The following is a 56,047-nucleotide window of genomic DNA, read 5'->3' as shown; positions in this document are numbered from 1 at the left end:
ACTGATCTTTTGCTGGTTGAAGCGCAACGCTAACAAAGCGAAACGCTCAAGAAGTGCTAAACAGTGAGCAATATTCAGGTGTTCCGTTTAAAGCTGGGGAAATGAAGCAAAGGATTTAGCGCACGGCATAGAGATGAACATGAGGCAAACAACAGTTATCGATACTCGCACTCTCGGATGAAGTCCTTGCAGGAGCCATCACCGCATTGTCAGCGCGCGAGCGTGTCTGGCGCTGACAGATGCGTTCAGCGGTACGCATCGTCCCACCATCGGGTTCGAGACCTAGTGCACTATCGATACTGCGTTTTAGACGGCTGAGAGGCTGACGGCGTCGGTGACGTCGAGTGCGCGCATTGCCGCTGAAGACTGACTTGCCATACTGGATAATCGCCATAACTCCTCCTGTAAATGAGTCTTTGGCGATGGGGTGGCGGGCACGGCGGTTCGGCTGAAGCCGAGGCGTCCGTTTATCCGCTGATGGCACTCGTCATCAACTCACCCGGCGACAATCGCGGCCAGGTAAAAGCAGAGGAGAATGAAATCAGACGAGAACTGACGACGCTGCAAAGTGCGTATCCACCCCATCCCAAAGTTCACTGACTTTGGTTGGTAGGTATCGCGCTTGTGCAGCGCCTCAATTGTTTAAGAGCGGGCTCATCCGAGAGCAGTGATGTCGTCCTTCCATGCTCAAATTATTAACAGGTTCTAATGCATTGGCAAACACCAACAGTTAATTTTTTATTTACCATCAGTTAAATTTATGATTTCAGCTGGATTATTTTTTTGCCTGCCAATGGCAAAATGTGATCAACCTAAAATCTGGTAATCGCGCGCCTGGCTCATGATGACGCGCGCAACCACGCGCAGCGAGGCTGCTTCATCCTTTGTCAGATACCAAGTCTCATACCGCTTGTTGTCCGATATCACCGCCACCTTCTTGTGCTGCAGTTGCAATCGTTTGAGATAGAGCTGATCGTCAAGCGTGAACAGATAGATACCGTCGCCATCGAAGCGCTGCACGCTGATGTCTACAAACAGCTGGTCGCGGGGGGAAAAAGTTCCCACCATCGAATCATTATTCAGTGCGATCAGCCGGATGTTCTCTGCCGTTCGGCCGTTAAACAGCACGCGCGCTTCATCCAGCCCAAACTCAATCGCCTGAATGGTTTCGACCAGGACGTCGCGCGCAGCGATGCCTTGAGCGCTTCGCTGCCCAATATCCAGACTCTCAACGCGGAACATATGTTTGGGGTCTGTGAGCGAGGAGGCTTCAATCACGACATGCGGTTTATCCATGCCGAATTGCAGCCATTCCACGCGCACATCCAGTAACTGGCTGAGTGCCAGCAAATTGCTATCATCTGGAATGGATTGTGCGTTAAACCATTTCCAGACCCCCGGTGTTGAGATCCTGCATCCCCTTTGCTGCAGTGCTTGTGCAACCTGTTTGTTCCGTCCGTGTCCGACAATTCCCGCGCTGTCACACGCGGCAATCAGCCTGGCAGTAAAAGCTTGTCTCGTACTCTCTTTTTTAACCATCAGTTAATAATCTGCCATCAGTAAAAGACTGAATGTTATTTTCGTTTTTGCTACCAGTTCATTTTATATTACCGCCAGTTTACTACCCAACCGCTTTTATCAATGAAGCTGGATAATCATTATCCCCTATGGCCTGGTGGAAACCAGTATTGAATGCCCGACAGCTTGTTCTGATAGGGGTTTTCAGGATTGTCCTGCGGCACTAAGACCAGCACCTTAAGGAAAAAATGGGCGAAAAGACGTGTAGATGCCATAAATGACAGAAATAAATCAAAAAGCTCTGGAAATAGCTGGATCGAAAGCAAAAAAATGGACACCTTTTAGGGTGCCCATTGTGATGCAGGAGCGAAAAATTAGCCGCGCAGCGTATCGCCGCCCCAGCCAATCCACTTATAGGTAGTCAGCGCTTCCAGCCCCATCGGGCCGCGCGCATGCAGTTTTTGTGTGCTGACCGCCACTTCGGCGCCAAGACCAAACTGACCACCATCTGTGAAACGCGTACTGGCATTAACATAGACCGCCGAGGAATCCACCTGATTAACGAAGCGGTTGGCATTGCCAATGCTGCGCGTCAGGATACCATCGGAGTGCTGGGTGCCGTGCTCGCGAATGTGCGCAACCGCCTCGTCGAGATCGGCCACCAGCTTGACGTTGAGATCGTTTGCCAACCACTCATCGTCATAATTTTCCGCTTTCACTGCCACCACACTGGCTGGACCAGCCTGCAGGCGCTCCAGCACGTTTTCATCAGCGTGGAGCGGAATGTTCTCCTGCGCCATACGTTGCAGGAATGCAGGAATAAAGCGTTCAACCTGATCGCGATGGATAAGCAGCGTTTCCAATGAATTACAAGCACTTGGGCGCTGTTTTTTCGCATTGACGATGACATCCAGAGCAGGCTCAGTCTCCATGGTTTCATCAAGATACAGATGACATACGCCAATCCCGCCGGTAATCACCGGAATGGTTGAGTTCTCACGACACAGCTTGTGCAAGCCAGCCCCCCCACGTGGGATTAACATATCGACGTAGCGATCAAGCTTCAGCAATTGGTTTACCAGTTCACGATCTGGATTCTCAATCGCCTGCACCGCACCGGCCGGTAAGCCGTGCTGCATGAGCGCATTTTGAATCACGCGTACCGTTGCCGCATTGGTGCGATAAGTCTCTTTACCACCGCGTAAAATGGCTGCGTTACCGGTTTTCAGGCACAGAGATGCCACGTCAACCGTGACATTGGGGCGCGCTTCATAAATCACGCCAATGACGCCCAACGGCACGCGACGGCGCTCAATACGCAGGCCGCTATCGAGCATGCCGCCATCGATCAATTGACCGACGGGATCGGCAAGACGGCATACCTGACGCACATCGTCGGCAATACCTTTCAAACGCTGCGGGTTGAGCGTTAAGCGATCGAGCAACGCTGCACTCATGCCATTCTGGCGCGCATCGGCCAGGTCCTGCTCATTCGCCGCCAGAATATCGGCACTCTCCGCTTCCAGACGATCGGCGATGGTCAGCAACACCTGATTTTTTTGTTCAGTGGAGAGTTCTGCCAGTTTGTACGACGCTGCCCGCGCCGCTTTACCCATTTCTTCTAACATCTTCTGCTCCTTAACTGACGATCATATCGTCGCGGTGCACGGCAACGGGGCCATACTCGTAACCCAGGATATCGCTGATCTCCTGACTGTGATGGCCAGCAATCATGCGCATCGCATCGCTGTTATAACGCGTGACACCGTGGGCGATATCGCGGCCTTGCAGGTTACGGATGCGGATGACTTCACCGCGCGAGAAGTTGCCTTGTACATCACGTACCCCTTTTGGCAGCAGTGAACTCCCGCGCTCCAGCACCGCAACCAGCGCGCCATCATCGATAGTGATTTCACCTGCAGGGGGCGCGCCAAAGATCCAGCGCTTACGATTTTCCAGCGGCGACTGCTGCGCATGGAAACGCGTTCCAACCGGTTTGCCATACAGAACGTCGCTGATCACATCTGGGCGGCTCCCCGCCGCGATGATCACATCAATCCCCGCACGACAGGCGACATCTGCCGCTTGCAGCTTGGTCGCCATGCCGCCTGTGCCAAGACCCGACACACTGCCACCCGCCAGGGTACGCAGCGCGTCATCAATCTGATGCACGTCGCTAATCAGCTCGGCTTCTGGATTGGTCCGCGGATCGGCAGTGAACAGGCCCTGCTGATCGGTCAGCAGCAGCAGCTTATCCGCACCGCCCAGCATCGCGGCCAGCGCAGAGAGGTTGTCGTTATCACCGACTTTAATTTCCGCCGTCGCAACCGCATCGTTCTCGTTAATCACCGGCACGATATGGTTGTCGAGCAGCGCACGCAGCATGTCACGTGCGTAAAGGAAGCGTTCACGGTCTTCCATATCGGCGCGCGTCAGCAGCATCTGCCCGATATGAATGCCGTAGATAGAGAACAGTTGTTCCCACAGTTGAATCAAACGACTTTGCCCCACCGCAGCCAGCAGCTGCTTTGAGGCGATGGTAGGCGGCAGTTCGGGGTAACCCAGGTGTTCGCGTCCAGCGGCAATCGCGCCAGAGGTAACGATAACAATACGATGGCCCGCTGCATGCAACTGTGCACACTGACGAACCAGCTCCACCATGTGCGCCCGATTCAGCCGACGTGAACCGCCGGTGAGGACGCTGGTACCCAACTTGACCACAAGGGTCTGACTGCCACTCATGTTTTTCCTACCATATAAGAAAAAAAATTCTGCGAAGGGACGTTTTATCAGGAGTCAGCAAGGAAGCCAACCACGGCAAGGGGAAAAGCACAAAAATCCCCTGACAATGCGCTAGACCAAAAGTTCGCGATTAACAAGAAATCAGAAAAAATGTCATAAAACTTTCATCACCAAACGGTAAAACGTCCCGTGTTTTACAAACCCTTTCAAGGGTACAACAAATTTTACTCATTGGGATTGATAGCAAATGAAGAAGAGCACACTGGCATTAGTCGTATCTGCGTTGGCACTGACCTCCGCTGCACACGCCGCAGAAGTTTATAACAAAGACGGTAACAAACTGGACTTCTACGGCCGCGTAAAAGCGGAGCATTACTTCAGCGACGCTGACTCCAACAACGGTGACAAATCTTACGTTCGTATCGGTTTCAAAGGTCAAACTCAGATCAACGATCTGATGACCGGCTACGGCCAGTGGGAATATCAGTACAACGTCAACAACTCTGAAGGTTCTGACGCTAACGCAGGCAACAAAACCCGTCTGGGCTTTGCTGGTCTGAAATTTGGTCAGTACGGTTCATTCGACTACGGTCGTAACTACGGCGTGCTGTACGACGTAGAAGCATGGACTGACGTATTCCCAGAGTTCGGTGGTGACGGTACTGCACGTTCTGATAACTTCATGACTCAGCGTACCACTGGTGTAGCAACTTACCGTAACAGCAACTTCTTTGGTCTGGTTGATGGCCTGCGCTTCGCGCTGCAATACCAGGGCAAAAACGATGACAAAACTGCTAACGCCCGTGGCACCGCCACTGACGGTACGCGCCAGAACGGCGACGGTTACGGCGCATCTCTGGGCTACACCATTGGCGATACCGGCATCAGCCTGATGTCAGCCATTACCTCTTCTAACACCACCCTGGCGCAGAAAAACCGCGTTTACGGCGGCGGCGACAAAGCGGATTCATGGGGCGCTGGCCTGAAGTATGACGCGAACAGCGTTTACCTGGCTGCTATCTATACTGAAACTCGCAACATGACCCCGTTCAGCGGAACCTATCAGGGTGCTTCAATTTCTGGTGCAGCTAACAAAGCACAGAACATTGAATTGGTTGCTCAGTATCAGTTCGACTTCGGCCTGCGTCCGTCCATTGGTTACGTTCAGACCAAAGGCAAAGACATGGAAAACGGTATCGGCGACGCAGATCTGGTCAAATACATCGACGTTGGCGCGACTTACTACTTCAACAAAAACATGTCTACCTTCGTTGATTACAAAATCAACCAACTGGATGACAACAACAAGCTGAACCTGAACAACGACGACATCGTTGCTGTTGGTCTGACTTACCAGTTCTAAGTCGTTAGCATTACCCTCAATGTGTCTATAAAAAAAGAGCCGGCTCATCACCGGCTCTTTCTTTTATCCGTTCTCAGGGCGGCCTGAAGGCCGCACCCGACAGAGTCATGTTCACGCGCTAAGTTTAACCGGCTCTTCTTTGAATCCCGCTGCGGGTTTGAGATCCAATTTCTGGTCCTTGAGGACAGCTTTCAGGCGTTCGTGGAAGTTCCGTAACGTACTTTCCACCTTCTCGTTATTCTCTTTGCCTTTTATCGCTGCCACGCCCCAGTCTCCCTCTTTATCAAACAGACCAAAGTGGTATTCGTAGGTGAAGTGGTCCTCATGTGCTTCCAGCGTCATCCACCAGCCCCAGAACTCACGGCTCTCTGGTGCGGGTTTAACATTGACGCAAGCTGCTAAACAGTCGAAGAAGAAGCGGGTCTCTTCACATTTTCCTTCACGGATGTACGGCCCCAATTCGGTGAAGCGCTTAAGCAGGCGACTACGGGGATGACCACTCGGTAACGTCATGCTAATTCTCCCTCAAATAAACCGTAAAATGTCTTTCGTTACGCTTAGGTTGTACGCAACGCAAACTTTCCCGGATATAAGTTTTAGCAGAGAGTGGGGATTTCGCCAGTCAGACACCCAATTGTTTTGCCAGCCAATCGCAAATTTGATTCAACGCCTTCTCGAAACTGGCGAAAACCGGCTTGACGGGGATCGCGAGAACCTTGCCTTGTGCGGAGGAGTTGGCAATCAGCTGCGCTTCCTCTTCAGGGCTAAATAAATCATTCGGCCAGTAAGCTGCCAGCATCGGCGTCGGCGTTCGACGCCCCAATAAGCCCTGTACTTTCAAAGAATACCGATTCAGTTCAATGCGTAAATTACTGTCAGAGGCCGAGGCCATCCCCAGACGGCTCGCCAGCATATCCATGTACATATCCGGCAGTTTCTGCTGGCGCTCTGTATCCACAAAGACGTTGTGCACCATTGCCCCTAACGTGGCAACCGCTCGCAAGCGGGGTACTTCCAGATAGGCAAGCCGCGTTGCGACGTTGGCACCAAACCGATAACCAAATAACGCGACACGCGTATGGTCAATCCAGGGAACATTGCTCAGCTCACGCAGCACCTGTTGGTGAAGCTGGCTGGTGTCCTGATTCAGCGTCCATTTACTGCTAAACCCGACAGAGGGCATATCCAGCGTTAGCATGGCAATACCGCGCGGTGCGAGATAATCATGGAACAGGCGATAGTGATCGCTTTGTAACGAATCCAGGCCACCGCAGAGCAGCACCGTAGGATAAGGTGCCTCGGCCTGTGCGGGCATATGCAGGAAGCCCGTTACCGGGCTGCCGCCGCTGATCTGGAAGGTGAGCGATTTCAGCTCGCCGGGCAGTCGTTGTGTGGCTTCTTCGTAAGCGCGATTCGCCAGAACCTGCGCCTGATCGGCCAAATCATCACCCTTGATATAGGGGTAAGCAGCGATGCTGTAGAGATTTGACGCGTGCAGCCACTGTTGGCCCGCCTCGTCATGGTCCTCATTCTGCATCGCAAGCTGTTGCCACACCGCAGCCTGCTTTGACCACTCGTAGTTCCAGTTGCCGCCACGATAGCCAATCACCGTGTCCAGTTGGTTATCGTCGGTATGCTCATACTCGCAGATGGCGATGCGCGCCAGCACTTCGCTGATCTCTTGCGGCGTCAGGCCACGCCATGTCCACAGCAGTTTATTGAGCATACGATACCAGCAGCGTTGGGTATCGCCTTCAAGGGCGTTGTGCACCTGCATCGTATGGTGATGCTGGCGATGCACCAGTGAGGAGGTTTCTGGGTGTTTGAAGCGGGGCTTAAAAAGCTCTTCGCTGAGGTTTTTATCCGACATCTTAGACGTTCTCCCGCGATAGTCGCATAGATGCCTAAGAGTGTACTGCACCCGCCTGTTAGGTGCGAGGCGTAGAATGCACAACGCCCGGCATAACCGGGCGTTGTTTGCGTTGCATCAATCAGCTTTTGACGATTGGCGGAATATAGACCACGCCCATGTCCCATGGCTGTTCGATCCAGGTGTTCTGCGGAATATCGACAATATAGTCGTCCACCAGCGCACGGCCAGCAGGCTTCGCGAAGATAGTGCAGAAACGCGCTTTCGGATACATATCACGGATCGCTTGCGCGGTGCCGCCAGTATCGACCAAATCATCAATCACGATGAAGCCTTCACCATCGCCCTCGGCACGCTTCAACACTTTCATTTCGCGCTGATGATCGTGGTCGTAGCTTGAGATGCACACGGTGTCGACATAGCGAATACCCAGTTCACGCGCCAGCAGCGATGCCGGAACCAGACCACCGCGGCTCACCGCGATGATACCTTTCCACTGTTCCACAGGAAGCAGGCGCTGGGCCAGTTTACGGGCATGAATCTGCAGCATGTCCCAGGTGACGACGTATTTTTCGCTCATAAAAGAAATCCCGACCAACAAAGTTGGCTTAAAAATATGCAAGGGGGAAAAGGTTGCGCGAGATTATAAGGATCTGACGCGTTAAAAACCAGCATCTGTCGCACTGGATGCAGGATTTTAGCGCGCCTGAGTACGCACCCGGTGAAAAACAGTGATATTCTCAGCCTCATCACGTCAGATGTGCTGACGGCGATCTTTCACTGGAACCCGGCGTGCGAGCGGTATGTCCGCCGCGCTGACACAGGAGATGCATTGTGTCTGAATTGTCGCAACTTTCCCCCCAACCGCTGTGGGATATTTTCGCTAAAATCTGCTCCATCCCACATCCTTCTTATCATGAAGAAGCGCTGGCTGAGCACGTTGTTAGTTGGGCCAAAGAGCAAGGCTTTTGGGTTGAGCGCGATCAGGTCGGCAATATCCTGATTCGCAAACCGGCCACTGCGGGTATGGAAAAACGTACTCCTGTCGCGCTACAGGCGCACCTTGATATGGTGCCGCAGAAGAACAACGATACGGTACACGACTTCACCAAAGATCCGATTCAGCCTTATGTTGATGGCGAGTGGGTTAAAGCGCGCGGCACCACGCTGGGCGCCGACAATGGTATTGGTATGGCTTCTGCGCTGGCGGTGCTGGCCGATAACAGCCTGATCCATGGTCCGCTGGAAGTACTGCTGACCATGACTGAAGAGTCGGGTATGGATGGCGCATTTGGTCTCCAGCCAAACTGGCTACAAGCCGATATCCTGATCAACACCGACTCTGAAGAAGAAGGTGAGATCTATATGGGTTGCGCGGGCGGTATTGATTTCATCACCACCCTGCCATTAAGCCGCGAAGCGATTCCTGCGGGCTTTGAAACCCTGAAGTTGACCCTAAAGGGCCTGAAAGGCGGTCACTCCGGTGCCGACATTCATCATGGTCTGGGCAATGCCAACAAGCTGCTGGCGCGCTTCTTCGCGGTATACGCGCAGGAACTGGATGTGCGTCTGATTGAATTCACCGGCGGCACGCTGCGTAACGCGATTCCACGTGAAGCTTTTGCCACACTGGCTGTCGACAGCCATAAAGTGGATGCGCTGAAATCGGCTGCGGCTCATTTCCAGGCCACGCTGCTGAACGAGCTAGGCATCAAAGAGAAGAACATTGCGTTAACCACGGAGACACTGGCACATCAGAGTCAGGCCCTGACCATGGACAGCCGTGACCGCTTCATCAACCTGCTGAACAGCACGCCGAACGGTGTGATCCGCAATTCTGATGTGGCAAAAGGCGTGGTGGAAACCTCGCTGAACGTCGGTGTGGTAACGATGGATCAGGACAATGCCGAAATCATTTGCCTGATTCGTTCACTGATCGATACCGGTAAAGATTGGGTGGTTGAAACCTTAACCTCACTGGGCCAATTGGCGGGCGCGAAGACTGCACCTAAAGGCGGCTACCCAGGCTGGCAGCCTGATGCGGATTCGCCGGTCATGGCGCTAACACGCAAAACCTACGAAGCACTGTTTGGCAAAACGCCTAATATCCAAGTGATTCACGCCGGTCTGGAGTGTGGTCTGTTCAAGAAGCCGTATCCGAACATGGATATGGTTTCCATCGGGCCAACCATTACCGGTCCGCATTCACCGGATGAGCAAGTTCACATCGAAAGCGTTGGCCTGTACTGGAAACTGCTGACTGCGCTACTGACGGTGGTGCCAGAGAAGGCATAAGCCTTCTTCTTTGCTGTGAGAAACCAGGCTTCGGCCTGGTTTTTTTATGCCGTAATCTGGTCGGGTACGATTTTTATATCGCTCGATCCACCTAGCAGATTCCTCTACAAACCAACCTTATAACCTCCTGATTTCACCATACCTTTACTTCCCTCCAGTTTTAGCCGCCGTTACACCCAGATGTCTGGATGGCTAATAAGATTTCGTGCTAGCTTATGCGCTTTCGTTTGTTGCTCAACGTTATGGGTTCAGAAAAAATGCGACCCACCCTCTCTATTAAAGGCTTGGCCCAATGAGTGCGATTAACCGCCTGGAGATGCGTAATATCTCCATCGCTTTTGGCGGTTTTGCCGCGTTGACCCAGGTCGATTTTCTCACCGAGGGCGGCTCGGTACATGCGCTGACCGGCGCCAACGGTGCAGGAAAATCTACGCTGATGGCAGTGCTGTCTGGCGCGCATAGCCATTACACTGGCGAAATTTTACTGGATGATGTGCCGGTTGCGATCCGTTCACCGCGCGATGCCAAACAACTCGGTATTCATCTGGTGCAGCAGGAAGTGGATGTAGCGCTAGTGCCTCAACTTAGCGTGGCGGAAAACATCCTGCTCGATCAGCTCGCGGAACCCGGCCATGTTTACAGCTGGCGCGACATCCGCCGTCAGGCACGTGCCCTGCTGGAACAGTTGGAAGTGAACCTCGACGTTAATCGTCTGGTGGAACGCTGCTCGCTGGCAGAAAAACAACAAATTCTGTTGGCCCGCGCCCTGTCCCATCATTGCCGTTTTCTGATTCTGGATGAACCCACTGCGCCGCTGGATCAGCACGAAAGCGAGCGCTTGTTTACCGTGGTGCGCCGTTTACAAAACAACGGCATTGGCGTGGTGTTTATTTCCCACCGTATCCATGAGTTGAAAGCGATATGCGATCGCTTAACCGTGCTGCGCGATGGCCGACTGATTGAAAGCAGCCCGATGGCGGCTCTGAGCGGCGAGCAAATCGTAGAGAAAATGCTCGGGCATCAGCTAACCGATATCTACCCACCGCGTCGTGAACGTCGTGAGCAGCCGCTGCTGTTATCAGTTGAAGGCCTGCACGATGATCAACTGCTCGCCGACATCTCACTGCATCTGCGCAAAGGTGAAATTCTCGGCATTGCCGGTCTGGCTGGTGCAGGTAAAACGGAACTGTGCAAAGCGTTGTTTGGTGCCAGCAAAAGCCGCGTTGAGAAAGGCGAACTGCACGGTAAGCCCTGGAAACCACGTTCGCCGCACGACTCAGTCGAAAACCGCATGGCGCTGGTGCCGGAAGAGCGTCGCAAAGAGGGCATCTTTATTGAGGAATCGGTGGCAATGAACCTTAGTGTTAGCGCCGACAACAGTTTCTCGCGCTGGAGCCTGTTCGGCCATCGTCAGGCCTGGCGCTGGGCTGAAGAAGTCATTCAGCGGTTAAATGTGCGCACCACGGGGCCGGCACAGACACTGCGCCGCCTGTCAGGAGGCAACCAGCAAAAAGTGGCAATCGGCAAATGGTTACGTAATAACGCAGACGTGCTGATTTTTGATGAGCCAACCAAAGGCGTGGATATCAAAGCCAAAACTGACCTCTTCAGTTTGATCGATGGGTTAGCGCGCGAGGGCAAAGGCATCATTTACGCCTCTGGCGAGTTTTCCGAACTGGTCGGCTTATGTGACCGTATTTGTGTGCTCTGGGATGGGCGCATTGTGGCAGAAATGGAAGGTCGTGAGGCCACAGAAGAGATGCTATTGCTTTATTCCACCGGAGGAACCCCTGCGTGAGCAGCAAAGAACTATCCCTGAACCCGCAGCCTTCTCTGCGTCATAAATTATTCGACTTCCTCTACAAGTGGGGCATGTTACTGACCGTGGTGATCCTGATCGCCGGGTTTGGCCTGGCGTCGGACAGCTTCCTCGAACCGACTAACATCATCAACATCCTGCGTTCCATTGCCATCGTCACGGTGATTGCGATTGGTGTGTCGATTTCACTGACTATCGGTGGCTTCGATTTGTCGGTGGGATCTACGGCTTCGCTGGCCAATGCATTGGTGATTTCGCTGTTTGTCTGGCACGGTTTTGGCACCACCGAAGCGATTATCATCACGCTGCTGCTGTGCACCCTGGTTGGACTGCTCAACAGCTTCCTGATCGTTATTCTGCGCATCCCCGACATGCTGGCTACGCTGGCGACATTGTTCGTGATTCAGGGTGTGGCGATGACCTACAGCTTCGGTGGTTCTATTACTGAAAATATGGTGATGCCGAGCGGCGATATGGCAGAAGGCACCATTCCAGCAGCGTTTGGCCTGCTGGGTCAGGTACCCACCATCGTGATCATCATGCTGGTGGTGACCGTTGTGGCGCAGCTGGCTCTGTCTCTGACCAAACATGGGCGCCGCATGTACGCGCTGGGTGGCAATCCAGAAGCCGCGCGTCTCTCCGGCATTCGCACTACGCGCTATCGCGTACTGGCCTATGTTTTAGCATCACTGCTGGCCGGTTTAGGCGGCATTCTGCTGGCATCACGTATTGGCTCTTCGCAGGTCAATGCTGGCAGTGGTTATTTGATGGATGCCGTTGCCGCGGCGTGGATCGGCTTTTCACTGGCCGGTTCCGGCAAACCTAATGCGCTCGGTACATTAGTGGGCGCAATCATCCTTGGTGTGTTGCAAAACGGGCTAGTGATGCTGTCCGTGCCTTATTACGCCATGGACATTATCAAAGGCTTGGTGCTGGCTCTGGCCTTGGCGATTACCTACATTCAGCGCCGCTAAGGCGCGTTTACTGAGAAAGAGATCATAATGAAAAAAATTACCCTTTCGCTGCTGGCGTTAAGCCTGCTGAACGCCAGCGCTGCTTTCGCCGACACGGTGATCCCGGTCCCTGCCGCCATCGCCAATCACGAAGGTCCGGTGCGCATCGCTATCATCCGCAACCTGGGTTCAGACGATAACACCACCCAGTTTATTGCTGGTGCCATTCAGCAAGGCCGTCAGTTAGGTTTTAAAGTCAGCACCTTCCTGAGTAACGGCGATGATGCGCGCTTCCAGGACTTCGTTAACCAAGCGATTAGCCAGAAGTACGACGGCATTATTCTCTCGCACGGCAAAGACCCTTACTCCACCGCGTTAGTGCAACGTATTGTGGATGCGGGTATCAAATTGTCGGTATTTGATACCCCAGTGAATACGCCAGTCAATGGCGTCACCGTGACCGCGCAGGATGATGCTTCGCTGGCACAGGCGTCACTGGGCCAGCTGATCAGTGATTTCCATGGCAAAGCCAATATCATCAAACTGTGGGTGGCGGGCTTCCCACCACAGGAACGTCGCCAGGTCGTGTACGAGAAGTTGCTAAAAGAGAATCCAGGCATTCATCAGCTGGAATCGATTGGCGCCGTCTCAACTGACGTGCAAGGCGACACCGCTAACAAAGTTGGCGCAATTTTGGCGAAATATCCAAAAGGTCAGATCGATGCTATTTGGGCATCATGGGATGCCTTCAGCCAGGGCGCGTATAAAGCCTTGCAGGAGAATGGTCGAACTGAAATCAAGATTTACAGCATCGACGTATCCAACCAAGACCTGCAGCTGATGCATGAGAAGAACAGCCCATGGGTGCAGACGGTCGCGGTTGACCCTAAAACCATCGGTGCAGTGAATATGCGTTTAGTGGCGAACAAAATCGCGGGTGAAGCCACTCCGGCGAGCTACGAATTTAAGGCGGCTTCGATTTCGCAGCAGTTGCTGAATAGCCAGCAAGGTGCGATTAACGTGACTTCCCTGAACAAGATCATCCCAGGTTGGGGTGTGAATAATGATTTCGTCGCCCCTTGGTTTGCTACGCTGGAAGCGAAATACGGCAAGAAGTGATTTAATCACTGACCTCTTGAACATGGCGACGTTAACGTCGCCATGTTTATTACCAACCCAATACCAACTGCCTTTCCAGCTGTGGGTCAACCATGGTGACGTGCAATCCCACCAGCCTGACACCGCGCCCTGCACGCCGTTCATCCCAAGCCTGGCGTGCCACTGCGATCATGTCATCCTTATTTAACACCGGCCAGACATGCTCTTGGGTGGTCTGCTGAAAATCATTAAACTTCAACTTCACCCCCTGGCGGGCAATCTGTTTATCGGGACGAATATTCGTCAGACGGCGATCTAATTCGGCATAGAGGAAATCGATGATCTCCAGGCACTGCTCCCAGCTGTGAATGTCTTCAATCAATGTCCGTTCAACACCCAGTGATTTGCGCTCGCGCTCCACCACCACATCGCGATCGTCAATGCCGTTGCTGCGCTCCCACAGCACGCGGCCAAACTTACCAAAGCGTTTGAGCAGTTGCGCCAAATCTGCTTTTTGCACATCGGCACAGGTCCGCAGCCCCATCTCTTCCAGTTTTTTGGTCGCTACTTTACCCACGCCAGGGATTTTGCTTAAGGGCAGCGTCAGTAAAAAGTCAGGCATCACCTGCGGTGTGATCACATATTGCCCATCAGGCTTATTGAGATCGGAGGCAATCTTGGCGAGGAATTTGATCGGCGCGATGCCAGCAGAAGCGGTTAACCCGGTTTCGCGCAGGATGTCAGCACGAATGGCTTGCGCCATCAGTGTGGCCGAGCCCTGACAATGCTCGCTGTCAGTGACATCCAAATAGGCTTCATCTAACGAAAGAGGTTCAATCAGAGCGGTATAGCGCGAGAAGATATCGCGAATCTGGCGTGATGCTTCTTTATAAGCATCAAAGCGCCCGGGCAGTAACTTGAGATGCGGGCAAAGCTTCAGCGCCATCGCGGTGGGCATTGCGCTGCGCACACCAAATTTACGCGCCGGATAGTTAGCGGTGCTGATCACGCCACGCTGGACACGGCTGCCACCAATAGCGATGGGGATATCACGTAATGAAGGATCGTCGCGCATTTCAACCGCTGCGAAAAAGCAGTCCATATCGACATGAATGATTTTGCGCATACGCCCTCCGAATACTGGATAAGTATACAGCAGTAAAAAATATCGGCAATCATTGTTGAGCGACGTATTAAAGTTTACAAAATTCTGGTCGTAATCCCTTTAGGAATGCACCATTTTCTCGGACACTGTCTTGATTAAACCTCAGACAATGTTAATGTTGCGCTGCGGTAGCGGATATTTCCGATAATGCAATACCAAGACGCTTTGCGTCATCGTCTCTCTTCACTTCAAGGTACACACAGAATGGGCAGAATCGCATTGTTGCTTGCGATGATTCTTATGCCGGTCCTAAGCTGGGCAATTTCACCAGAGCCTACACAACCGTCGGCTCCAGTGAGCAAAGATTTAAAGAAACAATTACTGGGTACACCCGTTTTTATTCAGATCTTCAAGGAAGAGCGCACGCTGGAACTGTACGGCAAAATCGGTAATGAATATCGTCTGCTGGACAGCTATCGCATCTGTAATTTCTCTGGCGGTTTAGGGCCTAAACGTCGTCAGGGCGATTTTAAAAGTCCGGAAGGGTTTTATAACGTCAAGCTTAACCAGTTGAAACCTGACAGCCGTTTCTACCGCGCGATTAATACCGGGTTCCCGAATCAATACGATCGTGATAAAGGCTATGACGGTAACTATTTGATGATCCACGGTGATTGCGTGTCGATTGGCTGCTATGCCATGACCAATGCGTCGATGGATGAGATCTTCACTTATGTGAACGCCGCGCTGCGCAATGGACAGCAGGATGTGCAGATTAACATCTATCCGTTCCATATGACGGATAGCAATATGCAGCGCCACCGCTACTCAACCTACATCAACTTCTGGCGTGAACTGCAGCCGGGCTACGCGTATTTTGAGAAGTACCATGTGCCGCCAACGGTCAACGTGACGACCACAGGACAATATGCGGTGAACAGCACGCCGGTGATTTCAACACCGGAGGCTGCTTCCAAGTCATTCCTGGCGCTCACCCAGGCAAAATAATGCCCACTCGCCTGGCACTATCCGGTGCCAGGTTTCATTGCCCGTCAGCGGCTGGGTCGCAATCACAGTGACCACATCTTTTGGCGTGGTTTGCTGCAAAAAATCAATTTCTACATCCTGATCGAGCAAGGTCGCCTTACCAAACGGCGCACGGCGTGTAATCCAATACAGATTGGTTGAGCAATATGCCATCAAATAGCGACCATCCGACAAGAGCATGTTGAACACGCCTTTCTGACGCAACTCACCCGCTAACTCAGCAATGTAACGGAATACCGCAGGCCAGCTACCGGGCGTACGCGGGTAGCGCTCAGCCAGCTTGTGCAGAATCCAGCAGAATGCCTTTTCGCTATCGGTTTCGCCTACTGGGCGAAAATGGCCGCTATCAAGCTGGCGATAACCTTTCAACTGCCCATTGTGCGCGTAGGTCCAGTTACGTCCCCATAACTCTCGCGTGAACGGGTGAGTATTTTCCAGCGATACCTCGCCGCGATTCGCCTGGCGAATGTGCGCCACGACCGAATGTGATTTGATCGGGTACTCTTGCACCAAACGCGCAATCGGTGAGTTGTAGCTTGGCTGCGGATCTTTGAAGGTGCGGCACCCTTTGCCTTCATAGAAGGTGATGCCCCAGCCATCTTTGTGCGGCCCGGTTCCGCCGCCACGCTGCACCAGACCGGTAAAACTGAAACAGATGTCCGTAGGGACATTGGCGCTCATCCCGAGCAATTCGCACATAGCAACCGCCTTAAGTCAGAACCTCCCGCGATGGCGGGAGGAACACGTCATTACTTAACCATCTCTTTTTCGACCAGCAGCATCAGGATGTGAATCACTTTGATATGAATCTCCTGGATGCGGTCCGCGTAACCGAAGTGCGGCACGCGAATTTCGATGTCTGCGGTGTCAGCCATCTTGCCGCCATCTTTGCCGGTCAATGTGATCACTTTCATGCCTTTTGCACGCGCTGCTTCGACCGCTTTAATGATGTTAGCGGAGTTGCCCGAGGTTGACAGGCCCAGCAGCACATCTCCTTCTCGGCCTACCGCTTCGATATAGCGCGAGAAAACATAGTCGTAGCCAAAATCGTTGCTGACGCAGGAGAGATGGCTGACATCAGAGATGGCAATAGCTGGATAGCCAGGACGATTTTCACGGTAGCGCCCAGTCAGCTCTTCAGCAAAGTGCATGGCATCACAATGGGAGCCGCCGTTGCCACAGGAGAGCACTTTGCCGCCTGCTTTGAAGCTGTCAGCCAGCAACACGGCTGCGCGCTGAATCGCGTGAATGTTTGCTTCATCACTCAGGAACTTATTGAGCGTATCGGCTGCTTCGTTAAGTTCTGAGCGAATAATGTCCTGATACATAGGGATGTCCTTTAGAGGAAAGATTGACCCTGCAAGTTTAACGGAATGGGGCAAAGCAGCAAAGCGCCTGCATAGCGTAAAACGCGTAGAGAATGTCCCGTTTCGCCTAATGGCATCCACCCCCGCGTGATTTTGTGAGTTCCGTTGTAATTGCGGTGTAAACAGATTGCTAAATCTCGCGCGCTGCTCTAAACCTTACCTTATAACAGGTCAGACCTCTTACTACTTACACGGAGCGGTTCATTATGTTGCTTGCCTCAATTGTCGCGACGCTGATTTTAGTTAGCGCCCTCTTCTACCATCAAGTTTCGCTGCGGTTGAGCAGCGTGGTACTGCTGCTGTGGACAGCTGCTTTAGCTGCTGCGGGTTTGTGGACGCCTTGGTTGTTGCTGCCTTTGGCGATCATTTTGTTGCCTTTCAATCTGCCTGCGATGCGTCGCAGCATGTTCTCAAAACCTGCGCTGCACAGCTTCCAGAAAGTGATGCCGCCCATGTCGCGTACCGAAAAAGAAGCCATTGATGCCGGTACAACCTGGTGGGAAGGCGATCTGTTCCGCGGTAAACCGGACTGGCAGAAACTGCATAACTATCCGCAGCCGCGCCTGACAGAAGAAGAGCAGGCTTTCCTGGAGGGGCCGGTTGAAGAAGCGTGTCGCATGGCCAATGATTTCCAAATCACGCATGAACTGGCCGATTTGCCACCGGAACTGTGGGCTTACCTCAAGCAGCATCGTTTCTTCGCCATGATCATCAAAAAAGAGTATGGCGGCCTCGAATTCTCTGCTTATGCACAAGCGCGCGTACTGCAGAAACTGGCGGGCGTCTCCGGTATCCTGGCGATCACCGTGGGCGTGCCGAACTCACTCGGCCCAGGCGAATTGCTGCAACACTACGGCACGGATGAGCAGAAGGATCATTATCTGCCTCGTCTGGCGCGCGGTGACGAGATTCCATGCTTCGCACTGACCAGTCCAGAAGCGGGTTCTGATGCGGGTGCCATTCCGGATACTGGCGTGGTGTGTATGGGTGAATGGCAAGGTCAGCAGGTGCTGGGTATGCGCCTGACTTGGAACAAGCGTTATATCACGCTGGCGCCGATTGCCACTGTACTCGGCTTAGCCTTCAAGCTCTCAGACCCCGACCATCTGTTGGGAGAGACAGAAGAGCTGGGCATCACCTGCGCGTTGATTCCCACGCAAACTCCAGGCGTTGAGATTGGTCATCGTCACTTCCCGCTCAATGTGCCGTTCCAAAACGGCCCGACACGCGGCAATGATATTTTCGTACCGATTGATTTCATCATCGGTGGCCCAGCGATGGCAGGCCAAGGCTGGCGTATGCTGGTGGAGTGTCTGTCAGTGGGTCGCGGCATCACCTTACCGTCTAACTCGACCGGTAGCTTGAAAAGTATTGCACTGGCAACCGGTGCTTATGCGCATATCCGCCGTCAGTTCAAAGTCTCCATCGGTAAAATGGAAGGGATCGAAGAACCACTGGCACGCATTGCCGGTAACGCCTACGTGATGGATGCCGCCGCCACGCTGATTACCAGTGGCATTATGCTGGGTGAAAAACCGGCCGTGTTATCCGCTATCGTGAAGTACCACTGCACGCATCGTGGCCAGCGCGCCATTATTGATGCGATGGATATCGCGGGGGGTAAAGGCATCATGCTCGGTGAAAACAACTTCCTGGCGCGAGCGTACCAAGGTGCGCCTATCGCCATCACCGTGGAAGGTGCCAATATTCTGACTCGCAGCATGATTATCTTTGGTCAGGGCGCTATTCGCTGCCATCCATGGGTGTTGGAAGAGATGAACGCCGCGGCGAAAAATGACCTGGTTGCCTTTGACCGTGCGCTGTTTAGTCATATTGGCCATGTGGGTAGCAACAAAATCCGTAGCCTGTGGCTCGGCTTAACCGGTGGCCGCACTAGCGCCGCGCCGACGCGCGACGTGACGCGCCGCTACTATCAGCAGCTCAATCGCCTGAGCGCCAACCTTGCACTGCTGTCAGATGTGTCGATGGCAGTACTGGGCGGCAGCCTGAAACGTCGTGAACGTATCTCAGCGCGCTTGGGTGATGTGCTGAGCCAGATGTACTTGGCCTCCGCCACCCTTAAACGCTATGACGATGAGGGTCGTAACGAAGCCGATCTGCCATTGGTACACTGGGGCGTGCAGGATGCGCTGCATCAAGCCGAAGTGGCAATGGATGACCTGCTGCGTAACTTCCCCAATCGCCTCGTGGCAGGTGCGCTGCGCATGGTGATCTTCGCCGGCGGCAGACACTGTCCAGCACCGTCTGACAAACTGGATCATAAGTTGGCGAAGCTGCTGCAACTGCCTTCCGCGACACGTACACGTCTGGGCCGTGGCATGTATTTAACGCCAAGCGAGCACAATCCAGCCGGCCTACTGGAGCAGGCTTTACAGGATGTGATGGCAGCGGAAGTGATTCATGAACGCCTGTGCCAGCAGCAGAAAAAACACCTGTCGTTTACGCGCTTGGATGCGTTGGCGCAGCGTGCGCTGAAAGAGGGTTGGATTGATGAAAGTGAAGCGAAGGTCCTGACCCGAGCTGAAGCCAGCCGTCTGAAAGCGATTAACGTGGATGAGTTTGCGCCAGAAGCGCTGGCCGCACCTAAACCGCAGGAAAAGAGTGCCACACGCGCCAGTGAAGCGGCGTAAAACTAAAAAAGCCTCCAGATGGAGGCTTTTTTTATGGGGCATGGCGTCATTTATCCCGCATGCACAGCGCGGTTTCGCTCCCCTAGCGCAGTGAATTGCGCGACTACAGGGTCGAAGCGCGACTTAACCCGCTTGGCGAATGCGCGCGATCAGCGCATCCACATCCGTAATATGATCTGCTGCCAGAATCAGCGTACGGCCCAGCGTGATGCAACTACGAATACATTCCGTCCGCATCGTATCATCGGCAATCTGTTTGAAGTCGGCCACGTGAGACATGCCCACGGTGCGACGAATGAGCTCCGTTCCGCAATAACCAATGGTGTCGCTCCACACTTTGCGCAGGAAGGCTTCCGCATAGCCCGGATAGGCCAGCGCCACATCGGAAGTCTTGGCATGAGCCAGTTCCAGGAAGCGGCTGGAGAACTGCGTCCAGACTTCATGCGCATCGCTCAGACGACGCTCGCGCCCTTCCGCCGCTTCACGCGGTGCCAGCAAACCAGGCAGGCAGCAGTAGTTAATCAACAGGTTGCCAATCGCGCTCCCCACATCGAAGCCTATTGGACCAAAATAGCCAAACTCCGCGTCGATCACTTTTAGGCTGCCATCGGCCACAAAGATAGAACCACTGTGCACATCCCCGTGCAGCAACGCTTCGGCATCCGCGAAGAAACGATGCTTCAACCCTGCCACCGCGATTTTCAGGGCATCATCGGTGCGCAGGCTGACCACCAGCGACTCCAGTGCTGCTGGATACTTGTTGCGTTCGTGATCGGTAAAGGGATCGTTGAAGAACAGGTCTTCAGTGATTTCGCACATTTCAGGGTTAATGAAACGCGCCACTTCCGCCTTTTTCTTGTGCGGATGGAGATAGAAATCGGAGGTATGGAACAGCGTTTGTGCCAGATATTCACCCACCTGACGACCCGCTTCAGGGTAGTAAGCCCCTTTCACCAACTCGCCACGCCAGATACGATGGCTGGAGAGGTCTTCCATTACCATCACCGCTAAATCGGCATCGTAATGGGTGACGTTAACCGTGTGCTCTGGGCAGTGTTTGTAGTGTTCAACCAGCGTTTGTGCTTCAAGACGCGCACGATCCAGCGTTAACGGCCAAGACTCTCCCACGCAACGCACATAGGGTAGAGCTTGCTTTACGACCACACGGCTCTGGCCTTGGTTATCGAAAATCTTAAACACCAGGTTGAGATTGCCATCGCCGATCTCTTCTGCGCTGACCAGCGCTGACGGATCGTCCACACCGCCAAATTTTTTAGCATATTCCACAGCATCTGCAGCGGTGAAGGTACGGTATTGCGACATTGCCTGTTCCTCGACATTCGATAGTAATAAGCCGTTTGGACGTCTATACATCCGTCACGCATGTTGGCACAATAGCCACTATTAACGCAACAGGGATTTCACACCATGCAAACACTTCGTACCACCAGTCTTGAGGTCCGCGACAATCAGCTGTGGATCCTTGACCAACAAGCGCTGCCTCAACAACAAAATTGGCTGCCTGCGCACACTGTGGCCCAGTTGGTTGATCACATCCATGCGCTGCGCGTGCGCGGTGCACCACTGATTGGCCTCTCAGCCAGCTTGCTGCTGGCGCTGCTGGGCGAACAAGGCTTAGCACGCAGCGCATTAGCGGAAGCGCTGGAAGTATTACGTGCGGCACGCCCTACGGCGGTTAATCTGATGAACAATCTGGATCGCATGAAGATTGCGCTGGCGGAAAGCGATCACGTCACCGCATTAAGTGCTGAGGCGCTGCGTCTGGTGGCGGAAGACAAGCTGCTCTGTGACAACATTGCCCGCGCCGGTAGTGCACTGGTTAAGCCAGGCAGCCAACTGCTGACGCACTGCAACACGGGCGGCCTCGCCACTGCGGGTGTCGGCACCGCGCTGGGGGTGATCGCCCATGCACATCAGCAAGGTTTAGTCCGCAATGTCTGGGTAGATGAAACCCGCCCGCTGTTGCAGGGTGGCCGTTTGACCGCATGGGAACTGGGCGAACTTAATATCCCGTATCAGCTCATTACTGATTCCATGGCCGCCAGCTTAATGGCGCGAGGTGTCGTGGATGCCATCTGGGTCGGCGCAGACCGCATTGCGGCCAACGGTGACGTAGCGAATAAAATTGGTACTTACAGCCTGGCAGTGCTGGCACACTATCACGGCATTCCCTTCTATGTGGCCGCACCGCACACCACGCTGGATCGTCTCTGCCCGAACGGCGAGGCCATTCCGATTGAGCAGCGCGCTGCCAGCGAAGTCACCGGTGTGTCGGGGAGTTTTGGTAGCGTGCAGTGGGCACCGGAAAACGCCGCCGTGTACAACCCGGCGTTTGATGTTACGCCAGCAGCCCTGATCAGCGGATGGGTGTTAGATACCGGCGTGGTAACGCCTGAGCAGGTAAAGGAAGGCATTTTCCAGCCTTAAGGTGCCTACTGAAACATAAGGTCGCCATGAATGGCGACCTTATGATGGCTCAACTTGCGCATTTATGCGCACAGGTCGTCATGCCAGACGGGGATAGGCATCCGCAATATTGTCGCCGGTGAAGTTGGCTACCCAGCCTTCTTGGTTATCGAAAATACGAATCGCCGTGAAGTGCGGCTCAGAACCCATATCAAACCAGTGCGCGGTACCCTCTGGCACGGAAATCAGGTCATTCTTCTCGCACAAAATCTGGTACACCTCATTGCCAATATGCAGGCAGAACAGGCCTGATCCCTCAACGAAGAAACGTACTTCATCTTCGCTGTGGGTATGTTCATTCAGGAACTTCTCGCGCAGCACCTGCTTGTTAGGATTGTCAGCACGCATGCTCAGCACATCCCAGCTCTGATAGCCCTTCTCAGCCACCAAACGGTCAATCGCGTGTTGATAAGCTTTGATGACGGTTTCAGCATCAGGATCTTTACCCAGATCGCGATCGGCCTCCCAACGTTCAAAACGCACATTCTTGGCATTAAGGCGCTCGCGAATCGCTTCCGCATCGGTACTGTGCCACACCGGTTGGCTGGCTTCGGTATCGCTAAAAATGGTCAATGCACTCATGTTAAATTGACTCCGGTTTAATCTGGGAAAAATCATTCACCTGATGATGGCGACTGGCGTTATCCGCCTCGCCACGAATTAACTGCAATGTATGCCAGCCTGCTTCCGCCGCTGCATCAAGTTCCTGATGGATATCCGACAGGAACAACAACGAAGAGGGAGCCAGGCCAATCTGCTCGGCGATATTGCGATAGGACTGCACTTCACGTTTCGCCCCGACGCCCGTATCAAAATAGCCGCTAAACAGCGAGGTTAAATCACCTTCATCGCTGTAGCCAAATAACAGTTTCTGCGCGGCCACCGATCCAGAGGAATAAACATACAGGGCGATCCCCTGCTGCTGCCAGCGTTCAAAAGCGGGCAGCACATCCGGATAAAGGTGCCCGGTGAACTGACCTTCAACATAACCGGCACACCAAATCATGCCTTGCAGCGCTTTCAAGCCGGGCGATTTGCGATCTTCATCGATATAACCGATTAGAGTGGCGATCACTTCTTCCTGCGTCGCCTCAGGTGCAGCAGATTCTTCACGCACGGCATTCAACGCCGCGATAACCGGCTCATCCGTCTGGTTCTCACGTACAAAGGCAGCTAGATGCTGGCGCGCATAAGGGAACAACACCTTGTGCACAAACTGAATATCACTGGTGGTGCCTTCAATATCGGTAACAATTGCGCGAATCATTTGTCCTCCAACAGCCGACGTTGCAGTTCACATTCAAACAGGAATTCCAGCCCTTCCAGATGGCGACGCGCTTCATTGACGTCTTTGCCCCAGCAGGTTAAGCCGTGGCCGCGCAGCAGGAAGCCGTATTGCAGCGGCGCATCAGCCGCAAAGGCTTCAATACGCTGTGCCAGTGCTTCGATGTCTTGATCATTATCAAACACCGGGATCGCCACGGTGTTCAGATGGGTATCCTGTCCGGCGAGCGTTTTTTGCATCTCGTAACCGCTCAACAACAATGCGTTACCCTTCTCCACACGTGACAGCACGGTGGAGTTCACCGTATGGGTGTGCAGTACCGCACCAGCTTGCGGGAACAAACGATAAACTAAGGTATGCAACCCGGTTTCCGCTGACGGCTTACGTCCAGAAGGAACCGTGTTGGTAGCAATCTCAACCTGAATAAAGTCATCACGCGTCAAGTTGCCTTTATCTTTGCCCGATGCACTCAATAAGCAGTATTCCGCGTCCTGGCGCACCGACATGTTACCGCCGGTGGCAGGTGCCCAGCCTTTGGCGCCGATCCAGTGGCAGGCGGCCACTAAATGTTCCAGGGGGAGAAAATCCGTCATAGTGAAGGTGAGGCTCCGAAGTTGTATTTAGACGTCTAAGCGTCTCGATTGCCAAATATTACCATCCTGTGTAGAGTGGCATCAACACAGGGTTTCTCCGCATCGACATTCGCGCTTAAGGCCACCAAATAATGACGCAGCACAACCTGATTCCCGAGAGCAAATTACCGGCACTCGGCACCACTATTTTTACGCAAATGAGCGCCCTCGCCGCGCAGCATAACGCCATCAATCTGTCACAAGGTTTCCCCGATTTTGACGGCCCGCACTATTTGCAGGAACGTCTGGCTTACCATGTGAGTCAGGGCGCAAACCAATATGCACCAATGACCGGTACGCTGCCACTGCGCGAAGCGATTGCGGATAAAACGGTTGAGCTTTATGGTCATAAACCCGATGTAAACAGCGATATCACCGTGACCGCGGGTGCCACCGAAGCGCTGTATGCCGCCATTACGGCGTTGGTGCGTCCGGGCGATGAAGTGATCTGTTTCGATCCCAGTTACGACAGTTACGCGCCTGCTGTGCAACTGGCCGGTGGCGTATTAAAACGCATTGCATTACAACCCCCAGGATTCCGCGTTGATTGGGCAGAATTTCGTGGTTTGGTCAGTGCGAAAACCCGTTTAGTCATTTTGAATACGCCGCACAATCCCTCCGCAACCGTGTGGCGCAAAAGCGATTATGCCGAACTGTGGCAGGCGATTTCTGAGCAAGAGATCTATGTGCTAAGCGATGAAGTGTACGAACACATCTGCTTTGATGAAGAGGGCCACGCCAGTGTGTTGGCGCATGCCGAGTTACGTCAGCGTGCCATTGCCGTCTCTTCATTTGGCAAAACCTTCCACATGACCGGCTGGAAAGTCGGCTATTGCATCGCGCCTGCGGCTATCAGTGCGGAAATCCGCAAGGTGCATCAATATCTGACCTTCTCAGTGAACACTCCGGCGCAGTTGGCGATTGCCGATATGCTTCGCCAGGAGCCTGAGCATTATCGCGACCTGCCCGCTTTTTATCGTGAACGCCGCGATTGCCTGGTTGAAGCCCTTTCTGGTAGCCGGTTCAAAATCCTGCCGTGCGAAGGGACCTACTTTGTGCTGCTGGATTACAGCGCCATTTCCGATCTGGATGACGTGAGTTTCTGCCAGTGGCTGACCAAAGAAGTCGGTGTAGCAGCGATTCCGCTGTCGGTATTCTGCGCCGATCCGTTCCCGCACAAGTTGATTCGCCTGTGCTTTGCCAAACAGGAAGCGACGCTGATCGCTGCTGCGGAGCGCTTATGTCGGCTTTAAAAATTACCGTTCTGCAGGAAACTCTGAGCTGGATGGACGGCGAAGCCAACCTGCATCACTTTGATGGTGTATTGAAAGGCATTGAAGGTCGCGACCTGATTTTGCTGCCGGAAATGTTCACCACCGGCTTTGCCATGGAAGCAGCAGAGAGTTCGCTGCCGCAGGAACAGGTGGTGGAGTGGTTGCACGGCCATGCGAAAACCAGCAATGCATTGATCGGTGGCAGCGCCGCCATCCAAACGGACAAAGGCGCAGTAAACCGTTTTCTGCTTGTTGAGCCAGATGGCACTGTGCATCAGTACGATAAGCGCCATCTGTTCCGCATGGCGAATGAACATCAGCATTATGTCGCGGGCGAGACACGTGAAGTGTTTACCTGGCGCGGCTGGCGCATTCTGCCGCAGATTTGCTACGACCTACGTTTCCCGGTGTTCTCCCGCAATCACAACGATTACGATCTGGCGCTCTATGTTGCCAACTGGCCAGCACCGCGCGCGCTGCACTGGCAGTCACTGCTGATGGCACGTGCGATTGAAAATCAGGCTTACGTTGCCGGTTGCAATCGCGTCGGCAGCGATGGCAATAGCCATCAATACAGCGGTGACAGTCGGATTATATCGCCGCTGGGTGAGATTCTTGCCGCTGGCGAACCTTTCGCCCGTGCCCGACTGGATGCGGAGTTGTCGCTGGACGATCTGCAAGCCTACCGCGAACGCTTCCCAGCGTGGCGCGATGCCGATGGGTATACGCTGAATTAAGCTTTCTGCCGCGTCTCTCTGACGCGGCCTTCTCTTTTTTTATTTTCTGTTTCCACATTGGAAACACTGCTTTCATCGGCTACAATGTTTCCATGTTGGAACATGCCGAGGGAATGATGCACGTTATTTCAAGGAAGATGTTTGCCGAAGCTGCACTGCGCTTTCCCAATGATGCAGCAGCGCTGGACGCGACATACCGCACTTTACATGGCAGGGATTTTGCCGATCCTGAAACGCTTAGAGATTTCTTTCCAAGCCTGGACCGCATGAAGTATCCGGTGAAATGGTGGGTAATCAATGTTGGCGGTAACAATCTCAGGTTGATATTTTTCGCCGACTTTATCGCGGGACGCATTCTCATTAAGCACATCAGTACTCATGCTGAATACGACAAGTTAGTTAAGTTCTATCGGGAGAACAAAGAATGATCGCCGAAGCTATTCAGGCCTCAGATAACCTGATTAAAGCCATCCCCCTGCTTGGCGGTAGTCAATCGAAAGCAGATTATGAGCAGGCGCTCGAGCTGGTTGAGTATTTGATTGAGCATCAACCCTCTCATCCACTGATTGAAATGCTGGCCGATAAAGTCGCGAAATACGAAGAGCATGCGCCGGAATTTGCTGCCTTCAACGCGCGAATTAAGACACTACCGGGCGGAGTTGCGCTGCTACGTGTTTTGATGGATCAACACGATTTGAACCAGTCTTCTTTCGTTCAGGAAATTGGTCAGCGTTCTTATGTTAGCCGTATTTTGAAAGGTGAACGTCAGCTCACAGATAAACATAAAGCGGCATTGGCGAAACGTTTTAACCTGCCATTTGAAGCATTTCGCGAAGATTAAACTGAAAAAGCCGCAGTGTTACCGCTGCGGCTTTAGTTTGATTACAGCTCGAAACGATCCAGATTCATCACCTTGGTCCAGGCTGCTACGAAGTCATTGACGAACTTCTGCTTGGCATCGCTGCTGGCGTAGACTTCGGCCAGTGCGCGCAAGATTGCATTGGAACCAAACACCAGGTCGGCACGCGTTGCGCTGAACTTCACTTCACCGCTGGCACGGTCGCGTCCTTCGAACAGCTCGGCGCTCTCATCGGTAGCGCGCCATGCGGTGCGCATATCCAGCAAATTAACGAAGAAGTCATTGCTCAGTACGCCAACACGATCGGTGAACACGCCATCATGATTGCCATCAAAGTTGATGCCCAGCACGCGCAGACCACCCAGCAGCACGGTTAATTCCGGTGCGCTCAGCGTCAATTGCTGTGCTTTATCCAACAGCAGGGTTTCCGTCGATGAACCGCCCGCAATGCGGCGATAATTACGGAAACCATCGGCCAGTGGTTGCAGCACGTCGAATGACTCGATCTCAGTTTGGTCCTGACGCGCATCGACGCGGCCTGGGATAAACGGCACTTGTACCGCGACACCTGCCGCTGCGGCAGCCAGTTCAATGCCGACGCTGCCCGCCAGAACGATCACATCCGCCAGTGACGCTTTACCAGACTCTTGCTGAATTTTCTGCAACGTTGGCAGCACATCGTGAATCACGCTGGCATTGACTGCCCAACCGTTTTGCGGTGCCAAAGCCAGACGTGCTCCGTTCGCGCCACCACGTTTATCACCACCACGGAAAGTGGAAGCGGATGCCCAGGCAGCAGAAACCAGTTGGCTAGCACTCAAACCTGAAGCGGCAATCTTCGCTTTCAAATCGGTGATGTCATCAGCGGTGGGCTGATGGGTTGCCGCTGGCAACGGATCCTGCCAAATCAGATCTTCTTTAGGGACTTCTGGGCCGATGTAACGCGCTTTTGGCCCCATATCGCGGTGGGTCAGTTTGAACCAGGCGCGAGCAAAGGCTTCATTGAACGCCTGGGGATCGTTGAGGAAGCGGCGGGAGATCTTGCCGAACTCCTCGTCAAAACGCAGCGTCAGGTCGGTGACAAGCATGGTTGGCTTACGCTTTTTCTCGGGATCAAACGGATCGGGAATAATCGCTTCCGCATCTACCGCTTCGAACTGGATCGCGCCCGCCGGGCTGTGTGTCTGCACCCATTCGTATTTGAACAGGTTCTCAAAGAAGTAGTTGCTCCACTGCGTTGGGGTTTGCGTCCACACCACTTCAAGGCCTGAAGTGATGGCATCTGCGCCTGAACCGCTGCCGTAACTGCTGTTCCAGCCAAGGCCCTGCGCTTCCAGCGGTGATTCTTCCGGATCAACGCCGACATGGCTGGCCGCTGCCGCACCGTGGGTTTTACCCAGCGTGTGACCACCGGCAATCAGCGCAACGATCTCTTCATCGTTCATGCCCATATTGCCGAAGGTGGCGCGAATCGCAGGGGCGGCAGATTTCGGGTCGCCGCTGGCTTCCGGGCCTTCCGGGTTGACGTAAATCAGGCCCATCTCGGTGGCACCGACCGGCGCATTGGCCAGGCTCTCTGGATGACGATGCGCCAGCCACTCTTTCTCGTTACCCCAATCCACATCCATATCCGGTTCCCACACATCTTCACGTCCGGCACCAAAGCCGAAGGTGCGGAAACCAGCGTTTTCCAGTGATACGTTACCCGCCAGAATGTAGAGGTCGGCCCAAGAAATCTTCTGACCGTATTTTTGTTTCACCGGCCACAGTAGGCGACGCGCTTTATCGAGGCTGACGTTATCTGGCCACGAGTTGAGCGGTGCAAAACGCTGCTGACCACGGCCTGAACCGCCACGACCATCAACGGTGCGATAAGTACCGGCACTGTGCCACGCCATGCGAATGAACAGCCCAATATAGCTGCCCCAGTCTGCTGGCCACCAGGATTGAGAATCGGTGAGGATGGCGCGAATATCGGCTTTGAGCGCCGAGTAATCCAGCTTGCTGAACTCGTCGCGGTAATTGAAGTTTTCACTGAGGGGGTTAGAACGGTTGGAGTGCTGATTTAACAGATCGACACGCAGCATATTAGGCCACCAGTCGCGGTTGGATGTCCCGCTACCGGCACCGCGTGCCAGAACACTTTTTTCTTCCGACGCCCCGTGATGAAAGGGGCACTTACCTGACGCTGCTGCATTATCGTTATTGTCGTGCGTGCTCATTTTTCGGCTCCGTTTGCTTCACATTGTCCGGTAAAGATAACCGCACATTGTGAAAGAATATATTTGGATGAACCGAAGGTTTTGATAGTTACTGTCTTTCAAGCGCAGCGTGTGACATGACGCACAGAAAGTAGGGGTTTAACGCCAGCTGCGTTTAATTGCATCATTAATACAGGTGCCGTTAGCGGCCAGATACGCATCAATGCATCATCAAAACAGGTGTCGTTTACGGCCAGCTACGCATCAATGCATCATCAAAACAGGTGTCGTTTACGGCCAGCTACGCATCAATGCATCAATGCATCAATGCATCAATGCATCATCAAAACAGGTATCGTTTACGGCCAGCTACGCATCAATGCGTCATTGAGACAGGTGTCGTTTGCAGCCAGGTAGGCATCCATGCGTACCCGACGATCAAAGAGGGTTGTAGGGGCGCCATTTATGGCGACCGTTACAAAATTAACTGCCGCGATAGGTTGACCACGACCAGGGAGAAATCAAAAACGGCAGATGGTAGTGACTGCCCGCTGCGCCAATCACAAAATCAATTTGCGCGCTGACATAGAGTGCATCGCGCCCATCAGCAGCAAAGTAGTCGCCAATCTCGGCAGTGAGTCGGTAATGGCCCGGCGCTAACGGCTCTGGCGTCAGATCTTTAATACGGCCATCGCTGTCAGTTTCACCTTCCGCAATCGGCAACCATCCTTCCGGGCTATTCTGTTCCAGTGAAATCGCTACGCCTATGGCCGGTTTACCCAGCGCGGTATCCAGAATGTGCGTGGTAATGGTGCTCATACGATGCTCTCCTTTAACCGTAACAAGGTGATTTCCCTTAGCTGCGCCAGCGCTTCCTGCTGTTCTGCCTCTGCATCATTGTTGAGCCTGCGCTGCAATTCCGCCAGCATCTCCTCACCACTGCGTCCTTTAGCACGAATCAAAAATACTCGGCCAAAGCGCTGCTCATAGGATTGATTGCCCGCCAGCATGGCAAATTGCAGTGCGCCGTCGGCTTGTTGCATGGCCGACTGCTCATTGCGCGATAGCGTCGCCTCTTTGCCCGCCCCCTGCGCCCGTTCACCAATGCGTGGATGGGCACTCAGCGCTTGCTCGAGTTCTCCAACTTGCCACTGTTGAGCAAGACTCGCGGCCGCGCTATACAGATCGGTCAGACTGTCAAAAGGGCGTGCGGTGACCACCGCGTGTTGCCAGGCAGGAATCGCGACGCAATGCGCTATCGCTACCTGCGCCTCGACGGCAGAGGCCTGATTGAAACGGACGAGATCCATGCTGTCACTCCCTTAACCACGCGCCAAATCGCATACCGCTTGCACATAAGCCTGCACGCCCTGTGCCACATCCGTAGCTTGTACCGATTCAGCCGGGTGATGGCTGATGCCACGATGATTACGCACGAACAGCATTCCCACCGGCCAACGTTCTGCAATGGCAATCGCATCGTGGCCGGCGCCGCTTGGCAGTGACAGACTGCGCCCTTGCACGGTTTCTACTGCATGACTCAACGCCTGCTGTAAACGTGCGTCACAAGCCGTGGCGGCAATGCGGTAATATTCGTTGGCAGTAAATGTCAGGCCACGACGTCTCGCTATCGCTTCAGCCTGGTTTAACAGCAAGGATTGCAGACGCTCCAGCGGTTCGTCCTGCGGACCCCGCACATCCAGCGACAGCTGCACTTCACCCGGGATGACGTTGACCGCCCCCGGCAAACAACTCAAGGTGCCAACAGTCGCCACCAGCTGCGGCCCTTGTTCACGCGTGGTCTGTTCGACAAACACCATCCACTCCGCTGCCGCTGCCAGCGCATCTTGACGATGCGTCATCGGCACCGTTCCTGCATGCCCCGCTTCACCAACAAAACAGCAGTTCAAGCGACGCGCACCGTTGATCGCGGTGACCACGCCCAGCGCCAGATCTTCCTGCTCAAGACACGGGCCTTGTTCAATATGCAGCTCAAGGTAGGCGGCAATGTCGTTGACGTCGCGTGCAGCTTGCATGATCTTTGCGCCATCCAGACCAACATCCTGCATGGCTTCCGCGACAGTCGTGCCGTTACCATCGGGATGAGCCAGCCAGCTCTCTGGCCATGTGCCGGTGATACCCCGGCTGCCCAACAGCGTAATTCCGAAGCGCGTACCTTCTTCGTCGCCAAAGCCGACAATCTCAATAGCCAGTGGCAGACGCTGCTGACGTTCATGCAGCCATTGCACTGTCTCTATCGCACTGAGCACACCGAGCATGCCGTCGTAGCGTCCGGCATTGCGTACGGTGTCGAGGTGCGATCCCAGCAGCAAGGCTTTAGCACCGGGCTCTGCTGATTCATAACGCCCACAGATATTGCCTACCGCATCCTGCCAGGTGGTCATGCCCGCCGCCTGCATCCACTCGGCGACGCGGGCATTGGCCCGTAATTGTTCGGGAGACAGGTAAACTCGCGTCAAACCCTCTTCGTTTTCACTGATCTCAGCGAGGGCATCGCAGCGCGCCATGACGCGGGCGGCGGCGGATTGCGCCTCGCTGGCGGTCATCAGGCTATTGCTCATGCGTGGCTCCCGTAATGATCCCACGCTGCCTGCATCGCCGCGCCTTGTGTCGAACGGAAGCCAACATGGTTTAACACCGCTTCCAACGCGCTCAGGGTTTGCATCACACAATCTTTGCGCGCGTTGTAGCCCATGGTGCCGATGCGCCACACTTTGCCGTGCAGCGGACCAAAGGAGGTGCCGATCTCAATACCAAAATCTTCCAGCACCAATTTGCGTACCTGATCGCCATTCACGCCCTGCGGAATGACCACGCCGAGTACGTTGTTCATCTTGTGTTTCAGATCACCAAAGGTTTCAAGGCCCATGCCCTGAATGCCTTTCAGCATCGCCTCGCCATGCAACTTGTGACGTGCAATCCCTTTATCCAGCCCTTCCTGCATCATCAATCGTGCGCATTCGCGTGCACCAAACAGCGCGGTGGTGGCTTCGGTATGATGGTTAAGACGCTCCGGGCCCCAGTAATCCATGATCATGCCGAGATCGAAATAGTTGGAGTAGATCATCTCGTCATCGCCATCCTGATGATCCGCAGTGCGGATGCCCTCTTCCACACACTTACGTTTGCGGATCACCGCTTCCATCTGCGGGCTGAGCGTGATTGGTGAAGTGCCCGATGGGCCGCCAAGGCATTTTTGCATGCCGGCAGAGACCGCATCCAGTCCCCAGGCATCGGTTTCCAGCGCGTTACCGCCCAGTGAAGCGGTGGCATCGGTATAGAACAGCACGCCATATTTCTGGCAGATGGCACCGAGTTGTTCCAGTGGCTGCAGCATGGTAGTGGAGGTATCACCCTGCACCGTCAGCAGCAGGCGTGGCTGCACTTTTTTGATCGCGTCTTCAATTTGGTCAGGGGTGAACACTTCGCCCCACGGCACTTCAATGGTGTGTACTTCGGCACGGCAGCGGCGGGCAATTTCACACAGCAGATGACCAAAGCGGCCAAACACCGGCACCAGCACTTTGTCGCCCGGACGGATAGCCGAGAGCAGAATCGCTTCGATACCGGCGCGCGAGGTGCCGTCAATCAACATGGTCCAGCGGTTTTCGGTACGAAATACACCACGATACAGCGCCATCACTTCATTCATGTAGTGTGTCATCGCCGGATCGTACTGCCCCAGCAGCTGGCTCGACATGGCGCGCAGGACACGCGGATCGGCGTTAATAGGACCGGGTCCCATCAGCAGGCGTTGTGGTGGATTAATTTGCGAAAACTGACTGATATCCATGTGCTATTCCTTTTGAAAACTTAAAGACGGACAGTGGAGATAAACTGTTTAAGCTCGGCGGTCTGCGGGTTGGCAAACAGCGTTTTGCTGTCGCCCTGCTCCCAGACGCGTCCCTGATGCATAAACACCACGCGATCGCCCACATCACGGGCGAAGTTCATTTCATGAGTGACGAGGATCAGCGTCATACCCTCGGCAGCCAGCTGCTCCAGTACTTTCAGCACTTCGCCCACCAGCTCAGGATCGAGTGCCGAGGTGATCTCATCACAGAGTAATACTTTCGGCTGCATCGCCAGCGCACGGGCGATCGCCACACGCTGTTGCTGACCACCGGATAAATTGGCCGGATAGTAGTTGATGCGTTCGCCGAGACCGACTTTCTCCAGCATCTGCGTCGCCAGTTCGCGGCACTCGGCTTCACTTTTCTTCAGCACCCGACGCGGTGCCAGCATCACGTTTTCCAGCGCGGTCATGTGCGGGAACAGGTTGAAGTTCTGGAACACCATGCCAACTGAACGGCTGATTTCACGTGCCTGAGATTCGCGGTCGGTAATCGTCATGCCGCCGAGTTTGATGCTGCCATCCTGATAGCCTTCCAGCCCATTCATACAGCGCAGTAAGGTACTTTTGCCGGATCCGCTGCGGCCGATGATCGAAATCACCTCGCCGTTGTCGATATCCAGATCGACGCCTTTCAGAACGTGGTTATCGCCGTAGTACTTCTGGACCTGATTAATGGTGATGAGCGGCATTGAATTTTTTCTCCAGGTACTGGCTGTAACGCGACAGCGGATAACACATCAGGAAGTAACCCAGCGCCACCAGGCCAAAGACCTTGAAGGGCTGATACGTCACGTTGTTCAAAATGGTGCCGGCTTTAGTCAGCTCGACGAAACCGATAATCGATGCCAGCGCAGTGCCTTTGATCACCTGCACGGCAAAACCCACCGTGGGCGCGATGGCGATACGGATCGCCTGCGGCGCCACCACACGAAACAGCGTTTGACCAAAACTCAGTCCAAGGCAGCGAGACGCTTCCCACTGACCTTTGGGCAAGGCGCGAATACTGCCGTGCCAGATATCCACCAAAAATGCGCTGGTGTAGAAGGTTAATGCCAGCGAAGCGGCGGTCCAGGGCGCTACGTCAATGCCAAACAGTCCAACGCCAAAGAAGGCCAGAAACAGCTGCATTAACAACGGCGTGCCTTGAAACAGTTCGGTGTAGCAGCGAATCAGGCGCGTCAGCCAGGGACGCTTTAACAACCGCAGAAACAGCAGCGGTAAGGTCACCAGCGTGCCGCCGAAAAAGGCCACCAGCGACAGTAAAATCGTCCAGCGCGCCGCCAGCAGCAGGTTGCGCAGGATGTCCCAGTCAGTAAAGGTTGTCATGCGGGCTGCGCTCCAAACCATTTACGCCCCAGCGCCAGCAGCAGCTGTCGCATGGCAATCGACAACGCCAGATAAATCAGCGTGGTCACCAGATAGACTTCAAAACTCAAGAAAGTACGCGACTGAATCAGGTTGGCGGCGAAGGTCAACTCTTCGTATGACACCTGCGACACCACCGATGAACCGAGCATCACAATGATGCATTGGCTGACCAGCGCCGGATAAATACGTTGCAGCGACGGCGGCAGCACCACGCGGATAAAGGTCTGCGTACGGGTCAACCCCAGTACACGGCCCGCTTCCCACTGCCCCTTCGGCGTCACCTGAATGCCGGCGCGGATAATTTCAGTGCTGTATGCGCCAAGGTTAATCAACATCGCCAGCAGCGCTGCTTCGCCCGCCGTCAGTTTCAGACCAAGATTGGGCAAACCAAAGACGATAAAAAACAGCTGTACCACAAATGGCGTATTACGGATCAGCTCGACATAAACGCCCCAGATGCGACTCGCCCAGCTCGGTTTGCCGCTGCGCAGTGCCGCACCAAGAATTCCCAGACTCACCCCACCCACCGTGGCGAGAACCGTTATCTGAATCGTGACCCACAGCCCTGCCAGTAACTCTGGCCAGTGCGGCCAGAGGTCTGCAAAATTGAGTTGCCCAATCATTGCGTTATGCGCCGAGGTTGGCTGGCAGTGGGGCTTTCAGCCACTCTTCTGACAACTTGTTCAGCGTACCGTCTTTGATGCCCTGCTCAATCAACGCATTTACTTTGTCCTTGAGCGCCGGCTCATCTTTCTTCAGACCGATAAAACACGGGGAATCTTTCAGCATGAACTGCGGCACCGGTGCTTTTTCTGCGTTCTGGCGTGCAATCGCAGCCACCACGAGGTTACCGGTTGCGACATACTGCACCTGACCAGAAAGATAGGCCGACAGCGTGGTGTTGTTATCTTCATAACGCTTCACCTGCGCATCCTTTGGTGCAATGTCGCTCAGCACCATGTCTTCCACCGCACCGCGCGTGACGCCGATGGATTTACCGCTTAACGCGGCCGCATCTTTCAAGGTTTCGCCTTTCGGGCCAAACACGCCAAGGAAGAACGGTGCATAGGCGCGAGTGAAATCGATCACCTTTTCACGCTCAGCGTTTTTGCCCATGCTAGAAATCACCAGATCCACTTTATCGGTTTGCAGATACGGCACGCGGTTGGCACTGGAAACAGGGACCAGCTGCAACTTCAGTTTCATCTGTTTGGCCAGGTACTTGGCCATGTCGATGTCATAGCCTTGCGGCTGTAAATCCGTGCCGACTGAACCAAACGGCGGAAAATCCTGTGGCACGGCGACACGAATAACACCACGTTTTTGAATATCCTGCAGTTGGTCGGCCATCGCACTACCAACCTGTGCCATCAGCAATGCTGCGCCTGCGACTGCCAGTAAAACTTTTTTCATTATGCACCCCGGTGAGTTTTCGTGAAACAAAAGATTCTTGATTAATTGATTTGCAACTAATGTGCCAACCGAAGTGCCAAGGCATTAACGCGAGGGAAAATAGATAACCGCAGAGGTTTAGGAGATAAAACGGGCCAGATGCCCGTTAACAGTGGTGATCAAAAAAAGTGCAAAGCACCAAAATGGTGCCCACTATCGGTGTTCTAACTCATCAAGATGCTGATAGAGATCGGCGATTTGGTGAATACGCTGACGCCCTTGCGTCAACATTTCATGCAGCAGCGCGTTGGCCAGCAGATTGATCAGACTCATCGCGGAAGCATAGCTATCAAAGGCGGAGACGCTGTCCAGCGGTGCACATAACTGCCACTGCGCCAGAGTGATAATCCCCTGCGCCTGCGGCTCACACAGCGCCAGTACTGGGATGTTGCTCTGCTGCAACTGCTGCATGAGTGGGCGGATAATACGAGGGCGCCGACGGAAGGCCATCACCACCACCATATCTTCCGGAGTGATATCCACCAGCTCTTCCCCCAGCGTCTGACCGGGCTGTGGCAGCACGTAGACTTGTGGGCGCGCTTGCATCAGCTGCTGACGTAAGTGCAGCGCCACGGGATAAGCGTTACGCATACCAATGATAAAGACCCGTTTAGCACTACCCAACGCCTGTATGACTTCACCAAAGTGTTGTGGATCAATGCTATTCACCCACTGTGTCAGATTCGCCATCTCCTGCTTGTAATGGCGTGACAACAAGGTATTGCCTTGAACTGCGTCGCGATTGTCCGTGAGCGGCATACCGCTCTGGCGCAGCACGCGCAGCTCATCACGCATATCTTTGTATTTTTCATAGCCCAGACGCTTAAACAGGCGGCTCACCGTCGCTTTTGAAACCCCGCTCAGCCTTGCCAGCTCTGCGCTGTTATAGCTGATCAGATCATCAAAATGGTCAAACACAAAGTCGGCAATGCGCTGCTCTTGCGGCGACAGTTGCGGGTAATGACTGCGTAGTCGTTCATCAAGCTGTTTCATCATCGGTCCTGTAACTTTCGTTTCATCACAAGCTAGCACAAATCGATCCAGATTGATGCCGGACCAAAATTGGAACGGCTCTTGCTTGAGTCCTTGCACGGATTTGTAGCGACACAATTTATTGCGCGATGAATCGCACCGCTACAAAAGAATTAATAATGAAGAGTTCACTATGATACAGAGCAACATGGCCCCGCTGGGCATGGCCGTCACCCCACATCATCTCGCCAGTGAGAGCGCACTGGCCGTGCTACGAGAAGGCGGTAATGCCATTGAAGCCATGGTAGCGGCCGCGGCCACTATCGCGGTGGTCTATCCACACATGAACGGGTTGGGTGGAGATGGCTTCTGGCTGGTGGTACCGCCACAAGGTGACCCTGTCGCTATCGACGCCAGCGGCGCAGCCGGCTCACTGGCGCACCTTGATTTCTATCATGGTGAAAGTCACATTCCGCATCGCGGCCCCAAGGCGGCGTTGACCGTGGCAGGGACAGTGAGCGGCTGGCAGGAGGCGCTAACCCTGGCTGAAGAACTTGGCTCAGCCCCCTTGCCGTTAGCTCGTTTACTGCGTGACGCCATTCGCTATGCTGCCGATGGTATTCCTGTTACTGCATCGCAGGCTGCGGCCACTGCAGCAAAGCAACATGAGTTGCTCGATCAACCCGGCTTCGCTGCGACCTTCTTGCCAGACGGCACCGTGCCTGTCGCGGGGAGCCGCTTTACCCAGCCAGCCCTCGCCAATACGCTCAGTGTGCTGAGTGAACAAGGATTAGAGAGCTTCTATCGTGGCGAGTTGGCGCATCATCTGGCGCGAGAAATGAGCGCGCTGGGTATGCCCGTGACGCTGGAAGATCTACAGAAACAGCAAGCGCGCCGCTGCACACCCTTGCACCTGGCACACAGTGAAGGTGACATCTGGAATATGACGCCTCCCACACAAGGGCTGGTGTCACTGGCGATCCTCGGCATCACCGACCGGCTAAATATGGCGGAAGCGGATGAAGCGCAAACGGTACACCGCATCGTCGAAGCCACTAAAAAAGCCTTCGCACTGCGCGACAAGCACATCACCGATCCACGCCACATCGACTTCAATGTGCAGGATCTGCTGAATGCACCACATCTTTCTGCCCTCGCGGCACAGGTAAATGACCAACAGGCTGCGCCATGGGGCACCGGGCGCGGCCCTGGCGATACCGTATGGATGGGCGTGATGGACAGCAGCGGGCTGGCCGTTTCGTTTATTCAGAGCATCTATCACGAATTTGGTAGCGGTGTGGTGCTGCCGGGCACCGGCATCACGTGGCAAAACCGGGGAGCTGCATTTAGCTTGCAGCCGGGCCATCTTCTGGCGCTGGAGCCGGGCAAACAACCGTTCCATACCCTTAATCCTGCCGCCGCTCGCCTGAAAGATGGCCGCACCATGGTGTATGGCTCGATGGGCGGTGATGGCCAGCCACAAACTCAGGCCGCCATTTTTACCCGACATGTTATTCAGGGGCAACCGCTACAGCAGGCCGTTAGCGCACCGCGCTGGTTGCTAGGACGTACGTGGGGCCAATCCTCGGATTCACTCAAACTGGAATCTCGCTTCGCGCCTCAAACCATAGAGCAGCTGCGCCAACTCGGACATGAAGTGGAGTTGCTGCCCGATTACAGCGAAGTGGTTGGCCATGCTGGCGCCATCATCAGACACAACAACGGCATGCTGGAAGGCGCGTTCGACCCGCGTAGCAACGGCAGCGCTGCCGGTTTCTAATGGAGGTTTCAGTGAAGACACAACTTGATTGGGCCGCGTATATCGCCCAGATGGAGCAGATTTTGGCGCTGGAACTGGATGATGCACGCCGTGCCGAATTGCTGACTCAGTTCAACCGTATTGCTGCCATGGCTGAGCCACTGATGTCATTGCCCCTCGATGACAGGCTGGAAGTCGCGGGGGTATTTCATCCATGAAACTGGCCTCGCTTTCGATCAAAGCCTTAAACCAGGCGATCAGCCAGGGTGATATTTTGGCGCGTGATGTGGCAGAGCAAACGCTGAATGCCATTGAGCGGCATAACCCTGCACTCAACGCCTGGACTGAAGTCACAGGCCAGCGCATGCTGCGTGAGGCAGAACAGGTTGATTTAAAAAGACAACGTGGTGAGCACCAGCCAGTGTTGGCAGGCATACCGTATGCGGTGAAAAACCTGTTTGATGTGGCCGGACACAGTACCCTGGCCGGTGCCAGTTTGTTTAGCGAGCGTGCTGCTGCACGTGAAGATGCGTGGGCGGTCAGTCAACTGCGTCAGTCTGGCGCCCTGCTCTCTGGCATGCTCAATATGGATGCTTACGCTTATGGTTTTACCACTGAAAATACTCATTACGGTGCGACACGTAATCCTCGTGATTTGAGCCGAGTCGCAGGGGGATCGTCGGGCGGTTCGGCTGCCGCCGTCGCGGCGGGGCTGGTACATTTCTCGCTCGGCACGGATACCAACGGTTCAATCCGTGTTCCCGCTTCGCTGTGTGGTATCTATGGGCTGAAACCGACCTTTGGCCGTTTGTCGCGCAGCGGCAGTCATCCCTTTGTCGCCAGTCTCGATCATATCGGTCCCTTCGCCCGTACAGTAGAGGATTTGAGTCTGGTTTATGACGCACTGCAAGGTCGTGATGCCCAAGATGCCTTTCAGTCCGCACAACCCTTGGCCACCGTCAGTGATGAATTATCCCAAGGCGCAGAAGGCATTCGCAGTGCAGTGCTGGGCGGCTTCTTCTCAACATGGTGCAGCGATGAAGCACGCTCAGCCGTCGCGACAGTGGCAAAAGCGCTGAATGCCCAAGAAGAAGTCACCTTACCCAATGCGGAAATGGCCCGATCAGCAGCCTTCATCCTGACCGCAGCAGAAGGTGGGAATCACTATTTGCCTGCACTGCGCAACATGCCGGGGCAGTTTGAACCTAACTCACGCGAGCGCCTGCTGGCAGGAGCCATGTTACCCTCAGCCTGGTATGTGCAGGCACAGCGCTTCCGTCGTCACTTCCAGCAGCAAGTGTTGCCGCTATTTGAACAATTTGATGTGCTGATTGCACCTGCCACGCCGTGCACCGCAACCACCATCGGGCAAGAGACGATGCATATCAACGGTCAGGATTTGCCGACTCGTGCCAGCATGGGCATGCTCACTCAACCGATTTCTTTCCTGGGTTTGCCGGTGTGCACCGTTCCCCTGCAAACGGCCAGTGGATTGCCGATAGGCCTGCAATTGATCGCGGCACCCTTCAAAGAACATTTGGCGTTGCGCGCTGCCTGGGCATTGCAGCAGCAGGGAATCACACTGCCGCAAACCACGTTAATGGATGCTTAAAATGACACCTGAACATATTGACCGTCCCGCTGTACTGGCTGAAGTCACCACGGCGTTTTACCGCTACGAAGAAGCGCTGGTGAGCAACAATGTTGATGTGCTGGATGAGCTGTTCTGGCATGACGATCGCACCGTGCGCTTGGGTGCGGGCGAGAATCTGTATGGCATTGATGAGATCCGTGCGTTTCGCTCGGCCCGGCCATCGAAAGGGTTGGATCGAACGCTGCGCAATACGGTGATCACCACCTTTGGTGATGATTATGCCGTGTGCAGTACCGAGTTCACCCGCGAAGGCGTGGAGAAAATAGGTCGCCAGCAGCAAACCTGGGTGAGATTACCCTGTGGTTGGCGCATTGTGGCCGCACAGGTGAGTTTAATGTCGTAGCCGAGCGATTTGCGCGCGTGACTGCTGCTTTCTGACTGCGGTCTGATGCGCAATAGGTGAGGTGAACCCCAAAAGTTGGACACCATTCCATAGGTTGCGCCGCTACCCTGTGCGAACATTCAAGTTCGCCACTGGCCATTAACACCATCCGGTAGCGGCGCGATTTATCGCGCGATGTTAAACAGCAGGTGCGGGATGCGTTTCCATCCAGTGCTCAGCTATCTGCTGGCGCGTACAGATCCACACGTTGTCATGCTGCTGAATATGATCGAGGAAGCGCTGTAAGGCGCGGAATTTTCCTGGGCGCCCGAGCAAACGACAGTGCATACCAATCGACATCATCTTCGGCGCGGTGTCGCCCTCTTCATACAACACGTCGAAGGTATCGCGCAGATAGACAAAGAACTGCTCAGCGGTATTGAAGCCCTGCGGTGAGGCAAAACGCATGTCATTACATTCCAGCGTGTAGGGAATGATCAAATGCGGCTTCACCGTCCCATCCTGACAGGTCACCTGCGTCCAGAAAGGCAAATCATCACCGTAGTAATCGCTGTCATAACTAAAGCCGCCCTGCTCTACCACCAGACGGCGAGTATTCGGACTATCTCGGCCGGTGTACCAGCCGGTGGGTGCTTTACCAAAAAGATCGCGCAGCACATCGACCGCCTGCTGCATATGTTGGCGTTCGGTTTTCGCATCCATCGATTGATAATGGATCCAACGCCAGCCGTGGCTGACGACATCGTATTCGGCGGTTTTAATCGCCTCGACGATCTCGGGATGACGAGCCAGCGCCATCGCGACACCAAATACCGTTAACGGCAATCCACGCTTCTGAAATTCATTATGAATGCGCCAAAAACCGGCACGTGAACCGTACTCATACAGTGAATCCATCGACATATGGCGATCGGCATAACTGGCTGCGCCAATGATGTCGGAAAGGAATTGCTCCGAACCGGCGTCGCCATGCAGCACGTTATTTTCCGCGCCCTCTTCGTAATTAAGGACAAACTGCACCGCCACTTTGGCTTTACCCGGCCACTGTGCATGTGGGGGGTGATTCGCATAACCAATAAGATCACGCGGATAGTTTTTGTTGAAGCTGTACTCTTTCTTTTCAGATACATCACTCATTCTGCAAATTCCTTAGTCAGTCCTCAACCAGCCCTTAGTTTAGGTGCTGAAATGCGCCGCTGAGCGGTTTTTCAATCGGATAATCTAGATCGCCATGTTTGCTGGTGCCAAAGCCCAGCGCCACCAGCGACTCCACCATTTTGACTGCCGCACTAACACCATCAATCACCGGCATGCCCAGCTCTTTGGTGAGTTCCTGGGCCAGTGAAGCCATTCCCCCACAGCCCAGTACAATCGCGCCGCTGCCATCTTCTCGTTTCGCCTCAATACAGCGCTGGCGCACTTTTTCTTGCGCCACGCCGCTGCCATCTTCCAGAGCCAATACCGGTAAATCGATGGCATGCAGCGCGGCGCAGTGATGGGTAAATCCATATTGCTGCAATAAATGGCGAGCGATCACCAAGGTACGCGGCAACGTGGTGACAATGGAGAATCGCGTGGCCACCAAGGTCGCAGTATGCATCGCCGCTTCAGCAATGCCGATCACCGGGCCGCTCGCCAGTTCACGCGCTGCCAGCAGCCCCGGGTCGCCAAAACAGGCAATCACATGACCGCTGACGCCCTGTGCTTTGCCACGTTTGACCTGTTCAAGCACGCCCACCGCCGCAATCGCCTCATCAAAGTGGCCTTCAATAGAGGGCACGCCTTGGCTGGGGCATACCGCCAGAATTTCAGTGCCTGGTGCGGCCACGGCACGGGCGGCAGCGCCGATGGTTTCCGTCATCGCCACGCTGGTATTAGGGTTAATTACCTGAATCAACGTCATGATGCGGCTCCTTTATGACCGGAAAATAACCGGGAGAAATCTGGCAGCGTTTCGCCACTGCGCTCGAAGTGCAGGCTGGTCACGATGTGTTCAAAGTGATGCTGCAAAGCATGAGTGAGTGCAGGGAGATCTTTTTGCCGCAGCAACGCCACCAGACGATCATGATGATCACAACGGCAACCGCGTTGCCACGGCGCACCGTAGGCCGCAATCACCAACGACGAGCGTTGCGTCAGTCGTGTCACCATATCGGTCAGCACTTGATTGCCAGAAATCGCCTGCAACTGAATATGAAAAGCGGCAGATAAACGAATGGCGGCAGCCCCATCGTGTTGTTCATGAGCCTGCTGCTCCTCATCTATTAAGGTACTCAGCGCAGCAAGATGCGGTGGCTGGAGATGAGTGAGAACGCCAGGCAAGTTAGCGCACTCCAACAAACTGCGCGTGGCAAAGATATCGCGTGCCTCCTCCACGCCCGGCGTCGCCACTTGTGCACCACGTCTGGGCGACAGCGTGATCATTTGCACCGCAGCGAGGCGTTGCAACACTTTCCGAATGCCGGTTCGGCTGACGCCAAATACCTCTGACAATGCCTCTTCCGGCAATTTGCTGCCCGGCGGTAGCTGATGTTCGACAATGGCGTTTAGCAACGCTTGATAGATGGGTTCGTCGCGATCATTCAGATCGGCAGCCGTTTTCTGGCCTGTTTCGCTCTTCATTACCTGCTCCGGCAAGTGACTGTGCATGGCACATCGTATACGTGAAATTAATTTTTTGTATACAAGAAATCAATTTTGGCCTGGATCCTGCAACACCGTTTCACGCAGTGATTATTTTTCCCATGTCGTTAGAGGAGCAGGTTTCATGCCAAATCATTCTGAAGTGACCTCCGGGGTGGCCTCTGGAGCCAACGCCCACTATAGTCCGCGCTTGTGCAACGAGGATCTGGCCCCGACACGTGACCAAAACTGGTCCTGGTACAACATTTTTTCTTTCTGGATGTCCGATGTGCACAGCATGGGCGGCTATGTGGTGGCTGCCAGCTTCTTTACTCTAGGATTGGCGAGTTGGCAGGTGCTGTTGTGCTTGCTGGTGGGGATTTGCATAGTGCAGCTGTGCGCCAATCTGGTGGCGAAACCTAGCCAGATGGCCGGCGTACCCTATGCGGTTATCTCACGTCAGGCATTTGGCGTGTTTGGCGCCAACATTCCCGCGGTGATTCGCGGATTAATTGCCTTCGCCTGGTACGGTATTCAAACCTATCTGGCTGCCAACGCACTGATGCTGGTGCTACTGAAGTTCTTCCCTTCTTTAAGCAGCATGACCCAAAGCAGCTGGTTAGGCTTATCGCAGCTTGGCTGGTGCTGTTTCGGGGTGATGTGGTTGCTGCAGGCCATGGTGTTCTGGCATGGCATGAGCGCCATTAAACGCTTTATCGATGTGGCCGGTCCGGCAGTCTATGTGGTGATGGTGGCGCTGGCGGGTTGGATTGTATACAAAACCGGCTTTGACGGTATCTCTTTCACGTTGGCCAGCAAGCAACTGAGCACCGGTGAACAAACCTGGCAGATGATCACCGCAACCGCATTAGTGGTGTCTTATTTTTCTGGGCCGCTTCTCAACTTTGGTGACTTCTCCCGCTACGGTAAAAACATGGGTGAGATTCGTCGCGGCAACCGCTGGGGCCTGCCGTTTAACTTCCTGCTGTTCTCTATTGTTACCGTGGTAATCGTTTCCGGTACGCAGTCACTGTTTGGCAGAATGATCACTGATCCGATTGAAACAGTGAGTATGGTCGGTAACGATGTCGCGGTGGCGATTGGCCTGCTGACGATGATCATCGCCACCATCGGTATCAATATCGTCGCAAACTTTGTCTCCCCGGCCTTTGACTTCTCTAACTGCTCGCCACAGAAAATCAGTTTCCGTACCGGTGGCATGATCGCGGCAGTGGGTTCGGTGCTGCTGACGCCGTGGAACCTGTTTCAGTCTCCGGAATTGATTCATTACACCCTGGATGTGCTGGGTGCCTTTATCGGGCCGCTATTTGGCATTTTGGTGGCTGACTTCTACCTGATTAAACGCAGCAAAGTCTATGTCGATGATCTGTTTGATGACACGCCGAAAGGACGTTATTGGTATCGCGGAGGTTTCAATCCTAAAGCGATTGCCGCCCTGCTGCCGTCGGTGGGGATTGGTTTGGTGATCAGCTTTATTCCATCGCTGCATGCCGTTGCCAATTTTAGCTGGTTTATCGGTGTGGCTTTGGGTGCAGGCTGTTATCGCTGGTTGGCGCGCGCCGACCTTGAGGGCTCTGTTGCAGCCTATCCTGGGAAAGTGGCGGTACAGAAAGATTAATGAGTTGGCCGCTATTAATGGCGTAATATCGCTCACTTAAGCCAATGTGTGCGTATTTAACCCGGTACGCATGAATGCGTACCCTACAAAAACCGCAGCGAAAAATGTAGGGTCACTCAAGCATTTATGCTGGGACTGGAAAAGCAAAAAGCCGATGCATTTCTGCATCGGCTTCTTTAATGATTGGCGGAACGGACGGGGCTCGAACCCGCGACCCCCTGCGTGACAGGCAGGTATTCTAACCAACTGAACTACCGCTCCGCGCTTTGTTCCCCGTCGAGAACGAGGCGAATATTAATGGCAGCCTCACCCTCCGTCAACGCTTTTTCTAGGGGAATGATTCGTTTGCCGTTTTTTTCATCTCACTGCCGCTTTTACACGCAAAATCAGCTGTATCAGGCTCGCCACAGGCAACTGCCACCCTTTTTCAGCACTAAGTCCAGACGGCTTTCATGTGCCATCATTTCTTCGTCGCTGGCGTTGACTACGCGTAACCCTGAACTCGGACGCGCAATACGCTGAATATTATCGCCACCCGATTGGCCGCTATGCTCACTATCCAGTGAAAAGGCCAGCGATGTCTGACCACCCGTCATCATCAGGAAGACTTCCGACAGAATCTCGGCATCGAGCAAAGCGCCGTGTAGCGTACGTTTGCTGTTATCAATTTCGTAGCGGTTGCATAGTGCATCTAAGCTGTTGCGCTTGCCCGGATACATCTTGCGCGCCATCGCCAGGCTATCGGTGATCTGACAGAACGTATCGGTTTTGCCTATACCCCGCTTCAACATGCCGAACTCGTAGTCCATAAAGCCGATATCGAACGAGGCGTTGTGGATCACCAGTTCCGCACCGCGGATATACTCAAGGAATTCATCAGCGATGTCAGCGAACATCGGTTTATCGGCGAGGAATTCATCCGCAATACCGTGAACGCCAAACGCTTCCGGATCCACCAGACGATCGGGCTTGAGGTACATATGGAAATTATTGCCGGTCAGGCGACGGTTAATCACCTCAACGGCACCGATTTCAATGATGCGATGTCCTTCATAGTGCACACCGATCATATTCATGCCGGTGGTTTCTGTATCGAGGACGATCTGGCGGTTATTTGCAGTGCTCATAGGACTCGTTTTATGTCAGACTTGGCGTTTTGTCAGAAGGAAGTCTACCAGAGATGCGCAAACAGGTAGAAATATTCACCGATGGATCCTGCCTCGGTAATCCCGGCCCTGGCGGCTACGGCGCCATTTTACGTTATGGTGCACATGAAAAAGAGTTCAGCACCGGTTATCGCCTCACCACCAATAATCGCATGGAAATGATGGCAGCAATTGTCGCACTTGAGGCGTTGACTCAGCCCTGTTCCGTGGTGCTCAGCACCGATAGCCAATATGTGCGTCAGGGCATTACGACCTGGATTCATAACTGGAAAAAACGTGGCTGGAAAACTGCTGATAAAAAACCGGTGAAAAATGTCGATCTGTGGAAGCGGCTGGATCTGGCATTAAGCACGCACGAGATCCAGTGGGAGTGGGTAAAGGGTCACGCCGGCCACCCGGAAAACGAACGCTGTGACGAACTGGCGCGCAGTGCCGCCGGTAACCCAACGATGGATGATATCGGTTATCAGGTCGAATCCTGATCCTTCACTTCGCGAAACTGGCGTGTAGCGTTAACCGTTTGTCGCAGTTGCGCTTTGCTTGGGCTCTTCTTCATTTTGGTGGGCGTTAAAGGGAAGGTTCTTTTACGTGCCACCACAATGTTGAGGCACCCCAGCGCCGGCAGATGCGCACTGATGACCTTTCCTCCTTGTCGATGCCATGGCACTACCTGAAAACGAGTGCGGTACACCACTTCATAATTCAGCAAACTGAGCCAATCAAGCAATCTCGTCTGGCTGAACATACGCCCACTCCATGGCGCTCGCTTGTACAAGCCGGGAATACCTTTACTGATCCCCAACAGGCTAAACGGATTAAAGCCGCTGATAATCATCCATCCGTCATCAATCAATACACGATCCACCTCCCGCAACACGCGGTGCGGATCCTGACTCCATGCCAGGGTATGTGCCAATAAACAGGCATCGATAGATTTCGCTTCAAAGGGTAATTGCGTCGTGTTGGCAATCACCTGTAGGTCATCGCCCTCAATGCCCACATTCACTTGATGCGATATGGCACACTGACGGGTATTGATTTCTGCGCTAAGGCTGCCAAGTTTAAGCATATGAAAGCCATAAAGCTTTCCAAGGTATGGCTGTAACTGCTGAGTGAGCGCATCACGAAAATAGTCTCCCCATGGCATGTCGCGCCAAGAGCGCGGCGCAGTGAGAATCTGGCGTGTTTTAGCTGGCTTCATGCTCTACCATCATCCTTATTCTACGACCTGAGAGGTGTTTATGAATCTTACCAGCATTCCCGCATTGCAGGATAACTACATCTGGACACTGACTGACGATGATAAAAATTGTTTGATTGTCGATCCCGGTGAAGCCCAACCAGTACTGGATAAAATCAGGGTTAACCACTGGAAACCCGTTGCTATTTTGCTCACCCATCATCATCACGATCACGTTGGTGGGGTCGCAGAATTGCTGCAGCACTACCCTGATATCGACGTTTTCGGCCCAGCAGAAACCCAGGAAAAAGGGGCAAAACGCATTATCGCTGAAGGGGATAAATTTACGCTGCTTGGGCTAAATTTCCGTGTCATCGCAACACCCGGACACACTTTAGGACATATCTCATATTTCAGTTCACCTTATCTTTTCTGCGGCGATACGATGTTTTCAGGTGGCTGTGGACGTCTCTTTGAGGGCACCGCAGAGCAAATGTTCAATTCATTTCAAAAGCTTAACCAGCTCCCTGCGGACACCCTGATTTGCTGTGCACATGAGTACACTTTATCCAATATGAAGTTTGCTGCGGCTATTCTGCCCCATGACCCGAAAATTTTGGCAAGGTATCAGCAAATTAAGGACTTACGTGCAGAAAATCACATTACTTTGCCCACAAAATTGGCGTTAGAGAGGGAAATAAATTTATTTCTCCGTACGCAAGATGCTGATTTACAAAAGGCTTTAGGGACTAATGTAGCATCGTCGCCGTTATGGCAAACATTTGCCGATCTACGCGAGAAGAAAGACCGTTATTGATATTTCTGGTTGTGTTGTGTGGACCCCTAACGTATAGTTGCTCGTCTTTTAAGCGAACTATTGACACACACATGAAGGCTAAAGCGATCTTACTCGCCTCAGTCTTGCTGGTAGGATGTCAGGCATCAAGGAATGACGCCAATATCCCCGTACAGCATGCACAGAGCCTGTCTTCAGCTGGTCAAGGTGAAAATGGAAAGTACGGAGATCGATTGTTGTCGCCGCGATGGCAGGATGATGGAACAAGCCTCGCAGAAGATACTGATCTCTGGAATCACATTAGTGACGAGTTGAAGATGGGGATTCCGGAAAACCCCCGGATCCGCGAACAAAAAACAAAGTACTTAAGAAATAAGAGCTATCTCCACGATGTAACATTACGGGCAGAGCCGTACATGTACTGGATAGTCGAGCAGATACAGAAACGTAAAATGCCGATGGAACTGGTACTGCTACCCATAGTGGAGAGCGCTTTTGACCCACATGCAACATCTTCTGCGAATGCCGCTGGCATCTGGCAGATTGTTGCACAAACGGGCAAAAACTATGGTTTGAAACAAAACCAATGGTACGACGGGCGCCGCGATGTGGTGGCCTCGACCAAAGTTGCGCTGGATATGATGCAGCGTCTGAACGGTATGTTTGACGGTGACTGGTTATTAACAGTCGCTGCCTATAACAGCGGTGAAGGACGTGTGCTGAAAGCGATGAAACAGAATAAGGCGCGCGGCAAGCCGACTGACTTCTGGCATTTATCGTTACCACGCGAAACCACGGTCTACGTACCTAAGATGTTGGCCTTGAGTGAAATTCTCAAGAACAACAAGCAGTACGGTATCAAGTTGCCTACCCCGAACGAAAGCCGTGCTTTAGCACGCGTGGAAGTGGGACAGCAAATTGAACTGACGCAGGCCGCAGATATGGCGGGTATGTCGCTCAACAAGTTGAAGAGCTTCAATGCCGGTTATAAAAACGGAACCACTGCGCCAAATGGACCGCACTACATTATGGTGCCAAAGTCCAACGTTGCTAAGCTACGCAATTCACTGGCTTCCGGTGATATTGCTTCCGTGCAGCCTACTGAAATGGCGAAAGCCAGTGCAGCAGGAGATAATTACACGGTACGTAAAGGCGACACCTTGTCAGCAATTGCTAACAAGCTTGGCGTAAGCGTCAGTGCACTGAAACAGCAGAACAACCTGCGCAGTGCTTCAGTACGCATCGGTCAGAAGTTGACCGTTGGCGGCAAAGCAACGCAGCTGGCTGATAACGGCAACAGCATCACCTACCGTGTACGTAAGGGTGATTCTTTTGCCAGTATTGCAAAACGTCATGGTGTGAACACACAAGACGTTATGCGCTGGAACAGTGACGCTAAAGACATCCAGCCGGGCGATAAGCTCACGCTGTTTGTGAAGAATAGCGCAACACCTGATACTTAATGCTCCGAAAAGGCTGACTTTTGTCAGCCTTTTTCATTTTCTATCCTCTTTCCTCTTCTTCCTGCTCTATTCCTTACGGCTTTAATCCCGATTAAAAACCCTTGCGCGTGATATTGCTCAAATAACCACCTGACAATTCTTGTATGGTAGACCACGCCCGACAAGGTTAACAAAAGACGCAATTTAGGTAGCTTAAATGTTACAAAAACTTGCGTATTGCGCCGCTGGAATGTTGTGCCAACGCGGCTTGTAACCATCAGTTGGAAAAGGGTTGATGATGAGTGATAGCTTGAATGAGCAGCTGAGTGCTGACGAAAAAAATTCAACACCACAGCAGAATACAGCGACGAAAAAATCGAGTTGGCTGCCGCGTGCCCACCCTCTTTCCTGGGCGATGCTGGTCATTACGACACTGGCAATATTAATGAACTCCATCGATCGCATCATCCTTCCTACCCTGCTGCCAGCCATTATGAAGGATTTCAATTTAAGTGAAGTCCAGGCAGGCTGGATAAACTCATTGAGCTTCTTTGGAACCCTCTCCGGCGCCGTTCTTTTCGGTCTGCTCTCTGATTACATGGGGAGCGGCTACCGTCGGTGCTACAGCTGGTGTCTTGCGGTTTTGGTGGAAATCATCTCAGGCGTGGCGACCGCATTCTGTAAGACGCTGGGTGCCTTCCAGGCGCTTCGCATATTCATGGGTATGGGAACGGGCGGCTCAGAACCCATTAATGTCGCGTTGCTAGGAGAATGGTGGCAGAAAGAGAACCGAGGGTTTGCGATTGGCGTTCATCACACCGGCTTCCCACTTGGGCAGTTCCTCGGCCCCGTACTGATTGCTGCCATCCTGATGTTCGGTGACTGGCGTCATGCTTTTCTTTTCATTCCTCTCATTGGGCTGGTGATTGTGGTGCTACAGCTCATTATCGGCACCAAAAAGAACCATCAACGCGTGTTCAATTGGATCGATGAAAATAAGTTAACTCGGCCTATCGAAGCTAAACCGCAAAAATCGAGCCTGAAAAATTCATTTAGCTGCTTAAAAAATCGCAACTGCCTGATGGCAATTGCTTTGGTATTTGGTTTTATCTGGGCAGAAATGGGCATTGCTAACTTCTTAACACTGCAGCTCACACGCGAAGTAGGGTTGGATCTCTCTACCGCCGCGATTATCTCTGGTGCTTCGGGTATCACAGGTTGGATCGGACAAATTGCCTGGGGAAGCTTCTCCGATAAACGCGGACGCAAAACCTCCCTGACGTTCATTATTGCCGGTTGGATTCTCGCTTGCACACTGTGCATTTTTATCCACTCAGCCACACTGGCTTGGGCAATTTTAATTTTCTGGGGAGTGTTCCGCAATTCACCTTACCCAGTGGCCTATGCGCTGTTGATTGACTCATCACCACATGCTGCAGCTTCGAGTCTCGGCTTGATGATTGGTCTGGCTGTCGGCATCGCGGGTATCTTAGTTGCGCCCGTGAGTGGTTGGATTATTCATACCTGGGGCTTTAGCGTTCACTATCTCGTCATTGTTGGCATGCTGCTGCTTTCATGCATTCCGCTCGCCCTGCTCAAAGAAACCGTAAACGTGAAGAAGTGAGAATCAAATGACCCATTTATGGACGCAACTTCGCAACAGCAAACTGGTTGAACTCAACCACTTGCATCAAATCAGCATGCCAGTGTGGCCAACGCACCCTAAATTTACTGTGGCAGATAACGAAAGCTACCAAGGTGGGGACGGTAACTACAACTGTCAGTTGGTGATGGGGGACCACTGCGGTACCCATGTGGATTCACCCTCACATTTTATTGAAGGGGGTAAAACCATTGAACAAATAGACGTGCGCCAACTCATTGGCCGTGGCCTGTTGCTGGATATGCGCAGTATCGCCCCTCGTAATACATTTGGTGTAGAAGAGATTCAAAGATGGGAACAAGAGTTCGGCCAGATTGAAGCTGATGATATTGTGATTTTTCGTACAGGCTGGCACGAAAAATGGGCGCTTAAACCCGAGCACAGCGCCTTTTTGCAAGACTGGCCCGGACTCTCAGCGGAAGGGGCAACCTATTTGATTCTAAAAGGCGTGCAGGTATTTGGCACTGACGCACTCTCATTAGATGCATTCGCAAACGAGGGTAATCCCGTCCATCTGGAGGTGCTTGGCAATGACAAACTGATTATTGAGAACCTGGCAAATCTGCATTTATTGCCGCCTCGTTTTACCTTTATCGCTTTGCCGCTGCGCATTGCTCACGACTCCGCATCGCCAGTTCGAGCTATTGCGCTCATTGAAGATTAGCGAACAAAGCCGGGTGTAAACTCTACCAGTAGTGGATTGTGGTCGGACGCCCGAGTCACTAACACCGAGGCTTCACTAACGTTCATATCTCGGTAGAAGACAAAATCCAGCGGGCGACCAAAGGCTTTACGTCGGTGGTCGTCCGTGAAGTTGACTTCACGTAAGGCCATCTCTTCGGCAAAACGATAGAGCGCGTTCATACGCTGGCGACTCCAGGCGTTAAAATCCCCGGCCATGATAACAGGCCCGCGATGGTGCTGAATTTGCTCACCAATGGGTCCTAGCTGTTTGCTATAGACATCCACTCCGAGGCTGAAATTTACTGCATGGATATTTACTACCATCAGCATTTCGCCCGTCGGGAGAGGATATGCCGTCACCAACGCTGATTTTGCCAGCCGCAGCAAGGGTTCGCGTTCCCGCAGCGGGCAGCAATAGACTGGATGTGCAGAAGCCAACGTCATGACGCCCGAAGGGTGCTGGGGCAACACAAAGGCTGGAACCTGGTCGGCCGCCAGATAGTTACTCGTGGCAAATTTGACAAGCTCAGGTGTGGTTTGTGCTTCCTGCAGCAGCACCAGATGGGCATCCTTACCAAAACCCTGTAGCACTGACATCCAGTCTGCACGCTGCTGCTTGAAGATATTCCAGACTAAAACCCGCAATGCTGGGTCCGCAGGTAAGGGTGCGCCGGGCGGCAGCGCCTGCCCTAGATGCAACATCGCCCCTGGCGGAAATATCCGCTCAGCAGGCTGCCCCGCTACATAACGCATTGCATAAGTTTTCTTTCGCACTTTCCCGCCTGGCTGATTTACGACTACAACTTCACCTGATAGTTATAGGGATTTTAGTGCGGGGTTTCAATTGATGTTCTTCATTGTCGGAATTTGCTTCACAGCAAATTGAAGCAAAAAGCCCTACTTGTTGGATATCCAACTTTCGGGATTTAGTTCATCTGGCGGTTTTTTGTTGCTCTACTCTGTCGCTAATTCTGCACGCGACTTGTCAAGATGACCGCTCAATCGTACCAGTAATAGTGCGAAAAACACGATTACCGCACCGACCCAAGGCGTTTGAGCCAAACCGTAGTGCTCAACGATATGTCCCCCCACTAATGAGCCCAGCGCGATACCAATGTTAAAAGCCGCAATATTCAGACCTGAAGCCACATCAACTGCACCTGGCGCATAGGAATCTGCTTTTTGCACCACATACACCTGTAGTCCCGGCACGTTAGCAAAAGCAAAAATTCCCATCACCAAAACTGTCACCAACGCCATATAGTGCGAGCTGGCGGTAAACTGAAACAGCAGCAACAATACGGCCAATGCAGCAAAGATCAGCGTTAATGCAGACACGGCGCCATGACGGTCAGCCAATTTGCCGCCCCAAATATTACCGATAGCCACGGAAATACCGTATCCCAGCAAGATGACACTCACAGCGGAAGGCGAGAACCCAGCCAATGACTGCATCATCGGCGCCAGAAAAGTGAAAGCCGTGAATACGCCACCATAGCCCAGCGCCGTGATGGTATATATGAGTAACAGGCGTGGGTTGAGCATCACACGAGCTTGTTGTGCCAGTGTGGTAACAGGAGGTTGCGCAATATTACGCGGTACCAGAATCATACTGCTGAGCAATGCAATGACACCCAACAGCGAAACCGCAAGGAAACTTTCACGCCAGCCAAAGTGCTGACCAATCAAGGTGCCCAGAGGTACACCGGTGACCAGTGCTACGGTTAAGCCACCGAACATGATTGCAATGGCACTCGCCGCTTTTTCTTTACTGACCAAGTTCGTCGCAATCGTCGCCCCCACAGAAAAGAAGACGCCATGTGCCAGCCCCGTGAGCAAACGCGCAATCACCAGCGTCTCATAGTTGGGAGCCAACCAGGCCACCAAATTGCCGGCCGTGAAGAGCACCATGAGACCCATGAGCAACTGCTTACGCGGCAGCTTTCCAGTTAAAGCGGTGAGTACAGGTGCACCGACCGCGACACCCAGTGCATAGATAGAAACCAGCATACCTGCTGAAGGCAGTGTGATGCTGAGTTGTTCTGCGATTGTAGGGATCAGACCCACGATAACAAATTCGGTGGTTCCGATAGCGAAGGCACTGATGGTAAGCGCCCAGAGTGCAAGTGGCATGATTGACTCCCAAGAATGTTTTGATGGGCGTCATTATCGACTCATGCTTTAATGACAAAAAGGTGCAAAGTAAGAATAGACTTTTGCTGTGGAGAGCATAATGAAAGCGTCATCAGATGAGTTAAAAGTCTTTATTGCTGTAGTAGAAAGCGGCAGTTTTAGCCGAGCCGCCGAGCAATTACAGATGGCCAATTCCGCCGTTAGCCGCACAGTGAAAAAGCTTGAGAACAAATTGGGTGTGGCATTGCTTACGCGCACAACGCGGCAACTCGCTTTGACACATGAAGGTGAGCACTACTTCCGACGCGTGCAAAAACTGATGCAGGAGATGTCTACTGCCGAGAATGAGTTGATGGAGCGTCAGCAAGCACCAAAAGGGGTGCTGCGCATTGATGCCGCTACACCGGTCATACTGCATTTGATTCTCCCCATGATTAAACCCTTTCGAGAGCGTTATCCTGACGTTAACCTGTCGCTGATTTCATCTGAGAGTTTTATCAATCTGATCGAACGTAAGGTCGATGTGGCCATTCGCGCAGGTAATCTGATCGACTCAACGTTACGGGCGCGCTTGCTGTTTATTAGCTATCGCAAGCTGGTAGCGACCCCGTCATATTTAGCAAAGTATGGCGTTCCCACTTCCACTGCTGACCTTGCTCACCATGAATGTCTCGGCTTTGTGGAACCATTGCGTTTAAACCGCTGGCCAATTTCAGATAATGGCCGTGATCTTTATGACATTGAGCCGGGAATGTCCTCGAATAGTGGTGAAACTATCAAACAACTGTGCCTTGATGATCAGGGCATCGCTTGCCTGTCTGATTACATGGTCGATAGCGAAATTGCGGATGGAACCTTTATCGAGGTATTGGCAGATCAGCGCGTGCCCGTGGAAATGCCTTTTAATGCGGTTTACTACAGCGATCTTGGTGTCAGTCAGCGCGTACGCGCATTTATCGATTTTCTCAGTGAATGGGTTAATCATCAGCCCTGGCGAATGCAGGGCTGATGGTTTTGTGACTTAATCCCAGTTTGGCGCCAATCCTTCTGGGCTAACTAAACGCTGCTGGCGATCCAAGGCCGCGATTTGCACCATATCTCCTGCATCAAGCTTAACGCGAGCAGCCTCCATATTACTGGCCAGGTTTTCACGCTTGGTTGATGAAGGAATGACGGCATATCCTGACTGCATCGCCCAACTCAGAACAACTTGTGCAGGCGTTGCCTGATGCTTTTGTGCAATAGCCTGAATCGTGCCATCCTTCAGTGCCTCACCGTAAGCTAGCGTCATATAAGAGGTGATATGCATCCCCTGCTGTTTTGCAAACTCGACGACCTCACGGTTCTGTAGGAAAGGATGCAGCTCAATCTGGTTCGTAGCGATATTTTCAATACCCACCGCTTCAATCGCCTCTTTCATCAGAGCAATCGGGAAGTTTGATATCCCAATTTGTCGTGTCAGACCCATCTCTTTAGCGGCCATCAATGCCTGCATGCTCTCTTTCACTGAGACTGCAGCACCAGGAGATGGCCAGTGAATCAAAGTAAGATCGACATAGTCAGTACGTAGTTTTGACAGGCTTTGCTGCAAGCTCGGTATCAGTTTTTCAGCTGAGAGGTTTTCGATCCAAATCTTAGTGGTAATAAAAAGTTGATCACGCGCTACGCCACTTTCAGCGATAGCTTGGCCAACAGCAGCCTCATTTTCATAGACTTGAGCGGTGTCAATGGCACGGTAACCCAGTTCCAGTGCTGTCTTTACGGAATGAATTACAACATCGTCTTGCAGGCGGAAAGTACCTAAACCAAAGGCAGGGATTGTCATGTTTTCCTCATCGTTTTGTGGATTATTTCGATGGGAAGCATTGTGGCAGCATTATTATTGCTGAAAAATCCGTTTATAAGCAGAAGAATATTGCGAATAAATCAACAATTCAGCTTGAATTTTAGACATGAAAAAGCCCTGACTTATTAAGTCAGGGCTTATCAATTAA

56 protein-coding genes and 1 tRNA gene are annotated in these 56,047 nt (G+C 53.3%); 24 read left to right on the top strand and 33 right to left on the bottom strand.

The genetic code is table 11. From position 1 onward, the window contains the following. Positions 1-115 precede the first annotated feature (115 nt). Positions 116-394 carry a transcriptional antitermination N peptide gene (locus tag HA51_RS22355; protein WP_084936968.1) on the bottom strand — a complete coding sequence of 93 codons (279 nt, stop codon included), beginning with the start codon at positions 392-394 and terminating at the stop codon, positions 116-118. 14 nt (positions 395-408) lie between these two features. Between HA51_RS22355 and HA51_RS27020 the strand changes: the two genes are divergently transcribed. Continuing rightward, positions 409-600 carry a hypothetical protein gene (locus HA51_RS27020; RefSeq protein ID WP_139810721.1) on the top strand — a complete coding sequence of 64 codons (192 nt, stop codon included), beginning with the start codon at positions 409-411 and terminating at the stop codon, positions 598-600. 207 nt (positions 601-807) lie between these two features. Here HA51_RS27020 and HA51_RS22350 read toward each other — a convergent pair whose 3' ends face one another. The 3 genes from HA51_RS22350 to proB form a co-directional block, all read right to left on the bottom strand. After that, positions 808-1,539 (bottom strand): S24 family peptidase, encoded by a 732-nt coding sequence (locus HA51_RS22350; RefSeq protein ID WP_084936966.1) that lies wholly within the window; start codon positions 1,537-1,539, stop codon positions 808-810. A 353-nt stretch (positions 1,540-1,892) separates the two neighbouring features. Further along, the gene (gene proA / locus HA51_RS22345) at positions 1,893-3,146 is read right to left on the bottom strand and encodes a glutamate-5-semialdehyde dehydrogenase (protein WP_084936963.1); all 1,254 of its coding nucleotides are present in this window, start codon (positions 3,144-3,146) and stop codon (positions 1,893-1,895) included. 10 nt (positions 3,147-3,156) lie between these two features. After that, entirely contained in the window at positions 3,157-4,260 is a 1,104-nt protein-coding gene (gene proB / locus HA51_RS22340) for a glutamate 5-kinase (RefSeq protein WP_084936960.1), read from the bottom strand. 247 nt (positions 4,261-4,507) lie between these two features. On the opposite strand from proB, the gene ompC reads away from it, so the two are divergent. Continuing rightward, positions 4,508-5,623, top strand: coding sequence for a porin OmpC (ompC, locus tag HA51_RS22335; protein ID WP_084936957.1), 1,116 nt, complete (start codon positions 4,508-4,510; stop codon positions 5,621-5,623). A 111-nt stretch (positions 5,624-5,734) separates the two neighbouring features. On the opposite strand, the gene crl is transcribed toward ompC, so the two are convergent. From crl to gpt, 3 genes are all read right to left on the bottom strand, one after another. After that, positions 5,735-6,136 (bottom strand): sigma factor-binding protein Crl, encoded by a 402-nt coding sequence (gene crl / locus HA51_RS22330; protein WP_084936952.1) that lies wholly within the window; start codon positions 6,134-6,136, stop codon positions 5,735-5,737. Between the two features lie 109 nt (positions 6,137-6,245). Further along, positions 6,246-7,493, bottom strand: coding sequence for an esterase FrsA (frsA, locus tag HA51_RS22325; protein ID WP_084936949.1), 1,248 nt, complete (start codon positions 7,491-7,493; stop codon positions 6,246-6,248). 121 nt (positions 7,494-7,614) lie between these two features. Continuing rightward, the gene (gene gpt, locus HA51_RS22320) at positions 7,615-8,073 is read right to left on the bottom strand and encodes a xanthine phosphoribosyltransferase (protein WP_007887137.1); all 459 of its coding nucleotides are present in this window, start codon (positions 8,071-8,073) and stop codon (positions 7,615-7,617) included. Positions 8,074-8,327: 254 nt separating this feature from the next. On the opposite strand from gpt, the gene pepD reads away from it, so the two are divergent. The 4 genes from pepD to HA51_RS22300 all read left to right on the top strand — a co-directional run bounded on the left by pepD (position 8,328) and on the right by HA51_RS22300 (position 13,679). Beyond that, the gene (pepD, locus tag HA51_RS22315; protein WP_084936946.1) at positions 8,328-9,788 is read left to right on the top strand and encodes a beta-Ala-His dipeptidase; all 1,461 of its coding nucleotides are present in this window, start codon (positions 8,328-8,330) and stop codon (positions 9,786-9,788) included. 292 nt (positions 9,789-10,080) lie between these two features. Next, a complete protein-coding gene (locus tag HA51_RS22310) occupies positions 10,081-11,586 on the top strand; it encodes a sugar ABC transporter ATP-binding protein (protein WP_084936943.1) in 1,506 nt (501 codons plus the stop codon). Next, complete coding sequence (locus HA51_RS22305; RefSeq protein WP_084936940.1) at positions 11,583-12,581, top strand: ABC transporter permease; 999 nt, start codon at positions 11,583-11,585, stop codon at positions 12,579-12,581. Before HA51_RS22310 ends, HA51_RS22305 begins: the two co-directional genes overlap by 4 nt. 27 nt (positions 12,582-12,608) lie before the next feature. Beyond that, complete coding sequence (locus HA51_RS22300) at positions 12,609-13,679, top strand: sugar ABC transporter substrate-binding protein (RefSeq protein ID WP_084936937.1); 1,071 nt, start codon at positions 12,609-12,611, stop codon at positions 13,677-13,679. 49 nt (positions 13,680-13,728) lie between these two features. On the opposite strand, the gene dinB is transcribed toward HA51_RS22300, so the two are convergent. After that, positions 13,729-14,784: a DNA polymerase IV gene (gene dinB / locus HA51_RS22295; protein WP_084936935.1), complete on the bottom strand. Its 1,056-nt coding sequence runs from the start codon at positions 14,782-14,784 to the stop codon at positions 13,729-13,731. Between the two features lie 243 nt (positions 14,785-15,027). On the opposite strand from dinB, the gene dpaA reads away from it, so the two are divergent. Further along, the gene (gene dpaA, locus HA51_RS22290; RefSeq protein WP_084936932.1) at positions 15,028-15,771 is read left to right on the top strand and encodes a peptidoglycan meso-diaminopimelic acid protein amidase; all 744 of its coding nucleotides are present in this window, start codon (positions 15,028-15,030) and stop codon (positions 15,769-15,771) included. Here the strand turns inward: dpaA and HA51_RS22285 are convergent. Beyond that, complete coding sequence (locus HA51_RS22285; protein ID WP_084936929.1) at positions 15,742-16,509, bottom strand: class II glutamine amidotransferase; 768 nt, start codon at positions 16,507-16,509, stop codon at positions 15,742-15,744. The genes dpaA and HA51_RS22285 overlap by 30 nt on opposite strands. Before the next feature lie 50 nt (positions 16,510-16,559). Then, positions 16,560-17,138, bottom strand: coding sequence for a D-sedoheptulose 7-phosphate isomerase (lpcA, locus tag HA51_RS22280; protein ID WP_084936927.1), 579 nt, complete (start codon positions 17,136-17,138; stop codon positions 16,560-16,562). Between the two features lie 245 nt (positions 17,139-17,383). On the opposite strand from lpcA, the gene fadE reads away from it, so the two are divergent. Next, positions 17,384-19,828 carry an acyl-CoA dehydrogenase FadE gene (fadE, locus tag HA51_RS22275; protein WP_084936924.1) on the top strand — a complete coding sequence of 815 codons (2,445 nt, stop codon included), beginning with the start codon at positions 17,384-17,386 and terminating at the stop codon, positions 19,826-19,828. 123 nt (positions 19,829-19,951) lie between these two features. Here the strand turns inward: fadE and mtnK are convergent, their stop codons facing one another. After that, positions 19,952-21,151 (bottom strand): S-methyl-5-thioribose kinase, encoded by a 1,200-nt coding sequence (mtnK, locus tag HA51_RS22270; RefSeq protein ID WP_084936921.1) that lies wholly within the window; start codon positions 21,149-21,151, stop codon positions 19,952-19,954. Positions 21,152-21,256: 105 nt separating this feature from the next. On the opposite strand from mtnK, the gene mtnA reads away from it, so the two are divergent. Continuing rightward, positions 21,257-22,276: an S-methyl-5-thioribose-1-phosphate isomerase gene (mtnA, locus tag HA51_RS22265; RefSeq protein ID WP_084936918.1), complete on the top strand. Its 1,020-nt coding sequence runs from the start codon at positions 21,257-21,259 to the stop codon at positions 22,274-22,276. 78 nt (positions 22,277-22,354) lie between these two features. Here the strand turns inward: mtnA and HA51_RS22260 are convergent, their stop codons facing one another. The 3 genes from HA51_RS22260 to HA51_RS22250 are packed head-to-tail and all read right to left on the bottom strand — an operon-like array spanning position 22,355 to position 24,193. Next, entirely contained in the window at positions 22,355-22,897 is a 543-nt protein-coding gene (locus tag HA51_RS22260) for a 1,2-dihydroxy-3-keto-5-methylthiopentene dioxygenase (RefSeq protein WP_084936915.1), read from the bottom strand. A gap of 1 nt (position 22,898) precedes the next feature. Further along, positions 22,899-23,582 carry an acireductone synthase gene (gene mtnC / locus HA51_RS22255; protein WP_084936914.1) on the bottom strand — a complete coding sequence of 228 codons (684 nt, stop codon included), beginning with the start codon at positions 23,580-23,582 and terminating at the stop codon, positions 22,899-22,901. Continuing rightward, positions 23,579-24,193, bottom strand: a complete 615-nt coding sequence (locus HA51_RS22250) for a methylthioribulose 1-phosphate dehydratase (protein WP_084936911.1) — start codon at positions 24,191-24,193, stop codon at positions 23,579-23,581. Before HA51_RS22250 ends, mtnC begins: the two co-directional genes overlap by 4 nt. Before the next feature lie 131 nt (positions 24,194-24,324). On the opposite strand from HA51_RS22250, the gene HA51_RS22245 reads away from it, so the two are divergent. From HA51_RS22245 to HA51_RS22230, 4 genes are all read left to right on the top strand, one after another. Further along, the gene (locus HA51_RS22245) at positions 24,325-25,485 is read left to right on the top strand and encodes a pyridoxal phosphate-dependent aminotransferase (RefSeq protein WP_084936909.1); all 1,161 of its coding nucleotides are present in this window, start codon (positions 24,325-24,327) and stop codon (positions 25,483-25,485) included. Continuing rightward, entirely contained in the window at positions 25,473-26,243 is a 771-nt protein-coding gene (locus HA51_RS22240) for an amidohydrolase (RefSeq protein ID WP_084936906.1), read from the top strand. Before HA51_RS22245 ends, HA51_RS22240 begins: the two co-directional genes overlap by 13 nt. Before the next feature lie 116 nt (positions 26,244-26,359). Beyond that, the gene (locus tag HA51_RS22235; protein WP_084937017.1) at positions 26,360-26,671 is read left to right on the top strand and encodes a type II toxin-antitoxin system HigB family toxin; all 312 of its coding nucleotides are present in this window, start codon (positions 26,360-26,362) and stop codon (positions 26,669-26,671) included. Beyond that, the gene (locus HA51_RS22230; RefSeq protein WP_084936903.1) at positions 26,668-27,084 is read left to right on the top strand and encodes a helix-turn-helix domain-containing protein; all 417 of its coding nucleotides are present in this window, start codon (positions 26,668-26,670) and stop codon (positions 27,082-27,084) included. The genes HA51_RS22235 and HA51_RS22230 overlap by 4 nt, the downstream gene beginning before the upstream one ends. 41 nt (positions 27,085-27,125) lie before the next feature. Here the strand turns inward: HA51_RS22230 and katG are convergent, their stop codons facing one another. The 10 genes from katG to hpxU all read right to left on the bottom strand — a co-directional run bounded on the left by katG (position 27,126) and on the right by hpxU (position 36,993). Then, positions 27,126-29,324 (bottom strand): catalase/peroxidase HPI, encoded by a 2,199-nt coding sequence (katG, locus tag HA51_RS22225; RefSeq protein WP_084936900.1) that lies wholly within the window; start codon positions 29,322-29,324, stop codon positions 27,126-27,128. A 462-nt stretch (positions 29,325-29,786) separates the two neighbouring features. Further along, a complete protein-coding gene (gene uraH / locus HA51_RS22220) occupies positions 29,787-30,122 on the bottom strand; it encodes a hydroxyisourate hydrolase (protein ID WP_084936897.1) in 336 nt (111 codons plus the stop codon). Further along, on the bottom strand, positions 30,119-30,613 hold the full coding sequence (uraD, locus tag HA51_RS22215) for a 2-oxo-4-hydroxy-4-carboxy-5-ureidoimidazoline decarboxylase (RefSeq protein WP_084936895.1): 495 nt from the start codon (positions 30,611-30,613) through the stop codon (positions 30,119-30,121). The genes uraH and uraD overlap by 4 nt, the downstream gene beginning before the upstream one ends. Before the next feature lie 12 nt (positions 30,614-30,625). Next, positions 30,626-31,885 carry an allantoate amidohydrolase gene (hpxK, locus tag HA51_RS22210; RefSeq protein WP_084936892.1) on the bottom strand — a complete coding sequence of 420 codons (1,260 nt, stop codon included), beginning with the start codon at positions 31,883-31,885 and terminating at the stop codon, positions 30,626-30,628. Next, complete coding sequence (locus tag HA51_RS22205) at positions 31,882-33,117, bottom strand: pyridoxal-phosphate-dependent aminotransferase family protein (protein ID WP_084936889.1); 1,236 nt, start codon at positions 33,115-33,117, stop codon at positions 31,882-31,884. Before HA51_RS22205 ends, hpxK begins: the two co-directional genes overlap by 4 nt. 20 nt (positions 33,118-33,137) lie before the next feature. Further along, positions 33,138-33,869 (bottom strand): amino acid ABC transporter ATP-binding protein, encoded by a 732-nt coding sequence (locus tag HA51_RS22200; protein WP_084936887.1) that lies wholly within the window; start codon positions 33,867-33,869, stop codon positions 33,138-33,140. After that, positions 33,850-34,506, bottom strand: a complete 657-nt coding sequence (locus tag HA51_RS22195) for an amino acid ABC transporter permease (protein WP_045813713.1) — start codon at positions 34,504-34,506, stop codon at positions 33,850-33,852. The genes HA51_RS22200 and HA51_RS22195 overlap by 20 nt, the downstream gene beginning before the upstream one ends. After that, a complete protein-coding gene (locus HA51_RS22190; RefSeq protein ID WP_038648825.1) occupies positions 34,503-35,171 on the bottom strand; it encodes an amino acid ABC transporter permease in 669 nt (222 codons plus the stop codon). The genes HA51_RS22195 and HA51_RS22190 overlap by 4 nt, the downstream gene beginning before the upstream one ends. Positions 35,172-35,175: 4 nt before the next feature. Next, a complete protein-coding gene (locus HA51_RS22185; protein ID WP_084936884.1) occupies positions 35,176-35,961 on the bottom strand; it encodes a transporter substrate-binding domain-containing protein in 786 nt (261 codons plus the stop codon). Between the two features lie 192 nt (positions 35,962-36,153). Continuing rightward, entirely contained in the window at positions 36,154-36,993 is an 840-nt protein-coding gene (hpxU, locus tag HA51_RS22180) for a MurR/RpiR family transcriptional regulator HpxU (protein WP_084936881.1), read from the bottom strand. A 172-nt stretch (positions 36,994-37,165) separates the two neighbouring features. On the opposite strand from hpxU, the gene HA51_RS22175 reads away from it, so the two are divergent. The 4 genes from HA51_RS22175 to hpxZ are packed head-to-tail and all read left to right on the top strand — an operon-like array spanning position 37,166 to position 40,728. After that, positions 37,166-38,752, top strand: coding sequence for a gamma-glutamyltransferase family protein (locus tag HA51_RS22175; RefSeq protein ID WP_084936879.1), 1,587 nt, complete (start codon positions 37,166-37,168; stop codon positions 38,750-38,752). Beyond that, entirely contained in the window at positions 38,752-38,949 is a 198-nt protein-coding gene (gene hpxX, locus HA51_RS22170) for an oxalurate catabolism protein HpxX (protein ID WP_084936876.1), read from the top strand. Before HA51_RS22175 ends, hpxX begins: the two co-directional genes overlap by 1 nt. Beyond that, on the top strand, positions 38,946-40,343 hold the full coding sequence (locus HA51_RS22165) for an AtzE family amidohydrolase (protein WP_084936873.1): 1,398 nt from the start codon (positions 38,946-38,948) through the stop codon (positions 40,341-40,343). Before hpxX ends, HA51_RS22165 begins: the two co-directional genes overlap by 4 nt. 1 nt (position 40,344) lies before the next feature. Further along, positions 40,345-40,728 (top strand): oxalurate catabolism protein HpxZ, encoded by a 384-nt coding sequence (gene hpxZ / locus HA51_RS22160; protein ID WP_084936871.1) that lies wholly within the window; start codon positions 40,345-40,347, stop codon positions 40,726-40,728. Positions 40,729-40,905: 177 nt separating this feature from the next. Here hpxZ and puuE read toward each other — a convergent pair whose 3' ends face one another. From puuE to HA51_RS22145, 3 genes are read right to left on the bottom strand one after another with little or no spacing between them, the layout of a single operon-like run. Beyond that, complete coding sequence (gene puuE, locus HA51_RS22155) at positions 40,906-41,865, bottom strand: allantoinase PuuE (protein WP_084936868.1); 960 nt, start codon at positions 41,863-41,865, stop codon at positions 40,906-40,908. A 34-nt stretch (positions 41,866-41,899) separates the two neighbouring features. Further along, positions 41,900-42,631 (bottom strand): allantoin racemase, encoded by a 732-nt coding sequence (hpxA, locus tag HA51_RS22150; RefSeq protein ID WP_084936865.1) that lies wholly within the window; start codon positions 42,629-42,631, stop codon positions 41,900-41,902. Beyond that, positions 42,628-43,350, bottom strand: coding sequence for a GntR family transcriptional regulator (locus HA51_RS22145; RefSeq protein WP_084936862.1), 723 nt, complete (start codon positions 43,348-43,350; stop codon positions 42,628-42,630). Before HA51_RS22145 ends, hpxA begins: the two co-directional genes overlap by 4 nt. Positions 43,351-43,495: 145 nt before the next feature. Here HA51_RS22145 and HA51_RS22140 point away from each other — a divergent pair, with 145 nt between their 5' ends. Continuing rightward, positions 43,496-44,989 (top strand): NCS1 family nucleobase:cation symporter-1, encoded by a 1,494-nt coding sequence (locus tag HA51_RS22140; RefSeq protein WP_084936859.1) that lies wholly within the window; start codon positions 43,496-43,498, stop codon positions 44,987-44,989. 184 nt (positions 44,990-45,173) lie between these two features. On the opposite strand, the gene HA51_RS22135 is transcribed toward HA51_RS22140, so the two are convergent. After that, positions 45,174-45,250 (bottom strand) — tRNA-Asp (locus HA51_RS22135). 134 nt (positions 45,251-45,384) lie between these two features. Then, positions 45,385-46,116 (bottom strand): DNA polymerase III subunit epsilon, encoded by a 732-nt coding sequence (gene dnaQ / locus HA51_RS22130; protein ID WP_084936855.1) that lies wholly within the window; start codon positions 46,114-46,116, stop codon positions 45,385-45,387. Positions 46,117-46,169: 53 nt separating this feature from the next. On the opposite strand from dnaQ, the gene rnhA reads away from it, so the two are divergent. Continuing rightward, positions 46,170-46,637 carry a ribonuclease HI gene (gene rnhA / locus HA51_RS22125; protein ID WP_084936852.1) on the top strand — a complete coding sequence of 156 codons (468 nt, stop codon included), beginning with the start codon at positions 46,170-46,172 and terminating at the stop codon, positions 46,635-46,637. On the opposite strand, the gene HA51_RS22120 is transcribed toward rnhA, so the two are convergent. Further along, positions 46,622-47,356 carry a class I SAM-dependent methyltransferase gene (locus tag HA51_RS22120; protein ID WP_084936849.1) on the bottom strand — a complete coding sequence of 245 codons (735 nt, stop codon included), beginning with the start codon at positions 47,354-47,356 and terminating at the stop codon, positions 46,622-46,624. The genes rnhA and HA51_RS22120 overlap by 16 nt on opposite strands. A 40-nt stretch (positions 47,357-47,396) precedes the next feature. Between HA51_RS22120 and gloB the strand changes: the two genes are divergently transcribed. From gloB to HA51_RS22100, 4 genes are all read left to right on the top strand, one after another. Then, the gene (gene gloB / locus HA51_RS22115; protein ID WP_084936847.1) at positions 47,397-48,152 is read left to right on the top strand and encodes a hydroxyacylglutathione hydrolase; all 756 of its coding nucleotides are present in this window, start codon (positions 47,397-47,399) and stop codon (positions 48,150-48,152) included. Positions 48,153-48,223: 71 nt separating this feature from the next. Then, positions 48,224-49,594 carry a murein transglycosylase D gene (gene mltD / locus HA51_RS22110; RefSeq protein ID WP_084936844.1) on the top strand — a complete coding sequence of 457 codons (1,371 nt, stop codon included), beginning with the start codon at positions 48,224-48,226 and terminating at the stop codon, positions 49,592-49,594. Positions 49,595-49,868: 274 nt separating this feature from the next. Beyond that, on the top strand, positions 49,869-51,197 hold the full coding sequence (locus HA51_RS22105; RefSeq protein ID WP_139810720.1) for an MFS transporter: 1,329 nt from the start codon (positions 49,869-49,871) through the stop codon (positions 51,195-51,197). 7 nt (positions 51,198-51,204) lie between these two features. Beyond that, positions 51,205-51,900 (top strand): cyclase family protein, encoded by a 696-nt coding sequence (locus HA51_RS22100; RefSeq protein WP_084936840.1) that lies wholly within the window; start codon positions 51,205-51,207, stop codon positions 51,898-51,900. On the opposite strand, the gene HA51_RS22095 is transcribed toward HA51_RS22100, so the two are convergent. Both HA51_RS22095 and HA51_RS22090 read right to left on the bottom strand, forming a co-directional pair. Next, positions 51,897-52,694, bottom strand: coding sequence for an endonuclease/exonuclease/phosphatase family protein (locus tag HA51_RS22095; protein WP_084936837.1), 798 nt, complete (start codon positions 52,692-52,694; stop codon positions 51,897-51,899). The genes HA51_RS22100 and HA51_RS22095 overlap by 4 nt on opposite strands. Positions 52,695-52,874: 180 nt before the next feature. Next, positions 52,875-54,053 (bottom strand): MFS transporter, encoded by a 1,179-nt coding sequence (locus HA51_RS22090; protein ID WP_084936833.1) that lies wholly within the window; start codon positions 54,051-54,053, stop codon positions 52,875-52,877. A gap of 100 nt (positions 54,054-54,153) precedes the next feature. Here HA51_RS22090 and yafC point away from each other — a divergent pair, with 100 nt between their 5' ends. After that, positions 54,154-55,062 (top strand): DNA-binding transcriptional regulator YafC, encoded by a 909-nt coding sequence (gene yafC / locus HA51_RS22085; protein WP_084936831.1) that lies wholly within the window; start codon positions 54,154-54,156, stop codon positions 55,060-55,062. A gap of 12 nt (positions 55,063-55,074) precedes the next feature. Here yafC and dkgB read toward each other — a convergent pair whose 3' ends face one another. Then, positions 55,075-55,878, bottom strand: a complete 804-nt coding sequence (gene dkgB, locus HA51_RS22080; RefSeq protein WP_084936828.1) for a 2,5-didehydrogluconate reductase DkgB — start codon at positions 55,876-55,878, stop codon at positions 55,075-55,077. Positions 55,879-56,047: the final 169 nt, after the last annotated feature.

The sequence above is a fragment of the Pantoea rwandensis genome, from assembly GCF_002095475.1.
In the GTDB taxonomy this organism is placed as follows: domain Bacteria; phylum Pseudomonadota; class Gammaproteobacteria; order Enterobacterales; family Enterobacteriaceae; genus Pantoea; species Pantoea rwandensis.
This window is presented reverse-complemented; position numbering and strand designations above follow the sequence as displayed.

What these genes read in the sequence shown, in the direction of transcription:
- HA51_RS22140 (WP_084936859.1), top strand. Translation starts at nt 43,496, where the DNA reads ATGCCAAATCATTCTGAAGTGACCTCCGGGGTGGCCTCTGGAGCCAAC.
- mltD (WP_084936844.1), top strand. Translation starts at nt 48,224, where the DNA reads ATGAAGGCTAAAGCGATCTTACTCGCCTCAGTCTTGCTGGTAGGATGT.
- HA51_RS22240 (WP_084936906.1), top strand. Translation starts at nt 25,473, where the DNA reads ATGTCGGCTTTAAAAATTACCGTTCTGCAGGAAACTCTGAGCTGGATG.
- HA51_RS22205 (WP_084936889.1), bottom strand. Translation starts at nt 33,117, where the DNA reads ATGGATATCAGTCAGTTTTCGCAAATTAATCCACCACAACGCCTGCTG.
- HA51_RS22190 (WP_038648825.1), bottom strand. Translation starts at nt 35,171, where the DNA reads ATGATTGGGCAACTCAATTTTGCAGACCTCTGGCCGCACTGGCCAGAG.
- puuE (WP_084936868.1), bottom strand. Translation starts at nt 41,865, where the DNA reads ATGAGTGATGTATCTGAAAAGAAAGAGTACAGCTTCAACAAAAACTAT.
- lpcA (WP_084936927.1), bottom strand. Translation starts at nt 17,138, where the DNA reads ATGTATCAGGACATTATTCGCTCAGAACTTAACGAAGCAGCCGATACG.
- HA51_RS22260 (WP_084936915.1), bottom strand. Translation starts at nt 22,897, where the DNA reads ATGAGTGCATTGACCATTTTTAGCGATACCGAAGCCAGCCAACCGGTG.
- HA51_RS22185 (WP_084936884.1), bottom strand. Translation starts at nt 35,961, where the DNA reads ATGAAAAAAGTTTTACTGGCAGTCGCAGGCGCAGCATTGCTGATGGCA.
- hpxA (WP_084936865.1), bottom strand. Translation starts at nt 42,631, where the DNA reads ATGACGTTGATTCAGGTAATTAACCCTAATACCAGCGTGGCGATGACG.
- HA51_RS22165 (WP_084936873.1), top strand. Translation starts at nt 38,946, where the DNA reads ATGAAACTGGCCTCGCTTTCGATCAAAGCCTTAAACCAGGCGATCAGC.
- dpaA (WP_084936932.1), top strand. Translation starts at nt 15,028, where the DNA reads ATGGGCAGAATCGCATTGTTGCTTGCGATGATTCTTATGCCGGTCCTA.
- HA51_RS22235 (WP_084937017.1), top strand. Translation starts at nt 26,360, where the DNA reads ATGCACGTTATTTCAAGGAAGATGTTTGCCGAAGCTGCACTGCGCTTT.
- HA51_RS22200 (WP_084936887.1), bottom strand. Translation starts at nt 33,869, where the DNA reads ATGCCGCTCATCACCATTAATCAGGTCCAGAAGTACTACGGCGATAAC.
- HA51_RS22145 (WP_084936862.1), bottom strand. Translation starts at nt 43,350, where the DNA reads ATGAAGAGCGAAACAGGCCAGAAAACGGCTGCCGATCTGAATGATCGC.
- HA51_RS22350 (WP_084936966.1), bottom strand. Translation starts at nt 1,539, where the DNA reads ATGGTTAAAAAAGAGAGTACGAGACAAGCTTTTACTGCCAGGCTGATT.
- fadE (WP_084936924.1), top strand. Translation starts at nt 17,384, where the DNA reads ATGTTGCTTGCCTCAATTGTCGCGACGCTGATTTTAGTTAGCGCCCTC.
- HA51_RS22285 (WP_084936929.1), bottom strand. Translation starts at nt 16,509, where the DNA reads ATGTGCGAATTGCTCGGGATGAGCGCCAATGTCCCTACGGACATCTGT.
- rnhA (WP_084936852.1), top strand. Translation starts at nt 46,170, where the DNA reads ATGCGCAAACAGGTAGAAATATTCACCGATGGATCCTGCCTCGGTAAT.
- HA51_RS22250 (WP_084936911.1), bottom strand. Translation starts at nt 24,193, where the DNA reads ATGACGGATTTTCTCCCCCTGGAACATTTAGTGGCCGCCTGCCACTGG.
- mtnC (WP_084936914.1), bottom strand. Translation starts at nt 23,582, where the DNA reads ATGATTCGCGCAATTGTTACCGATATTGAAGGCACCACCAGTGATATT.
- HA51_RS22090 (WP_084936833.1), bottom strand. Translation starts at nt 54,053, where the DNA reads ATGCCACTTGCACTCTGGGCGCTTACCATCAGTGCCTTCGCTATCGGA.
- HA51_RS22355 (WP_084936968.1), bottom strand. Translation starts at nt 394, where the DNA reads ATGGCGATTATCCAGTATGGCAAGTCAGTCTTCAGCGGCAATGCGCGC.
- dnaQ (WP_084936855.1), bottom strand. Translation starts at nt 46,116, where the DNA reads ATGAGCACTGCAAATAACCGCCAGATCGTCCTCGATACAGAAACCACC.
- proA (WP_084936963.1), bottom strand. Translation starts at nt 3,146, where the DNA reads ATGTTAGAAGAAATGGGTAAAGCGGCGCGGGCAGCGTCGTACAAACTG.
- dkgB (WP_084936828.1), bottom strand. Translation starts at nt 55,878, where the DNA reads ATGACAATCCCTGCCTTTGGTTTAGGTACTTTCCGCCTGCAAGACGAT.
- HA51_RS22310 (WP_084936943.1), top strand. Translation starts at nt 10,081, where the DNA reads ATGAGTGCGATTAACCGCCTGGAGATGCGTAATATCTCCATCGCTTTT.
- HA51_RS22105 (WP_139810720.1), top strand. Translation starts at nt 49,869, where the DNA reads ATGATGAGTGATAGCTTGAATGAGCAGCTGAGTGCTGACGAAAAAAAT.
- HA51_RS22120 (WP_084936849.1), bottom strand. Translation starts at nt 47,356, where the DNA reads ATGAAGCCAGCTAAAACACGCCAGATTCTCACTGCGCCGCGCTCTTGG.
- hpxK (WP_084936892.1), bottom strand. Translation starts at nt 31,885, where the DNA reads ATGAGCAATAGCCTGATGACCGCCAGCGAGGCGCAATCCGCCGCCGCC.
- HA51_RS27020 (WP_139810721.1), top strand. Translation starts at nt 409, where the DNA reads ATGAGTCTTTGGCGATGGGGTGGCGGGCACGGCGGTTCGGCTGAAGCC.
- hpxX (WP_084936876.1), top strand. Translation starts at nt 38,752, where the DNA reads ATGGAGGTTTCAGTGAAGACACAACTTGATTGGGCCGCGTATATCGCC.
- katG (WP_084936900.1), bottom strand. Translation starts at nt 29,324, where the DNA reads ATGAGCACGCACGACAATAACGATAATGCAGCAGCGTCAGGTAAGTGC.
- HA51_RS22230 (WP_084936903.1), top strand. Translation starts at nt 26,668, where the DNA reads ATGATCGCCGAAGCTATTCAGGCCTCAGATAACCTGATTAAAGCCATC.
- gpt (WP_007887137.1), bottom strand. Translation starts at nt 8,073, where the DNA reads ATGAGCGAAAAATACGTCGTCACCTGGGACATGCTGCAGATTCATGCC.
- gloB (WP_084936847.1), top strand. Translation starts at nt 47,397, where the DNA reads ATGAATCTTACCAGCATTCCCGCATTGCAGGATAACTACATCTGGACA.
- frsA (WP_084936949.1), bottom strand. Translation starts at nt 7,493, where the DNA reads ATGTCGGATAAAAACCTCAGCGAAGAGCTTTTTAAGCCCCGCTTCAAA.
- ompC (WP_084936957.1), top strand. Translation starts at nt 4,508, where the DNA reads ATGAAGAAGAGCACACTGGCATTAGTCGTATCTGCGTTGGCACTGACC.
- HA51_RS22175 (WP_084936879.1), top strand. Translation starts at nt 37,166, where the DNA reads ATGATACAGAGCAACATGGCCCCGCTGGGCATGGCCGTCACCCCACAT.
- HA51_RS22195 (WP_045813713.1), bottom strand. Translation starts at nt 34,506, where the DNA reads ATGACAACCTTTACTGACTGGGACATCCTGCGCAACCTGCTGCTGGCG.
- hpxZ (WP_084936871.1), top strand. Translation starts at nt 40,345, where the DNA reads ATGACACCTGAACATATTGACCGTCCCGCTGTACTGGCTGAAGTCACC.
- HA51_RS22300 (WP_084936937.1), top strand. Translation starts at nt 12,609, where the DNA reads ATGAAAAAAATTACCCTTTCGCTGCTGGCGTTAAGCCTGCTGAACGCC.
- uraD (WP_084936895.1), bottom strand. Translation starts at nt 30,613, where the DNA reads ATGGATCTCGTCCGTTTCAATCAGGCCTCTGCCGTCGAGGCGCAGGTA.
- mtnK (WP_084936921.1), bottom strand. Translation starts at nt 21,151, where the DNA reads ATGTCGCAATACCGTACCTTCACCGCTGCAGATGCTGTGGAATATGCT.
- uraH (WP_084936897.1), bottom strand. Translation starts at nt 30,122, where the DNA reads ATGAGCACCATTACCACGCACATTCTGGATACCGCGCTGGGTAAACCG.
- crl (WP_084936952.1), bottom strand. Translation starts at nt 6,136, where the DNA reads ATGACGTTACCGAGTGGTCATCCCCGTAGTCGCCTGCTTAAGCGCTTC.
- HA51_RS22245 (WP_084936909.1), top strand. Translation starts at nt 24,325, where the DNA reads ATGACGCAGCACAACCTGATTCCCGAGAGCAAATTACCGGCACTCGGC.
- mtnA (WP_084936918.1), top strand. Translation starts at nt 21,257, where the DNA reads ATGCAAACACTTCGTACCACCAGTCTTGAGGTCCGCGACAATCAGCTG.
- yafC (WP_084936831.1), top strand. Translation starts at nt 54,154, where the DNA reads ATGAAAGCGTCATCAGATGAGTTAAAAGTCTTTATTGCTGTAGTAGAA.
- hpxU (WP_084936881.1), bottom strand. Translation starts at nt 36,993, where the DNA reads ATGAAACAGCTTGATGAACGACTACGCAGTCATTACCCGCAACTGTCG.
- dinB (WP_084936935.1), bottom strand. Translation starts at nt 14,784, where the DNA reads ATGCGCAAAATCATTCATGTCGATATGGACTGCTTTTTCGCAGCGGTT.
- proB (WP_084936960.1), bottom strand. Translation starts at nt 4,260, where the DNA reads ATGAGTGGCAGTCAGACCCTTGTGGTCAAGTTGGGTACCAGCGTCCTC.
- HA51_RS22100 (WP_084936840.1), top strand. Translation starts at nt 51,205, where the DNA reads ATGACCCATTTATGGACGCAACTTCGCAACAGCAAACTGGTTGAACTC.